This is a genomic window from Spirosoma validum (assembly GCF_014699035.1).
Taxonomy (GTDB): Bacteria; Bacteroidota; Bacteroidia; order Cytophagales; family Spirosomataceae; genus Spirosoma; species Spirosoma validum.
On the sequence record NZ_JACXAA010000010.1, the window covers coordinates 173,015 to 230,685 of the forward strand.

Consider the following 57,671-nt stretch of genomic DNA (forward strand, 5'->3'; position numbering starts at 1 on the left):
CGTATCATCTTTGATGAAAACCTAATGGCGCACTGTACGCTGACTGCCCGCCTGGACGACGAATCGCTCTATAAGAAACTGGATTGGATTTGCGCTGGTACCGAATCGAGCTACGAGGAGGTTGATGGACAAATCATTATCACCGGAAAAGGATGCCAGTGAGTTCTGGCATCGCTACGTATCAATCACGAACCAAACCCCAGCCTGCATGATATAAAACGACCCGTTCATCGCTAAATAAAAAGCCGCCGGTGCGCCAACACCGACGACTCATAGGTTCCGTTCGATGTCGCCAAACATCGGCCTCCTGCGAGGCTACCGGAGTCTTTTTGCCAATTCCCGAAGAATTAACATTAAGTGTCAAAAATTATGAAAAACAAACGACAGTTGCGTGAGCAAGGCCTAAAAATCATGCAAATTAGTCTACTACAGTTAACGCTGGCCATTCTGTTTGTGGGGGTTTCGTTCGCCCACGATGGCAGAGGTCAGGCATTACTCGACCGACGAATTGATCTAACGTGCACGAACCAGACCGTTGAACAGGTGCTGGAACAGATCGAAAAAAATGCCCAGGTACGCTTCCTGTATAGCGCTGAACTGATCCGGGCCGACCGCCGGGTAAGTTTTTCCATGCACAATCAGCCACTTTCCGCCGTACTCGATAATCTGCTCAAACCGCTTCAAATCACGTATGAAGTGTCGAGCCAGCAGATCATTCTGAAGCGCGCGACAACTACTGCGACTTCTTCTTCTGGTACACAAAGCCCAAACGTCGAACGGGCCGCTCTTACCGTATCCGGAAAAGTAACCAGTGATGCGGGCGAAGGGCTGCCCGGTGTAAGTGTGGTCATCAAAGGCACCACAACAGGAACCGTTACCGATGTGAACGGAAATTTCACACTGAACGTCAGCGATAACAACGCAACGCTGGTATTCAGTTTTGTGGGTTTTCAAAGTAAAGAGGTGGTTGTCAATAATCAAACGACGCTGAACGTAACGCTGGCTACGGATGTCCAGTCATTATCTGAAGTTGTCGTTGTGGGTTACGGTACGCAACGTCGGCAGGAGCTGACTACCGCCGTTACATCGGTTAGCAGCAAATCGCTTGAACGTCAGCCCGTTGCTGGCTTCGATCAGGCGCTTCAGGGACAGGCACCGGGTATTCAGGTGACATCGCCTACGGGCGCGCCGGGTGCCGGTATCAACGTCAGGATTCGGGGAAACAACTCGGTAAGCCTGAGTAACTCACCTTTGTACGTGATCGATGGCGTACCCGTTCTGCCAACTTACGATCGCGAACTGAGCGTTGGTAACCAGCGCCCCAATCCACTCAATACGTTGAATCCCAGCGATATTCAGTCAATCGACGTACTGAAAGATGGTGCAGCTGCCGCTATTTATGGCTTACGGGCTTCCAACGGCGTTGTGGTCATTACAACCAAGCGCGGCAAAAGCGGTAAAGCTCAAGTCAGTTTCAACGCTTATTACGGTATTCAGCAGCTACGCAAGAAAATTCCGTTGCTGAACTCGCGGCAGTTTGCTCAGTATTATAATGACGCGCAGCGTGCGGCCGGTCAGTCGCCGTCCTTCACCAATCTGGATTCGTTGCCCTACAATACGGATTGGCAGGATGCTGTGTATCGGCAGGCCGCTATCCGCAATTACCAAATCAGTCTGAGCGGAGGGACGGATAAGACCAAATACTACGTGTCGGGCGGGTATTTCAAACAAGATGGTATTGCCCTGAACTCGGGTTTCGACCGATATAATTTCAAGCTAAACCTGGATCAGCAGATGAGCACCCGTTTCCGGTTGGGAACGAGCCTGAACCTGAGCCGCACCAACACCAATGGTAGTGTACGGAGTGAATTGGGTGCTGGTAACTCTGGTACGGTATTGGGTGCACTCGCGCAAATTCCAATCATTCCGATTCGGAACGCCAACGGTACGTATAGCATCAACCCGTTCCAGCAATTCGATAATCCGGTTGGTAACCTGCTGGAAACGCGTAACAACGCCGTTATCTATCAGGTGATTGGCAACGCTTACGGTGAGCTGGACATTTTAAAAAATCTGACGTTTAAAAGCTCATTCGGTCTTGATTTCCGGTCGCAGATTGAAAACGAGTTTGTTTCCCGCGATTATCCAGGCCTGCAGAACGCCAGCTCGGCCACGCGCGGTAGTGCTCGGACGGGTACCAACCAGCAACTGATCTGGTTATGGGAAAATACCGTGACGTATGATCCAAATATCGGCGACAAACATAACCTAACGCTACTGGCCGGTCAATCGACGCAGGTTTCCGATCGGTTTACGTCGGGCGCTTCGGTAACTGGTTTTCCATCGAACGCTGTACCGTATTTATCAGCTGGTACGCAGTTTACGCGTCCATCGAGCTACCAGGATCAGTGGGGATTGTTTAGCCTGTTTGCTAGGGCGATTTATAACTACGACGAACGCTATCTGGCTACGTTGAGTTTGCGGGCCGATGGGTCGAGCCGGTTTTCATCGAACAATCGCTTCGGCTATTTTCCGGCTGTATCGTTGGGATGGCGCGTGTCGCGGGAGCCGTTTTTCCCACAAAATTCCGCAGTTAATGACCTGAAAGTTCGGGCTAGTTTCGGAGCCAATGGTAACCAGGAAATCGGCGCGTACGATCGTTTCAGTACGTATAGTTCCGGCTATAACTACGCAAATGCTAGTGGTGTGTCGGGAGGGATTGCTCCGGACCGGATCGGGAATAATCTGCTGAGCTGGGAAACAACGTATCAGTACAATGCTGGCGTTGACGCTGGTTTCTTCAAAGACCGTTTGACGGTTAACGTTGATGCCTATCTGAAGCAAACCAAGAATCTACTGACCAGCGTGCCGCTGCCTTACAATGCCGGTGCTCAGTCGCCCCAAACGATACAGAACATCGGTACGGTTCAGAATAAAGGGTTTGAAATTGGTATCAACAGTGCCAACATTCAGAGTGAAAGCAATGGCTTTACGTGGTCGAGTAACCTGAACTTTTCGCTGAACCGGAACGAAGTTATCGACATTGGTACACTACGTAATGATCAGGGACAGGAAGTTGACCGAACCATCATTGGCGATTATACGATCACGCAGAAAGGTGCTCCACTGGGTGCATTCTATGGTTACGTCGTACAGGGAATCTTCCAGACAACAGACGAAATTACGGGTGCCGCTACGCAACCGGGTCAGCCCAGGCCCGGCGATATTCGCTTTTCTGATTTGAATGGCGACGGACGAATTGACGCCAGCGACCGGACTGTCATTGGTAATCCGAATCCGAACTTCATTGCTGGGTTCACCAATAATTTCTCGTACAAAGGTTTTGAGCTGAGTCTGTTCTTCCAGGGAAGTTTCGGAAACGACATCTATAACCAGAACCGCGTAACGATTGAAGGGATGTCTGATCCGCTTAACCAGACGACGGCTGTGCTAAACCGCTGGACGCCAACGAACACCAGTAACACTATGCCTCGTGCGGTTCGTTACGACCCCAATCAGAATAACCGGTTCTCGACCCGGTTCGTGGAAGATGGTACGTACGTTCGTCTGAAAAACCTGACCGTTGCCTACAATCTCCCCGGCAAGCTCGTCAATAAGGCGAAAATCAATGGCGTTCGGGTGTATGTGACCGGCCAGAATTTACTCACGTTTACCAACTATAGTGGCTACGATCCTGAAGTCAGTGCCGATCCGTTCTCATCGGTTGGCTTTGGTCGGGACTACGGCGTTTATCCGCAGGCGCGTACGTATACGGCTGGTCTAAGTGTCACTTTTTAATTGAAGATTTATGAAACGTCTTATCATATTTTGCATTCCTTTCCTGTTTTTGGCGAGTTGTAATGTGCTGGATAAACAACCGTTACCAAGCATTACCCCCGAAAACTTCTTTAAAAGTGCCGACGATGCCGAAGCCGGTCTGACAGCCGCTTACGATGCGCTGCAACAAACGGGCGTATACGGTCAGGACCTGAACGTAGTAGGCGAAATGCCATCTGACAACGTAACGAGCAGCAACGGCGATGTCAATGCGCTGGAACGCCTGATCTGGACGCCTTTGACCAGCCAGATGAACAATACGTTCCAGAATGCTTACATTGGCATCAACCGGGCCAATGCCGTACTGAAATACGTTTCGGGCATCCAGATGGATGAAACGCGCCGGAATCAGATTCTTGGTGAAGCGCGTTTCCTGCGGGCATTGCATTATTTCAACCTGGTGCGGATGTATGGGGGGGTGCCGCTACGTCTCGAGCCAACCGAATCGGGTGATCCGGGCGTCGTAGCACTGGCAAAATCAACGGCTGAGCAGGTGTATGCGCAAATTGCAACGGACCTGCAACAGGCAGAACAATTGACGGCCACGACTCTCGGTGGTCAGACGGCCAACCGGACACGGATCATCAAAACAGCGGCTAATGCCTTACAGGCGCGGGTTTATCTGACTCAAAGCCAATGGGCAGATGCGGCTACCGCGGCCAATAAAGTGATCACGAGCGGTTTGTATCAACTGTCGCTGAGCTTCAATGCCCTGTTTCCGCCCGACAACAATGCCGAGTCGATTGTTGAAGTTCAGTTTGCCGGCAATGCCGATGGTGGGTTTCTTCTACCCGACTTGCTGCTTCCGTCACCGCCCGCTACGTACTCGTTTCCGAAGTTTAATATTCCAACGACGGAACTGATTCAGTATGCCGATACACTGAACGATCTGCGCTGGAAGTTTACGGGTGAAGTAACATCTGCGGGGCGCAATCACGCCAGTTTCGTGATGGGACGTTCGGCCAATGCGAATGACAACGGACCGTTTGTGTATAAGTGGCGGAGTAACCCGAACGCGTTCAACAGCCCTGACAATTATTATGTATTGCGGCTTGCTGACGTCATGCTGATGTACGCCGAAGCGTCAAACGAGCAGAACGGCCCGAACCAGCAGGCACTTACCCAGTTGAATTCGATACGTACACGGGCGGGCTTACCGGCTCTTACGCTTGCTACGTTGACAAAACAGACGTTCCGTGATGAAGTGGATCGTCAGCGTCGGCTGGAACTGGCGTTCGAGGGAGAACGGTGGTTTGATTTGCTACGTTACGCCCGGCATACACAAGCTGACGCCGGCGCTACGCATAAGGTGACGGCGCTGGACATTATTCAGCAGATTCGTGGTTCACGGGATGCGAATTATCTGCTTTTCCCGATTCCGCAAAGCGAGATCAACAACAACGCGTTGATTCAGCAAAATCCTGGATATTAATTCAGCTAACCACAGAGGTACGAAGAGCACAGAGATAGATCAATCACTTTGTGTTCTTTGTACCTCTGTGGTTAATTAAGATGTAATCTAACCCTACACTTCCATTCATGCACAATTTACTAAAACAGAAAGCCGTTGCGTTAGCTTTCCTGGCTTTACTTGGTACAGGTTGTCAACGAAATTCGCTCAATCATACGACTTCGACTGGTGCTGAGTTTTGGCTGACCAATCCCGACCGGTCGGCTTTATTTGTCAAGCAACCAGGTACGCTACCCTTTAGCGCGACAACCAATCAGAATCCGACCATTGATGTTGACGAGTCTCAGACGTTTCAATCCATTGACGGGTTCGGCTATACACTGACGGGTGGTAGCGCTATGCTTATCAATCGGATGGATGCGAAAACCCGGGCGGCTTTGCTAAAAGAGCTTTTTTCAACGGACGGCAACGGCATTGGCGTAAGTTACCTGCGTATCAGCATCGGTGCATCGGACCTGGATGATCATGTTTTCTCGTATGATGACCTACCGGAAGGCCAGACGGATGCCAATCTGGAGAAATTTTCGCTGGCCCCCGATAAAGAGCACCTGCTTCCGATACTGAAAGAGATACTGGCAATCAATCCGAACATCAAAATTTTGGGATCGCCCTGGTCACCGCCCACCTGGATGAAGACGAACAACAATTCAAAAGGAGGGAGCTTAAAACCAGAATTCTACGATACGTATGCTCAATATTTCATCAAGTACATTCAGGGGATGAAAGCGGAAGGTATCCAAATCGATGCAATTACCATTCAGAACGAGCCGCTACATCCGGGCAACAATCCTAGTCTGTTGATGTTGGCGCAGGATCAGGCTACATTTATTAAGAAAAGTCTCGGCCCCGCTTTCCAGAAAGCGAATATCGACACCAAAATTTTCCTGTACGATCACAACGCCGATCATCCTGACTACCCGATTTCGATCCTGAACGACCCCGAAGCGAAAAAGTACGTTGACGGTTCGGCGTTTCACCTGTATGCTGGCCCGATTACGGCGCTGACGGAGGTACACAACGCGCATCCCGACAAGAATCTGTACTTCACTGAACAATGGATCGGCGCTCCCGGTAATCTGAAAGGCGATTTGGCCTGGCACGTAAAAACGCTGATCATCGGCGCCACGCGGAACTGGAGTCGAACCGTACTGGAATGGAATCTAGCTGCCGACCCTAAACAACAGCCACACACACCCGGCGGATGCACCGAATGTCTGGGCGCAATTACGGTGGATGGGAACACAATTACCCGAAATCCAGCGTACTATAACGTAGCGGTAGCTTCGAAGTTTGTTCGTCCCGGTTCCGTTCGTATTCAGTCCAATATGTCGGAAACGCTGCCTAACGTAGCATTCAAAACACCAGACGGCCGCAAAGTTGTGATTGTATTGAATACCAAAGAAACCACACAGGCCTTTAACATCCGCGAAAAAGGCAAGCTGATTAATACGTCACTCCCAGCTGGCTCCGTTGGTACCTACGTATGGTAAAAGTTGGATTGGTTGCATAGGTGTTCTGACTATGAAACGCTTCGTATACCATAAAATATGACCTCAAAGTATGCACGCGTGGCAGTAGTTGTATGATGTGCGAGATATAAAAGCTAGCCCTGTAAGGGCGACCTGTTAATAACTACGGGACATTCCTATTAAGCGAAGCTCCGGTAGGAGCGACCTAGATTTTAGGTCGCTCCTACCGGAGCTCTGATATTGTCGGGTCCAATTAGTTCTATTCGAAGAACATGCCTACGGCATTAGTAACGATAAAAGCCACCCTGCTTTCACAAAGTGGCTTTTATCGTTATCTAAAACGGCTTAATCCAAGCCTTCTGCTTCAATGGGTTTCATGCGTTCACGGGCAATTCCTGCCTGATGCGGTTCGTCGATCTCGACTGAGCCAGCTAAAACTTCAGCCTCAACCTCATTTACTACGTAGTGGTCATACTCGTGAAATTTACCTTGAGGAAGCCAATAAGCTAATAAGCCTGCGTAAGCTATGGCTAATGCTGCGGCTGTCCTGCCAACAATGGGCTCTTTTTCCCATTGACGGGTCGCAATGCCACCGAAACCAGCTACGAATGGTAGCATGTACCAGGGATCGTTCAGGCGACGGGCGATAAAATAACCGGCTCCCGCTGTAGCTACCAGAATTCCCGCTGATATAGGCTCATCGTTCTCTTCTTCGGGAGTCCATGCGCCAAGAGTTAGCAATGTATTTGGAGTCCCCACTACGGTAGCTGCTGTAAGCCAGCCTGCGTAAAGGCTTACCGGAATACGCAGGTATTTTTCGGGAGCTGGCACATCCGTCTTGCCGATTTCCAGACTCTGGTGCAATCCTATGGCAATGGGCAGATTGATCTTGGTTACTATGTCGGAAATGACGATGCTTTGTGGATCATTCTGAGAAAAGAATCGTCCGAAAATAGCATTACAGACCCAACTAGCCCACCACCAGGGTTGTGCGTTCTGATACCGTGGATTATGTTCCTGGGATGGAAGAGCCTGATGGATCAGCAGAGCGCCCAAACCTGAATAAATCGTTGACCAAACCGTGCCGAATGCCCATCCTGCCGGAACAATCTGATTTTTCTCGAACACCTCTTCGTATTCAACTGGTACGTCATACTCATATTCCGAACCAGACTGGTCAGCTTCGTGACGATCCCTACTTTCTTTTCGGGATTGAGCGCTGGATACCGATGTGTAGATGATACTGCCAACGGCAAAAACCGCAGTGGCAATACGCCAGAATGATGAATTTTTCATGAGATGCTACGTATTAGGCGATGGCTTCGACTTCCTCTACTTCTTCCTCAGCTCGGTTTGTCAGTTCCCTGGCTTTCGCCTTGGTTGTCTTATACGTATCGAGAACCGAACTGACTACGTTGTCGGCTACTGATGATAGTGTATCGGAGAGGGTATCCGCTAATGATTTGGCTTTGTACCGATACTTTGCCCGGTCGATTGCATCTGACTTCGCGTAGGCAAGTCCCAGTGCGATACCAGCTACTACAGCTATACCGATGCCAATCTCCCAGGCTATAGACGAATCGTCTTTCTCGGCAACCGGGTCTGGCTTCTGCTCCATTTTGTTCCGCATCATAGACGCTACCGCTTCCTGCGGGGCTACGTATGAAAGAATTTCGTAGGATTTATTTTTAAAACCACCTGGAACAATTTTATGCTTACCGGCCATCAGGGCGTCATAACCTGCTTGCGCAACCATAACAGGGTCCTGTACTTCGTCGGTGACTTTCGTATTTTCAGCACCCGCTTTGTTAAAGAAGTCCGTATCCGTAGCGTTCGGCAGCAGGGCTGTAATCGTTACGTTGGTGTCTTTTAACTCATTGATCAGCGACTGGGTGAAGTTATAGACATAAGCTTTCGTTCCCGCATAAACAGCCATTAATGGCGATGGGGCAATGGAGAGCAACGACGCCAGATTCAGGATTTTACCTTCGTTACGCGACAGCATATCGTATAAAAACAGCTTGGTCATTTGCGTTAGCGTCAGTACGTTGAGGTGAATCATAGCCTTCTCACGTTCCCAGTCGGTATCGGTTGCAAACAGGCCATATAATCCGACGCCTGCATCGTTCACCAGCACGTCAACTGTGATTCCTTTCGCTTTTACCTGATTATAGACATCCTGAGCGGCATCCTCTGTCGATAGGTCTTTACCAATGACAGTCACCTGCTGAGTGCCATAATTACTTTTAAATACTTCACCCAGACGGTCAAGTTTATCGTCGCTACGGGCTACTAGTACTAAATTATAGCCATCCTGTGCGAACAATTTGGCAAGTTCCTGGCCGATGCCACTAGAGGCACCGGTAATCAGAGCGGTTTTTCCTGTTTCGGTGTTCATAACTTTTTAAATCGTTAGTAACTAAAGATATTGAACCACCTCCGACTAAAGTTGTTTTGATTATCTACAGTCAGGCTTTCCTGTTGAACAACAAAAAATCAGCTATGCCGTACTGGCTAATTGCCTGTAGAATTGATAAAACCAATGCACAAAGACCATGAAAACACTATGGCTATTTATAGGACTTATCGGGGCAAGTGTCGGCTGTTCATCGTATAAGGTTACCACGAACCGGACCGATAAAACGACGGACTGGGCATCTTATAGAACCTTTACATTCATCGATACAAACCGCATCGATCCAACACCCAGAGATACGTATCAGGCGTCTATCGAACAGGTCAAGCGAGCAGTGGCAACTGAATTAACCAATCGCGGGTATCAGCAAATTGCTAGTAATCAGATTGGTACTTCGGCTGATTTACTGATCAATATTGGCGGAATCGTCCGTGAAAAAACGCAGACTCGCGAAACAACGATTTACGAAGCACCGCGTTACATTGGCCAGCGACGGTATCACTGGCAGAGTCAGGAAGTGCCGGTTGGTACGTATCAGGAAGGGGCCGTAAATATTCACATTGTTGATGCACAGCGGAATAATCTGCTTTGGGATGCCGTTGTGTCAAGCGTTTTGCGCAAAGGGAACGTAACGCCTGATCAGATTCAGGAAGGTGTTCATCAGCTATTCGCTAAATTTCCGGGAAGCCGTTCCTAAACAGAAGCGCCTTCCCAGATTCGGGAAGGCGCTTGTTGATGAGCATGGAACGTATATGGTTGATTCGCTTTACTTCGCAACCACTTTCATGTCGATTTTACGAAGGGCTGGTTTCCTGATTCGGGACGTATCGCGTAGACTTACCCCGGTGCCCCGACCAATAGCATCTACCCGAAGGTAATTGACACCCGCGTTTAACAATTGCTGTTTAATCAGATTGACTCGTTTGAATGACAGCGCCCGGTTGGTTGTACCCAGCATGGCATCATTGGCGTAGCCTACTAGCTGTATCTGAAGTTGCGGATACGTCTTTAATAACGTAGTTAATTCGCCGAGAGCGGCCTGAGAACCAGGTGTCAGGGAAAGTGAACCAGGCATAAAGGCAACGCCAGGCAGCGGGAAAACCCGGCCTTTAGGCAGCGCTGGGTTGGTCAGATAGGGTGTTAACAGTTGAGCCAGGCCACTAGCCACTGTTGCCGAAGCCGGGCTGGCAACGGAGAGTGACTTTGGCGCTTTAGGGTCGGCAGGAACAGCTAACGACCGCGTGACCGTATCGGCCTGAACGGTATCGCTGGTAATTGTCGTTACGTCACTAATGCTTTCCCCCGAATATTTCTGCGTATTCTGGTAGATGTAATACCCGCCAGCCGCGAGTGCAACAACGACTAATGCGCCAAATCCCCATTTCGTGAGCGCACCATTGTCGTTATCTGAGTCATCGACGTATTCGTAGCTCGCAGACGGACGAGTAGCTGTGGTTACCGTTTTTCCTGAGGTCTCAGCAGTAGCACGCCGGGCCGGAACGGCTGCCCCCGTTACAATCTGCTGAAGGCCAACTTTATCGATCAATCGGGGGAGGAATTCTTCCGGAACGGCATTGACCAGCGCGTCACGTTCGGAAAACAGCAGGGCCGCCAATCCGTCGGCGTCCAGTTTCCGGTCTTTTACCTGCTTACCCAAAACATGCAGTACGATCGTTGTGGTCAGGCCAAGCAGCGAAATAGCCGACGAATTCCGAATATTGGCATAGCTCGAAATCATGGTGCCGATCGAGCTTTTCATAGCAGGCAGCAAATGACTGATAACGTCGTTACCATGCGTGATTAAGGTGTTTGTCTGAGCCGGATCACGCAACGTAGCATTCAGATTATCGATGAGCGAACCGTCGTAACGGCCTTTCTGAACGTGATTATAGAGCTGATTAACCCCAATCTCACTGGTTGTTCGTTTCATCAGACCGCCTACGATGGTATAGACAAGCCCGTTAACAGCTTTATTGGTTTTTTCGGTGGGCTCGTCAATATACGTAGCGATACGTGCTATAACGTCCGAATTGAATACTTCAGATAAATTGGCAAACAAATTCATATAGTGAACGAACTCAATCAACGAGGATAAATGGGTGCTATTACGTACATCACAACCTAAAACGGGCATCAAAGCACCTCAACAGTCTACACTCCATGAGTATCGACGATGGCAGTAGTGGGAGGAATTCACCTCGGTAGCCTCTACTTCGAAACATCTACCCTGGGAGCATCCACTCCGGGAGCATCCACTCTGGGGATAAAAATAGGGAAGGTTTGGCAAAGGTTTTATAAAGCCGACTAATAAAATTCCCGAAATTATCGCTTGGGCAGCCGTTCGATAACTTCCTGATACTCCGTCTCAACAGCTCGAAGCCGTTCCTGACAGAAGGTAATCAACTCGCTGGCCAGACGAATCTTGGCTGGCAGTTCATCGAGCGGAATCTGTTCATTCTCAATTTCCTCAACCAACGTAGTCAGTTGATTGTAAGCGTCCTGATAAGTCATTTCTGTGTGTAAGTTATAGAGCTGTGAAGTTTATATATACCGGCCCTCTGCAACTTTATAATTCTACAACTTTAGTAGTGATCATTCCATCCCGCATCTGCACCTGTAATATTTCACCGGATTTCACATCCGTCGTTTGCGTTAGAATCCGACCGTTACGTAATAGAAGTGCATAACCACGTCGAAGCACATTAGACGGGTCGAGATGACGAAGAGTAACAGCTTTTTCTGTAAGATCAGTGTGGCGATCACGGAGAAAATTCTGCGAAACAAAACGCAGTCGTTCGGTTTCACGGTCGAGCTGTTCGCGGGCAGATAGCAAAGCCTCGTGGGCGACAACTCGTAAGCGGTCACGTAACAGAAGGCAACTCTCTTCAAACTGACGATTGTGCTCAATCAGAAAAGCCGCTGCTTTCGTCGGCGTTTTTACACTCTGATGACACAGCAGGTCGGTAATGCTGACGTTACGTTCGTGGCCAATTCCGGCCAGGATCGGAATGTTAAATCCGGCGACGGTTTCGCCCATCAGGTACGTATCGAACGAGCCAAAATCTAACTGTGAACCTCCACCGCGCACAATGACAACGGCATCATACGCTACACCACTGGTCCGAATTTGATCCAGTCGACCGCAAATGGCTCGTTCGGCTCCCTGGCCCTGTACCTGCGTGAGAAACTCATCGACCACAAAATCATAGCCGAACGGGTTTTGCGCCAATTCGTGTCGAAAGTCGCGCCAGCCATCTGAATTGGGGGCCGTAATGAGCGCCAGACGCTGCATAACGGTGGGGCGGGGTAGCAGTTGATTGGCGGTAATGTATTGATCGGCTTCGCGCCAGACTAAGTCAGGGCGATTCGTAACCAGCGAATCCAGTACAGCCTGTCGTTCGCGTTCAAGATTGCCTAATGTATAGGAGGGGTCAATTTTGAGAATTTCTAACCGTAACCCATATACTGGACTGAACCCGACCGATACGAGCAATAACAACTGAATATTTCGGGCAAAAGCCACACCCGTTTCCTGTTGAAACTCATTGATGGTATGGTAATTCCGACGCCAGATACAAGCATCCAGTTTGGCGACCGTTTCCTTACCCGATTCGCGTTCAACCAGCGTTAAGAAACAATAGCCCCGATCAGGATAATTTTTAATATCGCTTGTTTCGGCCACCACCCACACGGCTTTCTGCCCGAATGCTTCGTCAATAACGGCTTCAAGGGTAAACGCTAAATCAGAAAGGCGAATGGGAGACATAAATGGGAGGAAAGGGAAGAAAGGGAAGAAAGGGAAGAAAGGGAAGAAAGGGAAGAAAGGGAAGAAAGGGAGGAAAGGGAGGAAAAGATGAATGCTTTATCCTTTCTTCCCCTTACTCCCACTCCTCCCTTTCCTCTAATTAAAGTCCTTCAAACTGACGCAGGAAACGAACGTCGTTTTCGGTGTACAGGCGTAAATCGTTTACGACGTATTTTAGTTGTGTAATCCGTTCAATACCCATCCCGAAAGCAAAGCCAGTGTATTCTTCCGGATCAATCCCGCAGTTGGCAATTACCTGAGGATCGACCATTCCCGAACCGGCAATTTCGACCCAACCGGAATGCTTGCAGATGTTGCAGCCCTTACCGCCACAAATCTGACACGAAATGTCAATCTCTGCACTCGGTTCCGTAAATGGAAAATAAGAGGGGCGGAAGCGAATGAGCGTACCTGGCTCGAACATCTCTTTTACGAAATGATAGAGCGTATCTTTCAGATCTTTAAAGCCTACGTTCCGGTCGATGTAGATGCCCTCAACCTGGTGGAACATACAGTGAGCACGTGCCGAAATGGTTTCATTCCGATAAACCCGTCCCGGCATGATAGATCGGATGGGCGGTTTCTGCCGTTCCATCAGCCGAATCTGCACGTTCGACGTATGTGTCCGTAGCAGCATATCTGACGAAACGTCCGTGTCGGCGCTGGCTTTCTCAACGAAAAACGTATCCTGCATGTCACGCGCAGGGTGATTGTCGGGAAAGTTCAGCGCTCCGAAATTGTACCAGTCCGATTCGATTTCAGGACCATCAGCAACGTTGAAACCAATCCGCTCAAAAATCTGAATGATCCGTTGCCGAACCAGCGTTAGCGGATGTTGCGTTCCGGTCAGGTTCGGGATAGAGGGTAGCGTTAAGTCGACAGGGGCAACACTCTTTGAGGCCGCCTGCTGCTCATCGACAAGCTGACTAAAGGATTCAAACCGTTCCTGAGCGAAATTTTTCAAGCCATTCAACTCCTGACCAACAGCACGTCGGTCGGCCTGTGGAACATGTTTGAGGCCTTCGAAAAGTTCGGTTATTACACCCTTGCGGCTTATGAACCGCATGCGGAATTGTTCCAGTTGCTCGGGCGAGTTGATTACGTAGTGTTCAATCTCCTGGTGGAGGTCTTTTACTCTATCTAGCATGCGCTATCGTTTTTCAGCTGTTTGCTACAGCAAAGGTACGTAAAAACTCAGGAGAGAGCTGTGGTCTGTATGTGACAAGTATAGTAGGAGCATCGTCTACATTGTCTCTAATTCGAAGAAGAAATAGACTTATAATGAATTAGGTTAATTGATTCATTTGTTGATTAAGCGGTAAAAGTGCAGTGAAAAATAAGTAGTTATGAGTAAAATATTGATTATAAATTCATGTTTAAGAAGTAGGTCTGATTCTTGCACATCACTTTAAGATAAAATACAGTGATATGGCAACCTCTGGTAAGTGAATCTGTATAGTAATTATCTGTCTATCAGTCTAAAAAAAATCATAATCGATCATCAACCCTAGTGACTATGAACGCATTCGCTAACGACTCTATTTTTGACACAATGTCCATTCCGTTCCACAATAGTGTGGAAAAAATTGCCGATTCTTCCTGTCTACAAAAACTTCTTATTCCCTTCTATGATCGCAAACGCACGGTTTCTATCGATGAAATTGTCAAACTGGAAGGCGCTGGAAATTATACCAAATTCTTTCTCAAGGACGGTACTAAAATGTTGGTATCCCGGACTTTGAAAGAATACGAGATTTTACTTGATAATCAGGCTTTTGTTCGGGTTCATAAATCGTGCATTGTCAACCTGGGGTTCGTTCGCAAATTTTTTATAAAAAAGGAAGGAGAACTGGAATTAACAGATGGCCAGCAAGTGAAAATATCCCGTCGACGGGCACAGGTGTTCGTAGATCGTATTCGGGATTTTCAGCCTCTGGCTCTGATTTAAGCTTGGTTAGTGAAATTTCCCCCGAAAAAACAGCGAATCTACATAGTTGCTCACTACGTAGTTTTACGCAATAGGGTGAGTACATTCACCCGAATAATTCGATAATTTTGCTTATAACGACCTGATTATAAAGGAGTTGACTTTAAGGTTTATCTCTGGTTGATCAGGCCGTTTTTTCTGAAGAAGTGGCCATAAGGTAGTTTTGTTTCATCAATCAGAGACGAACCCAAAACTATTCTCTATCATGGAAGCCACCATCTTTTCATCTGCGCAGCCAGTTTCTATTGTCCCTCACTTTCCGGAGTCCTACCAGCGTAATGCTCAGCGCATTGCTTTACCATATCTGAACCGTACGATTTTTATTTCTGTGGATGATATTCTGTGTCTTCAGGGGGAAGGGAATTATACCTTTTTATACACCCGCGATCGCAAACGGTACTTGGTGTCAAAAACGCTCAAAGAATTTGAAAAAACGCTGGATGACTCCATATTTCCGCGCATTCACAAATCTTATATTGTCAACCTGGCTTATGTACAGCGGAGTATCTTCAGCAAAGAGCATCAGGTGCGGTTGGCTGATGGACGAGAAGTAAGTATATCCCGTCGGCGGATGAAGGCCATTTCTCATCAACTTGCTCAATACTGGCAGCGATTATATAATTAATCGACAGCCAGAGTATACTGGTCACCGTTATCAGTATCAAACAACAAATCGTTCGTGAACAAACCGACATAACCAAGCCGTCGGATTCTACCAGTTATGTAGAATCCGACGGCTTGGTTGTTTTGTATTCTTTGGAAATTGGTTGAGCTAGAATATTTTGTATGCCAGCGTGATCTGCCAAGACTTCATATTCTGACTGAATTTGCCCGTGTTATCGCTGATCTGAGCTATGTCGGAAACATTACCCTGGTAACGCACATCGAGCCCCAACGGACCAAGATCCAATCCGCCACCAACCTGATAACCATAATAAGCTTTCGACCAGGCATCATTAAGTGTACCACTCGTATATTGACTTAGGGCTTGGCCAAGCCGTTGATTATCGTCGACACGTAACGAAATAACAGGGCCAGCAACTACACGTATGGGGCCGCCCTTGATTCCCAACAGTAAGGGTACATCAAAACTGGTTGTTTTGACCGTTACCGACTCTGTTTGACCGTTACGAATAATCCCAAACGATCCGGCCCGAGTGGAGTAAAGAAGCTCAGGCTGGATAAACAGGTTACGCCCAAAACGAGCGTAAATACCAAACGACGTCCCCGTTTTACTATCGAAGCTGTCACGCAGGTTATCCCGAAATGTTTGTCCGTCAACGCCAACCGATGGCGACCCATTGGGGTTCGTGCTTGTTTTGACAAAGTCGCCAAATGTGAGTTTGGAAAGATTGACGCCACCCTTGATGCCAATCTGAAAACCACTCTGGGCGAAAGTCAGAGCGGGTAATAACGTAAGTGCGACGAAAAGCAGGTTTTTTTTCATAGTTGGTTGCATAAAAAATTCTGTTGTCAGTAAAACGAAAATCGAGTAACTCCGGTACAGAACGCCAACTTATTTCGAGCGAATGGCGTTTTAGTAATGGAGTAATGTGTAGTGAAAAATAGATTAGTGAAGCGCTTCATGTGGCTTTGATTGTCTAAACCTCTAGTGGTTTAATGGGTTAGTTGATTTCATTTCATCTGATCCATTGAGCCTTATCTATTATTTTCCTGAATGGCTAAAATTAAGACTACCTATTTCTGTCAGAGTTGTGGCTTCCAGTCGGCCAAATGGCTGGGTCGCTGTCCATCGTGCGGGGAGTGGAATACGTTGGTCGAAGAGCTTGTTCAGAAGGAGGAACCTGAAAAAGGTGGTTGGCGTAGCCCGTCCTCAGGACCAGGTAGCTTAAAGATTGCTGCAAAGCCAAAAGCTATTCACGCTATCAACTACGAAGAGCATCCCCGCGTTACAACAACTGACGCTGAATTAAATCGCGTATTGGGAGGAGGCATTGTACCCGGATCGCTGGTCTTGATCGGTGGAGAACCCGGTATCGGTAAATCAACGCTGTTGCTACAGATTGCGTTGAGTCTGGCTGGGATGCGTGTGCTCTACGTATCGGGTGAAGAAAGTGAGCAACAAATCAAGATGCGCGCTGAACGACTCGATGCTCCAACCAGCGATTGCCACGTAATGACCGAAACGTCTACGCAGAATATCTTTCGGGTCGTTGAACATTTTGAACCGGAGATACTCATTATCGACTCGATCCAGACGATGCAATCGTCGTTGGTTGAGTCAGGCGCAGGGAGTGTTTCGCAGGTACGCGAATGCACGGCGGAGTTCATGAAGTACGCTAAAGAAAGCGGAGTGCCTGTATTTATGATCGGTCATATTACGAAAGAAGGTTCGCTGGCTGGTCCGAAAGTACTGGAACACATGGTTGATACGGTGCTGACGTTTGAAGGTGACCGCCACACGACGTACCGGATTTTACGGACCACTAAAAACCGTTTCGGAAGCACCGACGAATTAGGCATTTACGAAATGCTCGGCACTGGACTTCGGCAAGTGACAAATCCCTCCGAAATTCTGATTTCGCAGCGCGACGAAGCACTGAGTGGCGTAACTATCGGCTCGATGCTTGAAGGCAATCGGCCGCTCATGATCGAAACCCAGGCTTTGGTTAGTGTGGCTAATTATGGTACACCACAACGTAGCAGCACGGGCTTCGATGCCAAACGACTAAATATGTTGCTGGCTGTTCTCGAAAAACGGGGCGGTTTCCGACTGGGACAACAGGACGTGTTTCTGAATATTGCGGGCGGCTTGCGAGTTGAAGACCCGGCTATTGATCTGGCTGTATGTGCGGCTATTGTATCGAGTTATGAGGACATTGCGATTCCGCCCTCAGTAGCATTTGCGGCCGAAGTTGGACTGGGTGGCGAGGTTCGGGCAGTAAGCCGGATTGAATCACGTATTGCTGAAGCCGAAAAGTTAGGTTTTAAGCAAATGTTTATTTCCAAATACAACATGAAGGGGCTGGATACAAAGGGCTATAGAATTAGCATCAAACCGGTTTCCCGATTAGATGAAGTATTCCAGGGCGTGTTGATGTAAATTAGTTACTACGAGTTTTGATAATGCCTAAAAGTTATCAAAACTCGTAGGGCCCACCGGTTTTTCAATACTCCTTAAGACCCCGACTAATTTCAAAACGGTGAAAAAGTGGTGGGCTTCGTGAAGTGGAAATGACATTCAGACTTAGGCAGTTGATCCGGCGCAACAGGCGAATTAATTAATCGTAAAGGATTATTTATTCCATCCACAGAATAAATTTAGCCCTGAAAAATCACACGGAGAAAATCCGATCAAAACCATTTTACGTAGCTATAGTTAGTTTATTCAGTAAATTAATTACTCAACAAAACAAGTTAAACACGTTATGAGCTACATTAAATCAGGTACGGATGCGTCCGGTAATGACATCAAACTCTTTTATCAGGATTTACATCCTGCCAATGCTACGTCGACTGTTGTCTTGATTCATGGCTGGCCACTGAGCAGTCAGATGTGGGATTATCAACTAGCCGAACTGCCTAGTCATGGTCTGCGCGTTGTGGCTTATGATCGGCGGGGCTTTGGAAAATCGAGTCAACCCTGGGACGGATATGATTACGATACATTAGCTGATGATTTGAAGGCTGTACTGGACGACCTCGATCTACAGAATGTGACGCTGGTTGGTTTCTCGATGGGCGGTGGTGAAGTCGCCCGCTACATGAGCCGGCATGGTGGTGCACGCGTCGCTAAAGTGGCCTTTGTTAGTGCTGTAACGCCTTATTTGCTTAAAACAGAAGATAACCCCGATGGTGTTGATCAGAGCGTGTTCGATGAGATTACAGAAAATCTTCTGAAAGACCGGGCTGATTTTCTACAGACGTTCGGTAAACAATTCTATGGCGTAAGCTTGCTTAACAATCCAGTTAGCCAGGCACATCTCGACGGCGATTTTGCCCGGGCCTACGTAGCCTCTTATAAAGCGACGCTCGAATGTGCCAATTCGTTTGCAACGACTGATTTTCGCGATGATCTGACGCAGATTCAGGTTCCGACTCTGATTATCCACGGTGATTCCGATAAAACAGTACCCATTGAATCGTCGGGTGAATTAACCGCGAATGCGTTGCCAAGTGCGCAATACATTGTGTATGAAGGCGAGCCGCATGGCCTGTTCGTTACGTCGAAAGATCGGCTGAACGAAGATCTGATCTCGTTTGTAAAAGAAGGCGTATCGGTTCGTGAGCAACCAGAAAGTACGATTATCTACTAGTCATATCCGATTAATCAACAAAAAAGGGAACGTAATCTACGTTCCCTTTTTTGTTGATTAATCGGCGCTGGTACGTATCAAAACATCATAATTGCCGATAGGTCTTTACATAACCCGATGGAGTTTGGCCGGTAATCTCCTTGAACTGCCGGTTAAAGTTCGATAACGTACGGAAACCACTCTCGAAACTGATCTGGGTAATGTTCAGCTTTCCGCCAATTAGCAGCTTACAGGCATGACCGATACGTACTTCAGACACGAATTCAGAGAACGTTTTGTTGGCCCGCGTTTTAAAATAACGGCAGAACGCAGGGGGAGTCATTCCCGCCAGATCGGCTATGGTGTCCAAGCTCAGATCATCCGGAAAATGGCCGAGTACGTAATCATGGACCAATTGCATCCGGTCGGTCTCGTTGGGCTTAACCGTGTTCGTATAGCCTGGACTGGTCAGATATCGGTAGTCCGTAGCATGTGAAAGATCGTTTAGGAGGGTTAGCAGACTAATCACCCGTTCGAAGCCAGCCGACTGACGAGCCAGATTTCGCAGGGCTGTTTCCGTACGGTTTCGTGTGTAGCCTGTCCATTCCAATCCTTGCCGGGCGTGGTTGAATAAATTACGTAAAGGAGCCATTTCCTGCTTTCCCAAAAAATCGTTCCCCAGAAAATCCTCCGCGAAATAAACAACAACACCCTTGGTCGTCAGGCTCGATTGCTTATCGAAATAAGCCTGATCGCTACGCCAGAGATGGGGGAGATTTGGCCCTAAAAAGACCAGGTCGCCGGGCGCAAACGGCTTAATTGAGTCGCCAATAAAGCGTGTACCCGTGCCCTCTTTTACCAGAAATAATTGATAATGTGGATGAAAATGCCAGTTTGGATCAAAGTGCGGCTCAACGAGTTCCTTCACCGTAAAAGAAGATCCAACCGGTTCAAGGTCTTTACGAAGCGCGTTTTTCATCAGATTAACTCTATTATTTTAACGGGAAAAATTGAATAATTGCGAATTAGGTGTGAAAATAAAGTCAATATTAGCTAAAAAATGGCGAGTATAACAGAGAATTAGCAAATAAATTTGTGGGATTATTAATTGAGCAAATATGAATAAGCTGGGAATGAATCTATTCGTCTGGACAATGTCAATGGACGAGGACTTGTCGGATACCTTATCATTCCTGAAAACAAGCGGGTTTGATTTTGTTGAAGTACCCATTAACAATACTGACCTGGAAAAGTGGAAACGTATTGGCGGAGAACTCAGAGCATTAGGTTTAGGCGTTCAAACCTGCACGATTTGCGGTATTGCCCATAGTCTCATCAGCCCCGATGAATCCATACGCCGGGCAGCTATTGACTACCTGAAAGAAGTGGTCGACTGTTCAGAAGCTTTAGGCTCTAAAATTCTGATGGGGCCTATGTATGCCGGTTTCAAAGCTTTTTCGGGTAAGCCCGCGACGGCGGAAGAATGGAACTGGTCGGTAACGGGAATGCGGGAAGTGGCCGAATATGCCCAAACGAAAGGCGTTACACTAGCCATTGAATACTTGAATCGCTTTGAAATTTACCTGCTTACCTGCGTTGATGATCTGGTACGTTACGTTGAAGCTGTTGATCATCCTAATTGCCGGGCTGCCTTTGATACGTTCCATGCCAATATGGAGGAAAAAAATATCGGCGATGCAATTCGTCAATGTGCTCCCTATCTGGCGCATGTACAGATTTCGGAGAATGATCGCTCTACGCCCGGGAAGGGGCATATCCAGTTTGGTGAAGTTTTTGAAGCCTTGCAGGACATTGGGTATGAAGGGCCAATTGCCATTGAAGCCTTTGGTCCTAACCCGCCAGAACTCGCAGCCGCCACGCATATTTTCCGCCCTATGTTCGACTCGCCGGAACAACTGGCCGTCGATGGACTGGCGTTCATAAAACGTAACCTGGACGGCCACGTTCGGGCAAATAATCAAGACATTAAACACCCGGACATGGCTGTCCAGGCTACATTATGAAAGTAAACATTGCCATCGTGGGCCTCGGGTTCGGGGCTGAATTTATTCCGATTTATCAGCGTCACCCGAACGCAAACATGTATGCCATTTGCCAGCGTAACGTTGAAAAGCTTAACGAAATCGGTGATGCATACGGCATTGAAAAACGTTACAGTAATTACGACGAACTTCTGGCTGACCCTGCTGTTGACGCGGTTCATATCAACTCACCCATTCCGAACCATGCCGAGCAGAGCCTGAAAGCGCTGCGAGCCGGTAAACACGTAGCGTGTACAGTACCGATGGCGACGAGCGTTGAGGACTGTATGGAAATCGTGAAAGCGACGAAAGAATCGGGTAAAAAATACATGATGATGGAAACGGTGGTCTATAGCCGCGAGTTTCTGTTTGTCAAGGAATTGTATGAAAAAGGGGAGCTGGGTAAAGTGCAATTCCTGAAAGCGAGCCACCAGCAGGATATGGACGGATGGCCTGATTATTGGCCGGGTTTACCGCCTATGCATTATGCGACGCACTGCGTTGGCCCCGTAGCAGGTTTGCTGAAACTCGAAGCCGATTACGTATCTTGCTTTGGATCAGGAACAATTCGGGAAGAACTGGCTAAGATCCATAACTCTCCTTTCGCGGTCGAGTCGGCCCATATCAAGTTTAAAAACAGCGATTTATCCGCTTATGTCTATCGATCGCTGTTTGACGTAGCGCGGCAATACCGCGAGAGTTTTGAGGTGTATGGGGATAAAAAATCGTTCGAGTGGCAACTGATCGAAGAGGAGCAACCGGTGATTCACACGGCTAAAAAACCTGAACCGGAGATTCCGGAAAAGGTGACGGTACCCGATTATGCCCGCCTGTTGCCTGAGGAAATTCAGCGCTTTACGACCAAAGGCGTTTACGATGCCGATGATCAACAGCATTTGTCATTTACGCAGGGTGGTGGCCACGGTGGTTCACATCCGCACATGGTGCATGAGTTTGTGTCGGCCATTGTCGAAGATCGGGATCCATTCCCGAACGCGGCTCAGTCGGCTAACTGGACGAGCGTGGGTATTCTCGCCCACGAATCTGCTTTACAGGGCGGGAAGCTCATACAACTCCCGGATTTTACGGCAGCGTGACGGATTCGCCCATAAGGCTTCAGTTTGCCCAGGCATTCCCGGCTGATCCGGACAAGGGGAAAGTAGCTGCTGAGCATTATGCTATCGTTGAGAAGAGTTCGCAACAAAAAGCCGGCGCAATCCGACTTCGGTTAAGCAACGAGGAGAATATCCTGCTCTATGCTGGTCATATTGGCTACAACGTGGATGAATCCTACCGAGGTCATCATTACGCAGCCTATGCCTGTCTTGCCTTAAAGTCCATAGCGTTACAGCATGGATTTACTGAACTTTGGATTACCTGCGATCCTGATAACCAGGCGTCACGTCGGACCTGCGAACGCATTGGCGCTACGTTGATCGAAATTATTGACCTGCCAGAAGACCTCGATATGTATCAGGATGGCGAACGGCAAAAGTGTCGGTATTGGTGGAAACTCGAATGAAATAGCTTTTTGAACCAACGATCTCTATGTTGATCAAGCAAACAAAACTTTTACTGGCTGCGGTGGCGCTTATAGCGCTTACCCAATGTGCTCGCCAGTCGGCTAAGCAGACGTCTGTTCTGCAAAAGTCAACCGATGCGGCCAAACCGCGCCGGACAGAAATCCTGTTTCTGGGCGATAACGGTCACCATCGGCCCATTGAACGCGTGCCGCAAATTATGGCTGCGTTAGGTAGTAAAGGAATTAACTTTACGTATACCGACAAGCTGGAAGACCTTAATCCGGATAATCTGAATAAGTACGACGGTCTGCTCATTTTCGCGAACTGGGATAGTCTTCCCAAACCGCAGGAAAAAGCATTGCTCGACTACGTATCGGCAGGGCATGGGGTTATTCCAGTACACTGCGCGTCATACTGTTTCCGCAATTCGACTGAATACGTCGATAAAGTTGTCGGCGGGCAGTTCTGGCGGCACCGCATGGACACGATTCAGACGCGTTTTACGCAGCCGAACAGCCCACTGGTCATGGGGTTACAATCCTTTAAAGCGTACGACGAAACGTATCTGCATACCCATCTACAGGCTGACAACAACGTATTGGCCGTTCGGGATATTAAAGCCGACCAGGAAAAAGATATGGCAGCGGCCAACCGACCAGGCGTTAAGGAAGAACCCTATACCTGGACACGACAGTACGGAAAAGGACGTGTGTTTTATACGGCTTATGGCCACGATGAACGTACCTGGAGCCAGCCCGGTTTTCAGCAACTGTTAGAGCGCGGTATTCTCTGGGCCGTTGGCGATAACGTAAAAAAGCTGCACGATGAGTTGAAACCGCAGCAATTTACCTACAAAGAGGCCAATCTGCCGAACTATGAAAAACGCCCTGGTGCGCAGATGGAACAGAACCCGCTGTCGCCCGAAGAGTCGATGAAACACATTCAGGTGCCAGTCGATTTTACGCTGAATCTATTTGCGCACGAACCGAACGTAATGCACCCCATTGCCATGGCCTGGGACGAGCGCGGACGACTTTATGCCTTGATCACCAAAGATTACCCGAACGAGCGTAAACCCGAAGGGGGCTCTGATTACATCGTCATCTGTGAGGACACCGACAAAGACGGCAAAGCCGACAAGTTTACCAATTTTGCTGAAGGGCTTAGTATCCCGACCGGTATGGCGTTCGCGAATGGCGGCCTCTACGTATCACAGGCCCCACACATGCTGTTTTTGCAGGATACCAACGGCGACGATAAGGCTGACGTAAAGAAAATTGTCTTCACCGGATTTGGTACGTTCGACACGCATGCCGGGCCCAGCAATCTTCACTATGGTTTCGATAACTGGATTTGGGGCAGCGTTGGTTACTCGGGGTTCAAAGGTAAAATTGGCGCCGATAGTGTCAAGTTCAGTCAGGGTTTCTTCCGGTTCAAGCCCGATGGCTCGAAACTCGAATACGTAACCAGTACGTCGAACAACACCTGGGGATTAGGCTTGATGGAAACGGGCGATATTTTCGGCTCGACGGCCAATAATTCACACGGCTGGTATATGGCTATCCCGAATCGATATTTCAACGGTGCTCCCCACATTCGTGAAAATGGCAGCCGTAGTACCGATACGCACAAAGACATGAAACCCATTACGGAGAAGGTTCGTCAGGTTGACGTATTCGGGGGCTTCACGGCAGCAGCAGGGCACAATTTTTATACCGCCCGCGCCTTCCCCGAGAAATACTGGAACAAGATTGCGTTTGTATCTGAACCAACGGGACACATTCTTCATCAGAACGTCATGAAGAAAACGGGTACCGACTTTGAAGATGCGGAAGGGTTTAATCTGATGGCGGGTGCCGACGAGTGGTTTGCGCCCGTATTCGCTGAAGTAGGACCCGATGGCGCCGTTTGGGTAGTCGATTGGTATAGCTACATCATTCAGCATAATCCAACGCCCAAGGGCGCAACCAATGGCTCGGGAAATGCCTACGAAACGCCCTTGCGTGATTTTACCCACGGTCGAATCTACCGCGTCGGTTACAGCAAAGCACCGGCCTATACGCCAATGGCGTTGAGCAAAGGAAGTCGACCGGAGGAACTGGTTGCGGCTTTGAAAAATACGAATATGTTCTGGCGAATGACGGCTCAGCGGCTGCTCATCGAACGTAATAACAAAGACGTAGTGCCACAACTGATTGCCTTAGTAAAGGATCAGTCGTTAGACGAAATCGGAAATAATCCGGCAGCTATTCACGCGCTTTGGACGTTGCACGGATTAGGTGCAATGGAACAGGAAGACGTAACGCGGGCTGCACTTGATGCACTCAAACATCCTGCTTCGGCGGTACGTAAAACGGTCCTGCAAATAATGCCTTTCGACGCCAACTTACCGAAGGCCATATTAAGCTATAATTTGCTCCAGGATAAAGAACCACTGGTTGTTCTGAACGCTTTACTAGCCTTGTCTCAGTCGCCCGCGAATCCGGAAGCTACAGCGGCTGTCATTGCCCGAATGAATCAGGCCACTGAAGTCAATGATCGCTGGTTGCCCGATGCGTTTGCCAGCGTACTGACCGGCCATGATGGGCAATTGATGAAGATGTATTTAAAGCAAATTGCCACGAATGCACCAACGCAGGCCAAACCGATGCATGATATGGAATCGCACAATCATTCGGCGAGTGCAGAACCGAACGTATTGACGGCTTCGACCAGTAACAAAAGCTACGCGACATCGAACCAGCCTGATCTGGTCGTTGCTAAGATCCGTACAACGCCCAATTCACCTTCGGTTCGCGAACGGGCACAGGTATTCATCGACGTAACGAATGCGGGTGGTGTTGCCATTCCAGAAGGCATGCCAATTCCGATGTCGGTACGTATTGAAGGGCCAAAAGGCACGGTTGATGCGGCCAAAATCGATTTTGTCAGTGTTACGCATAACACAGGCATCAAGCCGGGCGAAACCGTCACGATCAGCAAAGCGAACAATGGCCCTTGGGTAGGAGACATGGGGGTACTATTCGAGCGAGCCGGGCAATACACGATCACAGTAATGCTCGACCGAGAGAATAAAATTCCGGAAAGTAACGAACAGAACAATAACGCTACGCATACCCTAACGTACCGTGCTCCGCAAAGCATGAGTGCCTACGTACTGGAACGGGCTACGCGCAGCTACGCATCCGTAGCGCCAATCGATTCAGTTGTTGCGTTGCTTCGGCAAACCCAGAAGCTGAACCCGACGGAAAGCGAAGCCATTGTAAAAGGCGTTTCTGAAGGCTGGAATCTGCGAAAAAAAGCAGATGTTCGTGAGGCTGATAAATCATTTCTGGCAAGCTTGAGTACTACCGTATCAGCCGATAATCGTGAGCGTCTGAATCGGCTTTATGAAGCCTGGGGAATGACAAAAGAAGCTCCCGTCGATCCGAATGTCGAAGTGGTACGTATGAAAACGATTCGTGAGGAAATGCGCTTCGACAAAAAAGAGTTCAGCGTAACGGCGGGCAAGCAGATAGAAATCGTGCTGGAAAACCCCGATGCCATGCAGCATAACCTGGTGATTGGCAAGCCCAAAAGCATGGAAGTCATCGGCACAGCCGCTGACAAGATGATTACGGCCAAAGACGGTGCTGAAAAGAACTATGTCCCCTCAATCTCACAGGTTATCGTGGCAACTCCATTGGTCAATCCGGATCAAACGTATCGGCTCAAGTTCACCGCGCCAGCTACACCCGGCGATTATCCGTTCGTGTGTACTTTCCCTGGCCACTGGCGTATCATGAACGGCGTGATGAAGGTAGTAAAATCAAACACAGCTTCGGTTAGCAAATAGGGCGTCGTATAGAAAAAAGGCGTCGTCAATGCAGTGCATTGACGACGCCTTTTTGTATTTTGGGATATACAATGAAAAAGCCCGTTTATGACGTGCTAATACGCAGGGCTGTTAAGTGCTAATCCCGTAGAGATGAAATCATTATAGAAATAAGCTTTTTCTTTTTCTACAAAGATTACACCCTTTTAGGGTTGAAAATCAGAACTTGACAGCCCTGGGGCTAATACGTTGTAAAGCTATTTAAATCAGGCGTTATCGGCTGTAGTCTCAGCAGGAACGGACGTACTGGCCGGTTTTGGCGCTGGTTTAGCACGCGGTGCCGCGGGTTTGTTCGTAGCAACGGGCTTTAGCGCTGGTTTAGCGGGTGCACTAGTCGTCTTTGAAGCCACACTAGTGACTGTATCGGCAACAGTGTTAATGGCTTTCTTAGCCGTGCGTTTCGCGTTTTTTTCGGCCTTTGCTACGTTTTTCTTCGCTTTCTTCGCTTCTTTTTTTACTTTCTTGGCGGGCTTGTCCGTTTTCTTCTCCGCCTTATGCATCAACTTTGTTAATTTTTTTGCCAGTTTATCCGCCGATTTCTCGATGGATTTCTTCATTTTTTTTGTAGCCTCACCAGCGTCGCTTAGTTTAGCCTCGATTGAACTGATGATCTCCGAAGCCAGCGACTTCTGTTGTGTTTTCTGGGTCTTGTTTGCCATTTGACTTGATGGGAAAAATTTACAAATAAATACGAAATTTTCGGGACAATCAAAAATCCAATGTTAAGTTTTCGTTACATTTTTTGTAAGAAATCCCAGCAAACAATACCGGTTGTGACGGCCACGTTGAGCGAATGTTTTGTACCAAATTGCGGTATCTCAAGTACTACGTTTGCTAGCTGAACAATCTCTTCCCGAACGCCCGCTACCTCGTTACCCAACACGAAAGCATACGGTTTGTTTGGTTCCGGTTGAAAATCGCTTAGCAACGTACTACCATCAGCTTGCTCTATTGCAGCCACAATCCAGCCGTCCGCTTGTAATTGCTGAACCAGGGCTACTACGTCGGTAACATATTGCCAGTCAACCGACTCGGTAGCGCCCAGGGCTGTTTTGGTAATGTCGCGATGGGGGGGCTGACCGGTAATACCGCACAGATATACTTTCTGCGCCCGAAACGCATCCGCCGTCCGGAAAACCGACCCAACATTGTTGAGACTACGGATGTCGTCCAGAATCAGGCAGTATGGGAATTTTTCAGCGTCTTTGAAATCATCGACAGAGAGTCGGTTGAGGTTATCAAGGGAGAGTTTACGCATTGGTTTGTTTACTTGTATCCTGAAGCAACTGTCGAATATCCTGCAACGTATCGCGGATTTCGGTAAGCAGTTGCTGATCAGCGTTAACGGCTGGCTGACTAGTACGGGATGCTATTAGTTTTTGGCGTTGTTCGAGAATCTGCGTGCGGAACGTCTGGGCGTCTATAATGCCGATCAGCTCCATGTCATTGGCTTGCTTTGAATTCTGCCCGGCCGTTTCAAATTTTAAGATGCACAGATCAAAATAACGGAGTATCGGACCGGCCACGAACGTAACATCCTGAATGTTTTCGAGTGGAATCGTCTTTTCCACTTCTACGATAATTCCTTTCCTGAAATGCAGCGATCGTTCCGTTAATTCACACTGAAGCTTATCGAAGTAATGCCTGCTCCACCATTGTCCAACCCCGAGTAACCAGATGGGAAGCAGAATGATACCTACCACAGTTACAAGCAGAATAAACGCTACGTAGAGCAATAGGTATGTTCGAATAATTGGGTTGAATTTGGCAACGATCGGAAATTGATTATCAACTTGATCCGTGGTAGTCATAGCGATCATTGGTAAAGGGACGGGGGAGCCTTTCGGGTAAAAACTGGCCAATTTCTTGGCAAAAATGACTATATTTGTTTAATACATTATCAAAAATTTCAGTGAAGACAGCCACCGCAGCAAAGCCACAAGCGAAGAAAACCGAAACTCCTCTCAACCGCCAGTACAACCAGATTAAAGCGAAATACCCCGGTGCGTTGCTGCTCTTCCGCGTCGGTGATTTTTACGAAACCTTCGGTGAGGATGCCGTTCGGGCCAGCAAAATTCTGGGTATTACGTTGACTAAGCGGAACAACGGTGGCTCGAACGAAGAACTGGCTGGTTTTCCCCATCATTCGCTTGATACGCACCTGCCTAAGCTCGTCCGGGCGGGGGAGCGCGTAGCGATTTGCGATCAGTTGGAGGACCCGGCGCTGGCAAAAGGCATTGTCCGACGGGGCGTTACAGAGTTAGTTACACCCGGCGTTTCCTTCAACGATAACGTACTGGATACCCGACGGAACAATTATCTGGCGGCTGTGCACTTTGGCAAAGGTGAAGACAGTTTTGGTATATCATTTTTGGACATCTCGACGGGTGAATTTCTGGCGTCGCAGGGTAATTCAGCGTACGTCGATAAGCTGCTGCAAAGCTTTAATCCGTCGGAGGTGCTGTATTGCAAGCGCAATCGGCAGGAGTTCGGACTTTTGTTTGGCGATAAATTTCATACGTACACCCTTGAGGACTGGGCCTTTACGTACGATTTTGGCTATAACTTCCTGAAGCAACATTTTCAGACGACTTCGCTAAAGGGATTCGGCATCGAAGGCTTGCCCGATGGAATTATTGCAGCGGGTGTTATTCTTCATTATCTCAACGAAACCGAACACAAAGATCTTCAGCATATTACACGCGTTACGCGGCTTGAAGAAGATCGCTACGTTTGGCTCGACCGATTTACGATTCGTAACCTTGAACTGACGACCGCGCAACAGGAAGGGGGCGTTCCGCTTATACAGATTCTGGATCAGACCGTAACACCAATGGGTGCGCGTTTGCTCCGTAAATGGCTTAGTTTGCCGCTTAAGGAAAAAGCGTTGATTGAGGAGCGGATGAATATGGTTGAGTTGCTAACTGCCGATATTGACCTGACCGATACGTTGGTGAATCATTTACGGCAGATTGGTGATCTCGAACGTCTGGTCTCGAAAGTGGCCGTTCGACGGATCAATCCGCGGGAACTGCTGCAACTAAAACGGTCGCTGCAACATGTACTGCCGATCAAAGAACTGCTTATTACGGCACTGAGCCAGAATGAGTCACCATCGTTGAAAAAATATGCGGATCAGCTTAATCCCGTTTCGTTTCTGCTGGATCGCGTCGAAGCGGAACTGCGTGAAGATCCGCCAACGCTCTCCAATCAGGGCGGTATGATTAAACCCGGTATCAATGCTGAGCTGGACGAATTGACGGCTATTGCTTATTCGGGTAAGGATTATCTGCTTCAACTTCAGGAGCGTGAGGTCGAGCGGACGGGTATCAGTTCTCTGAAAGTTGCCTACAACAAAGTATTTGGCTATTATCTGGAAGTTACCCACGCCCACAAAAATCGCGTACCGGAGGATTGGATTCGGAAGCAAACGCTGGTGAATGCTGAGCGTTACATTACGCCCGAGTTGAAGGAATATGAAGACAAAATTCTGAACGCTGAGGAACAGATTTTTCAGATTGAAGCCCGAATGTTCAATGAACTCATTCTGGCGGCTGGCGAGTACGTAGGCGCTATTCAGCAGAATGCCCGCGTTTTGTCGGTGCTGGACGTACTGGCTTCGTTCGCGCGGGTAGCTGTCAAAAATAAATACATCCGCCCACAGATTACGGAAAGTAAAGTGCTGGACATCAAAGACGGGCGGCATCCGGTTATTGAACAGCAATTGCCACCAGGCGAACACTACATCCCCAATGACATTTACCTGGACGACGAGACGCAGCAGATCATTATCATTACCGGTCCGAATATGGCCGGTAAATCGGCTCTGCTACGTCAAACGGCGCTGATTGTCCTGATGGCACAGTCGGGGAGCTTCGTGCCCGCTACGTCGGCGGAAATTGGTATCGTCGATAAGATATTTACACGGGTTGGAGCGTCTGACAACTTATCGCGCGGAGAAAGTACGTTCATGGTCGAAATGACCGAAACGGCCAGCATTCTCAACAACCTGAGCGAACGGAGTCTGGTGTTGATGGACGAAATTGGCCGGGGAACGAGTACATACGATGGTGTTTCCATTGCCTGGTCAATCACGGAATACCTGCACAACAAGACCGATTGTCGCCCGAAAACGCTGTTTGCTACGCACTATCATGAACTGAATGATCTGGCCAACGATAATCCACGTATTAAAAACTACAACGTAGCCGTAAAAGAACTGGGTAATAAAGTGATCTTTCTGCGTAAATTGAAAGAAGGGGGTTCAGAACACAGTTTTGGCATACACGTAGCGCAGATGGCCGGCATGCCCGCTCAGATCGTCAGCCGCGCGAACGAGATTCTGAAACAACTGGAGTCATCGCATGCGCGTGAGGCAAATCGGGAAAAAATCCGTGATGCTGTCCCCGCCGAACGGGAATTGGCGCTACGTATCATTGAAGCGGGAGACCCAAAATCAGAAGCCATCAAAGAAAAACTTCGCACCATCGACGTTAATCGCCTGACTCCGATTGAAGCACTGCTGAAACTGAATGAGTTGCTGAAAATGGTGGAATGATCTATGAGCCTAGATGTAATTTATTTTAAACTGCTTTTCCACAATAAGGCGTCCAAACTCCATTTGCCAGGTCCAGTAAAAAAGAAGACCAATGCCAATAATACAAACAAAAACGGGTGTTGGTCTTCATACCAGAATTTGCCGTGCCCTACAAAAAACGTAATGTAAAGCATCGTGCCAATAATTATCAGGCAAGCGAGTCTAGTCAGCAAACCCATAGTCAATAGGAGTCCCGTCAAAAGTTCAGAACCTTTACCTAAATAGACCATAAACATAGGTTAGGCCGATTCATTGAAAACATCCCATACGGCGTACTCTTTCATTTTAGCGGAATCGAATACTTCCCACCCATGATAGACCAGGAGCAGACCAACAAAAATTCGAACAAACGTCAGACCACCTTCCTGAAAAAGGCTTTTTGCTGAGAAAAATTTCTTCATGAAATAGATGTAGAGTTTGTTGGAATCCCAAATCAACGAAGAAAAAACAAAACGCCCCCGATCTTTCGACCGGGGGCGTTTTTAAATATATCAGCAACTTGATATTACATCATGCCGCCCATGCCACCACCTGGGTGACCATGGCCACCACCGGCTGGAGCTTCCTCTGGCTCATCGGCAATTACGCATTCGGTCGTCAGTAACAGACCAGCGATAGACGCTGCGTTTTCCAGCGCTAAACGCGTCACTTTTTTCGGATCGATAACACCGGCTGCGAACAGATCTTCGAACGTATCGTTCTTCGCGTTATAACCGAAGCCGCCCTGACCATCTTTCACTTTGTTTACGATCACTGAACCTTCGCCACCGGCGTTGGCAACAATCGTACGTAGTGGAGACTCAAGAGCTACACGGATGATATTAACACCGGTTTTCTCGTCTTCGTTGATGGTATTGATACCGTCCAGAGCAGAGATCGCGCGGATCAGCGCAATACCGCCACCCGTTACGATACCTTCTTCAACGGCAGCGCGGGTTGCGTGCAGCGCATCGTCAACGCGGTCTTTCTTTTCTTTCATTTCTACTTCGGTAGCCGCACCGATGTAGAGGATAGCCACACCACCCGACAGTTTAGCCAGACGCTCCTGCAATTTCTCGCGATCGTAATCTGATGTCGTGTTTTCGATTTGGGCTTTGATCTGATTCACGCGACCCGTGATGTCTTCTTTCTGACCGACACCATTCACAACCGTCGTGTTGTCTTTATCGATCAGGATTTTTTCAGCCTGGCCTAAATAATCGATCGATGCATTTTCAAGTTTGAAGCCACGCTCTTCGCTGATGACCTGGCCACCCGTCAGGATAGCGATGTCTTCCAGCATAGCTTTCCGGCGATCACCGAAACCTGGCGCTTTTACCGCAGCTACTTTCAAAGCACCGCGGATTTTGTTAACAACCAACGTAGCAAGCGCTTCGCCGTCAACATCTTCAGCAATGATCAACAGCGGCCGACCAGTTTGAGCAACTTGCTCCAGAACAGGCAGCAACTCTTTCATCGACGATACTTTTTTCTCCGAAATCAGGATGAACGGACGTTCCAGTTCAACTTCCATTTTCTCGGTATTCGTTACGAAGTAAGGCGACAGGTAACCGCGGTCGAACTGCATACCTTCAACGGTTTTAACTTCCGTTTCTGTACCGCGAGCTTCTTCAACCGTGATAACACCTTCTTTGCCCACTTTCTTCATGGCTTCGGCGATCATTTTGCCGATTTCCTCGTCGTGGTTAGCCGAGATGGTAGCTACCTGTTCGATTTTGCCGAAGTCGTCACCAATCGTTTGCGCTTGTTCCGAAAGGTTGTCGACAACAGCCTTGACCGCTTTCTCGATACCACGCTTCAAATCCATTGGGTTAGCACCTGCTGCTACGTTCTTTGCACCGATCGAGTAGATCGCCTGCGCTAATACCGTAGCCGTCGTCGTACCATCACCAGCTGAATCAGCCGTTTTGGACGCTACTTCTTTTACTAACTGAGCGCCCATGTTTTCCATGGCGTCTTTCAGTTCAATTTCTTTAGCCACCGTTACACCATCTTTAGTGATGGTCGGTGAACCGAATTTTTTATCCAGAATTACATTCCGGCCTTTAGGTCCAAGGGTTACTTTTACCGCGTCGGCCAGGGTATCTACACCCTTCTTAATGCGCTCGCGAGCTTCTGTATCGAAAAATATTTTCTTAGCCATGATTGGTTAATGATGACCGGATCGCCGGTTCGATTATGAATGATTAATGCTAACAAAGAATAAAAGTTGGCCGCTGAGCGAATAACTTATCATTCATCATTTATCATTAAATTACAGGATTGCGAAAATGTCTGATTCGCGCATGATAAGGTACTCTTTGCCATCGACGGTAATTTCTGTACCGGCATATTTGCCATACAGGACCGTATCGCCCACCTGAACCGTCAGCGGTTCATCTTTCTTACCTGCGCCAACGGCAACGACCGTACCACGCTGGGGTTTTTCCTTCGCTGTGTCGGGAATGATGATCCCGAACGAGGTTTTTTCTTCAGCCGGTGCGGCTTCTACCAGCACCCGGTCGGCCAGCGGTTTCACGTTCACTTTAACGCTTTCCGTTTCTGCTACCATGATAATGAGTTGATTAAGGTTTTTACTGTTTATGTGTATTTATATACGACGTTGGCAAAACGCCAATTTCTGTGCCAACCCTGCTAAAGCTGTCAAATTTTCAGACTTTAGGCTGACACCATGCCACTGACTATTTTAGTTAAAATTCATTCCGTAGATTGTACATTTCTACTAATAAAATTTGGTAGTTTGCCGACAGTTGCTTAGTTTAACTAAATCATACACGGTTAAAATGGATTTTTCCGATCTATGAAAAAATTACAACCTGACTGGTTTACGCAAAATTGGCTTGATGCTGAGTACCAAAAGTATGTCGTGATGGCATACTTGCAGGCCGTTCAGCAAAACTTCACTGAGTATCGACTATGCCCTGATCTGCCTGATTTACGCGATCATTACAACGCTGGTATTCGTTTTTCGAGGGGCAAAGGTACGCTAAATGCTGCTTTCCCCAAGCGAATTAGTCGAGTTACTGGGCCACCCCCTCGAATTGAATACAAATCTGACGTAACGGAACCGGACTTTATGGCCGAAATGGATGCCATTATGGAATTTGCTCTACCGCGATTTCAGACTATGCTCTCGGAAGGTCAGCAGCGATGGGCAGATATTGCCAGCTCATTAACCCTGGCACCGGTAGGATTGCTGCCGCTACGTCCCGAAGAAGGTTATCTACTCCTGCATGCTACTAATCAGTCAGAAACGCAGGTCTATTATTTCAGTATTACGCTCTATTCTGAGCAGGAGCCGGGTGGTCGATTAGTACAACTCCGTTTTGTGGAAGTAGTACGGAAGAGTTTGGTCAATACGTTTGAGAATATAAAGCTAGATCTAATTCGGAAACATCGCCAATTGCCTAATCCGGCAACATACACGCTGGAAAGTCGACATACCTATCCTGTACAGGAAACACTACTGCCGATCGCCCGGCAACTGTTGGCGCAGGCAGTAGCATAGATAGATAGGAACAACTCAACAAAAAAGCCACCCCCAGTTGGGAGTGGCTTTCAACATTCGTATAAACCTGAAATTATTTCTGAGGTGTCAGGGCAGAGGTCGACGCGCCAGGTGTCTGAGCGCCCGGAGCAGCCTGACTTGGCGCTGCCCCATTGGCGGCACTTGGCGCGGGTGTCGGAGCAGCAGCACCCGGTAAGGTCTGCGTTTGTGCCCGTTCAACGTTAGCACTATTAATGCCACCCACCTGGTTGCGATCAACCATGATGTAAGAGGCTAGTGATAAAACCATAACGGCGATTCCTAGGCCCCAGGTGATTTGCTCAAGCAAATCAGTCGTTTTCTTAACTCCCATCAATTGATTGGAGCCCAGTCCACCAAATTCACCAGCTAATCCTCCGCCTTTTGAGTTCTGAATCAAGACAATAAGAATGAGCAGTACGGTGATAATGCAAATAAATACAACAAGTGCCGTTACCATGAAATTTGTATCACCGGAACGCCGGTGCGTTTATCAAGTTCTGTCGTCAGTAAAAAAGTGGTTTACGAATCGCTCAGATCACCTTTCAATTCACTGATTTTTGCCGCAAAGTACGCCTTTTTTTCGGGACTTTTCACCATCAATTGTTTATAGATTTCAATTGCTTTATCAACTTTTCCTTGTTTCGCCAGGATTTTAGCGAAACTCTCGGTTACAAAGCCTCCGCCTGTGGGTTTACTACGTTTGGTTAAATCTTCCTGTTCAAGGGGTTCGGTGGGTTTAGCCTTGATAGGTGAGATACGCGGTTCATTTTTAATAAAACTTTCGATTAAATCAAGCTGACGCTGCCGTTCGATATCTTCTGGAGTAGGAACTGGTAAGGCAGGCGCTGTCTCCACAATCTGCACAAGATCATTCTGTAGGTTTTTTTCCGTAAGCGTCGGATCTTCCGGGGTAGGTATCGTAACGATTGGCTCGGTCAATACGTCGTTCTGGTCGGGTTGGTTGGCCCATTGTAGAAGCGACAACTTTGGAAAGCCACTGCCTAAACCTGTTTTAGACTTGAAAAGCGCGTAGCTTTCCTGCTGATAATCATCAGGGATCGGGACATGCCTAGCCGATAACTCGTTTAATTTCGTCAGTAAATTTTCTGACCACTGAAACTCATTATCGATCAGCTTGCGCAAGGCATTACGGCTGAGGGCGTGGGCTGCGGCCTGACGAACGTAGGGAACCGTCTGACTACGCTGATGCACCGAAGCCGCCTTAGCCAACAGTGTATGCAATGATTGACAGTAGGGGTAAGTTGACAGACTTTCCTGTAACTGCACGAGGTCAGTAGGAGTAAGGTCCTCAGGGTGAGTGACCCAGTATGAAAAGGTTTCTTTATCGAGGGCAAGCATGGATCGAAAGTAAGGATGAATGATGAATGATTAATTATGAATGTAAAAAAAGAATTACAATTCATCAGTCATCCTACCAGTCGGCGGCTGTTTTGTTAAATATGTCAAGAACGATCTGATCCAGAATCTGCGGAACTAAACGGCTTTCATTCTGGCTGAGCGTTTGCGCCTGTGGGAAGTCTTTATAAAATGAAAACGACTGCTCGAAATTCTTACTCTCGTCTTTATTATTATAATATCGAACCAATACGGTGATTTGCAGTCTGTTGACAGCAGCCTGATCCTGTGCGGTCGGGGCTACAGCTATCAGATCGTAACCGGTAATGTTTCCTTCCAATAGCATGTCGCCATTGGCTGGGATCACTTTTAGGCTGGTATAACGCTGGTAATACTCTTTCAGCTTTTCATTAAGGGTTAGGGGCAGGTTTGCCGGTCCGCCCGCTGTCGCCAGTACGAAATTGTTAACGGTTACGGTCTTTATGTCCGGCGATAAGGTCGTTCCTGTAAACGAATATACTCCGCAGGATTGAATGAAGAGTGAGGAATTAAGAATGAAGAATAATGTCAGGATACGTACTACTTTTTTATTCTTCACCGCCCGGCGGCCCAGTCTTAATTCTTCACTCTTCATTCTTAATTTATTCTTCATCAATCTCATACTGTTTAATTTTTCGGTATAACGTCCGTTCGGAGATACCGAGTGCCTGAGCCGCATATTTTCGCTTGTTATTGTTACGTCGGAGAGCCTTTAGAATCATTTCTTTCTCCTGCCGTTCGAGCGACAGCGAATCATCTTCTTCAGTCTCATGCGTTACGTCTTCCACTTCCGTTACGTCGTTAATATCGCCATCGACCTCATCAAAAATCTGTACGGGCGGATGGCTACCATAGGTTTCGGAAGGGGCTACGGGGGCTGCAGGACGGATTGTGGCTTCTGGCCGGACAGTTCCGTTTGTTGCGGGCAGAAAACGCGTTACACCGACATCCGACGTAGTACGACCATCATTCTCAGGCGTGATTGAGTCGAATAGGTCTTTATGATTATGCAGAATCTGTCGGCCATCCTGCTCGTTACCCAATACGTCGCGAACGAGTTTCTTCAGATCGTTAACATCCCGGCGCATATCGAACAGCACTTTGTACAGCAACTCGCGCTCCGAAAAATTCTCCGCATTACTGCTGCCGTTAGCCTGTGGAAACAGGGCGAGTGTACGACTTGGCTGCTGAGCTTGAGGCAGGTATTTTGCCAGCGTATTGCCATCAATCGGTTTGTTTTGCTCCGATTCCAGAATCGATACCTGTTCCGCAATGTTTTTTAACTGCCGGATATTACCTGGAAACGGAAAGCTCATAAGCAACTGCTTGGCGTCTTCTGTCAGTTGTAATGGCTTAATTCGATACCGTTCGGCGAAGTCGGTCGTGAATTTGCGGAATAGCAATTCAATGTCCGTGCCGCGTTCGCGAAGGGGGGGGACGAAAATAGGTACGGTGTTGAGCCGGTAATATAGATCTTCCCGAAACTTTCCCTTATCAACCGCATCCAGTAAATTGACGTTCGTAGCTGCGACGACGCGCACATCCGTTTTCTGAGTTTTGGACGAACCAACACGAATAAATTCGCCGTTTTCCAGAACACGTAATAGCCGGGCCTGCGTACCGAGGGGCATTTCACCAATTTCGTCCAGGAAAATCGTACCTCCGTTGGTTGTTTCAAAATAGCCTTTGCGTGAATCAACAGCACCGGTAAAGGAGCCTTTCTCATGTCCGAACAGTTCTGAATCGATAGTGCCTTCGGGAATCGCGCCACAGTTGATCGCAATAAACTGGCCGTGTTTGCGGCTACTCAGGCTATGTATAATTTTAGAAAACGATTCTTTCCCACTACCACTTTCGCCCGTAATCAGCACGGTCAGATCAGTAGCCGAAACCTGCATCGCTACGTTGATCGCATAGTTGAGCGCAGGAGCGTTACCGATTATGCCGAAACGTTGCTTAACGGACTGGATTTCTTGGTTGTTCATAGTTGCTGTGGTGTCAGTTCAAGCAACCGACACTCTCTAATAATTCATGGTACCTGTTTGAGAATCGCAATGGCGACCCGTTTAGCACCACGTAATCAAATTACTTCGCCCCGCAACGTTGCCGACGTACATTCCGTAACCAACACATGAACGTACTGACCTTTTTGGTGATCTCCTCTGGGGAAAACAACCATTTTATTCTGGTCATTTCGGCCACAGAGGAAGTCATCTGAGCGTTTTGATGGCCCTTCGATCAGTACGCGTTGCACTTGCCCAATATGACGCTGGTTCCGTTTAGCAGAGTGTTCCAACTGTTTCGCGATGATCTCATTTAAACGCCGTTTCTTAACGTCTTCCGGAATATCATCCGCGTATTTTTTAGCGGCTAGCGTACCCGGGCGCTCTGAATAAGCGAACATGTACGCATAATCGTAGCGAACATAATCCATCAGCGACAGGGATTCCTGATGTTCCTCTTCCGTTTCCGTACAGAACCCCGAAATCATATCCGTTGAGATACCGCAGTCCTCACCGAGAATCTCACGAATTCGATCAATTTTACCAACGTACCAGGGCCGATCATACGTCCGGTTCATCAATCTAAGCACCCGGCTATTGCCACTTTGAGCTGGTAAATGGATGTAGTTGCAGATGTTATCGTAGCGGGCCATCGTGTGGAGTACATCATCCGTAATATCTTTCGGATGCGACGTCGAAAAGCGCACACGTAAGTCCGGGTGAATACGCGCTACCATTTCGAGAAGATTGGCAAAGGTGGTAGGGGCAGAGGGCAGAGGAGTTTGGGCATTGGGCGTAAAAACAGCATTGTCTTGAACTCCAGACTGCATACCCTCTGCTGACCCGTCGGACCGCTCCTGCCACTTGTACGAATCCACATTCTGTCCCAGCAACGTTACTTCGCGGTAACCCCGGTTGAAAAGGTCCTGTGCTTCTCGAACGATGCTGTATGGATCACGGCTACGTTCGCGGCCGCGGGTAAATGGTACGACGCAGAAACTACACATATTGTCGCAACCGCGCATGATCGAAACAAAGGCTGTTACACCGTTGGAATTCAGGCGAATAGGTGAAATGTCGGCGTAGGTTTCTTCCCGCGATAGAAATACGTTAACGGCTTTCTGCCCCGATTCAGCTTCTTCAACCAGCTTGGGAATATCGCGATAAGCATCAGGCCCAGCTACGATGTCTACTACTTTTTCCTCTTCGAGAAGTTTTGTTTTCAGGCGTTCAGCCATGCAGCCAAGCATACCCACCAGCAACTCGGGCTTTTGCCGTTTTAAGCCCGTAAGGTGCTTTAACCGGTGACGAACCTTTTGTTCAGCGTTATCGCGGATGGCACACGTATTCAAAAAAATCACATCAGCTTCTTCGGCCGAAGAGGTTGTAGCGAAGCCTGCATTCCGCATCACAGCCGCGACGATCTCACTGTCGGCGAAGTTCATCTGGCAGCCGTAACTTTCGATATAAAGCCGTTTTTTGCCCACCGCTAACTCGTCTTCCAACGTACGTGGTAAATCAACCTGCTCTTTATCTGCGTCTTGCAGTATGGTTAGTTCGGGGATGAGTGTCATGTTGATCAATCAGTTAGTCAGCTGGCCAGTCAGTTAAGAAAACTGTCATTTACTGACCGACTGACTAAACAACTGGCCAACTGATTGCGCAAATTTACGAAGAAAGCCCTGATAAAGCTGTCATTTTGGCAGGAAAAAGCCGTTAAATTCTCTTAATAGACTGAAGCTTACTTGTCAGAATGGATAGCCGATCCCGAAGTTGATTATTAATGGATTAGGGCCGCTCGATAATTGACGTAGTGAGAATTTGGGTAGAATGAACCGTTCATCGACTTCCTGATTCTCACTATTTACGAAACGTCGGGCGGGGTCCCAAACTTTAATCCCGCCATCAAAACGGATGACAAAGAAGGAGAAATCAAAACGTAAGCCAACGCCGGTGCCCACTGCTATTTGAGGAATAAACGTACCAAAACGAAAGACAGTACCAGGACGAGTGGAATTATTGCTTAATGTCCAGACGTTACCGGCATCAATAAAAATAGCGCCGTTAACATCCGCACCAAGATGAAAAAGTCGCCCGCGCAGTTCCGCAGACCCTTCGATCAGCATATCGCCCGGTTTTTCGACCGTATATAAGAACTGCTCACTGTCGGGATAGTCTGGATTGAAAACCGGCTTGCCATCTTTCGTTTGCGGCCATTCCGAACCAGGACCGACCCGGCGCGGATACCAGGCCCGAATGCTATTGCTGCCTCCTGCGAAAAACAATTTTTCGTAAGGTGCGGTCCTGTTCGAGCCATAACCATAGACCAGGCCAGTATTTACGCGAAAGGCAAACGTAGTACGTGCTCGTAAAGGAATGTAATGCCGATAATCGACGTTGAAGCGCAAATATTTGTAATACTGCAAACCTGTCGAGTCGGTTGTGTTAAAAAGCTTACGTAGCTGTGCATCCTTAAAGAAATTTAACGTTGTACCACCCGATTCGACAACTGTACGCAGAAAATTAGCGCGACGATTTTGACCCGGCGTGTTCGTATTATAGGTGTAAGCAAAGCTGAAACTCGAGCTAAGTGATCGCCGAAAACTCAGATAAACGGTACTCCCCTGGTCTCTAAGGATCTGGAGCTGATCCTGAAAGGCTTTGCTGATTGCTGTACTGGTGCCGTCGCCCGCATTGATCAGGTTAATATCGGCGATCAAAAAACTGAACTGTTTAGCCGCCGTTGTTTGCCAGTTATAAGCCATCGTCGCCCGTAACAATGACCGGCGAAAATCGGGTCGGAAAGAGTTATTAAAGCTTAGGCTGACCTGTGTCCGAGGAGCGTACCGATTAAACCGAAACCGAAAAGCACCTGGAAATAAAATCTGCGGAAAAATAAGCGAACTGCTGACGCCTAATTCCTGCGAGGAATAGACCGATGTTCCCGGATTGTCGGGATCACTCACAAAACCCGTCTGGGCTTCTATGCCAAACCGAACAGACGTTTCGAACGTTTCGAGGCCGCCAAACATGTTTCGTACCCGGAAAACCAGACTCCCAAATCCTCCTGGATAACCCTGTCCCTGATAGAGCAGGCCGGTAATGCCTCCTTCAGCGGTGGCTTCGTATTTATCTAGTGGAGTGGCTGTGATCAGGGTTTGCAGTCGACGATTGGTCGTATCAATAAAATTGAGATTAACGAACTTGAACTGATTCAGCAGGAACAGTTGCCGTTGGGTATCCCGGTAGTTTGCCTGGCTATATAGTTGATTAGGACGTAGCAGAATTTTTGAGTCCAATAGCCGTACCGACATATCCCGATTCCCCAACAGATACATGATGTTGTTACGACTAACCGTATCGCCAGTGGCTGAATGGGCAATATTGGGCGCGGCTCCAACTGACGGATCATCGCCGGAGTTGATTTGCATTTCTACCTCCCCAACGTGGTAAATTGGATGGGCCGATTTACCGGGTGGATTGACGATCTGTAGGGCGATGTCGACGTTTCGTCGGGTAGAATCACCTGGTTCAAGACCCTGGTAATACCGGCGATCATTCCCGCGCCGGATCGTATCGACGTCAGTGGCCCGTATGTATTGTCGGGAGAATGTATAATAGCCCTGATCACGTAGTAAGGATTCAATTCGAAGCCGCTCTCCCGACATATTTTCGAAATCAAACCGCTCACCTACCTTAAGCCGCGACTGATCAAATGATTGACGAACGATCGAATCAACACGTGGATCAGCAATCTGATACGTAATGTTACGTAGATAAAAACCGGCGTTTTCTTTAATCAGGTAGTTTACCCGAATCTGACGTCGACGTAGTGTATCCAGTTTATAACTCGCCTGCGCGTTGAAAAAGCCTTTGTCTGACAGATACTTCTGCATTTTTACGGCATTGGCCTTCGCATCGGCTTCGGCAAAATAAGAAGGTGGTTCGCCGAGGCTTCGCATTACCCAATTCCCTTCTTCCGCTCTCAGGCGCAGCCGTTTCAATTGACGGCCATAGCGTCGGTTCAGGACTTTAAGCGCTTCGGGTTGACCGGCCAACTGCTGACTTTGCTGCTCAAATTCGTTAGTTTTGTCCTGTAGCTCGCGCAGGGCGGCCCCTCGATCGTACCGACGTAAGCCCAGTTGATAAAACCAGAGTGGGGGCGTAATGGGTAAACCCAGAATCCGACGATTCGGCTTTTGGGGAATCAGACTCTCAAGCGCTTCGCTGGGTATTGTGCGGTTGCCCCGTATGGCCTGGGATGTCAGCAGGTACTCTTTAGAACTTAAACAGCCTGACAGGCAGAGAATAAATGAAGAATGAAGAATGAAGAATATAGAATAACGCTGAAGGCAGTGCCGTCGATTATTCCGCCCGACGGCCCGGTTCATTTTACATTCTACACTCCGCCCGGCGGCTCGGTTCATTCTTTTTATCATGCTTTCTAAAAATCAACTCAAATATATCCAGTCGCTGCACCAGAAAAAATATCGACAGCAGCACGGAGCGTTTCTGGTCGAGGGGGCCAAGAGCGTACAGGAAGTTCTCCAGTCTAACTTCCAGACTGAACTGGTGGTTGCCACTGAAGTATTTTACAAAGAAAACGCTCACCTGACAGACCGCCAACGGATACCCGTCGAAATTGCATCCGTAGCCGATCTTGAGCGAGCAGGGACCCTCGAAAGCAACAATGCCGCGCTGGCTGTTGTCAGAACGAAAGAGAACCGCCCCCTATTGGCTAAACCGAACGAGATTGCCTTAATTTTAGATGACATTCGCGATCCCGGTAACCTGGGCACCATTCTGAGAATTGCTGATTGGTACGGCGTCCAAAAAATACTCTGCTCCGAAACCACCGCCGATGTATATAATCCGAAAGTTATTTCGGCCAGCAAAGGATCCTTTACGCGCGTAAGCTGGTGGTATGGGAACGTAACGGAATTCCTGAGCCAGTCAGGTAGTTATTCGACTAGCCAGCCGATCGTGTACGGTGCATTTTTAAATGGAGCTGACGTGCATACATTGTCTTTTGGTACGTCGGGCTACGTGGTTATGGGGAATGAATCAAATGGTATTCGGCCAGAAGTAGCGCAATACGTAACACAACGGGTAACCATTCCGCGCTATGGTGAGGCTGAATCACTGAATGTTGGTATCGCCACAGCCATTTTGCTGGATAATATTCGACGGGTCGGTCAGGCAAAATGAAAGTACTACGGCCCGGCCCGTGGCACCAAAGAAACTAAGATGCATCGGTTAGCAAGTCTGCTTTTTGCGGGAGTGGCCATAATGGCTTTTCTGCCTCGGGAATCACCTCCCGACGGAAAGTGGGTTTATGATCAATTTCTGATCGACAAAAACCGGTTCCATCAGCAGGTTCAGCAGTTAGCTACTTACGTTCAGATCAACGCTCCGGCCGATTCGCTCAAAGAAGCGTTCAAACGAAGTCGCCGGGATTACAAACGTATTGAATGGTTACTGGAATTCTATCAGCCGTTTTTGGCGAGTCGCGTTAATGGGCCGCCGGTAGCCGAAATTGACGAATATGAGCCCGGCCAAACGCCCATTCTACCCACGGGGCTACAAGTGATGGAGCCCTATTTGTTTCCTACATACGACTCTGCCCAGAAAGCTGACCTGTCCCGGGAACTAAAGGCACTGATGGTGTACTCATCGCAGCTGGAGCAGGCCATTCCCATTGATAAGCTAACGGATACTGCTATTCTGGAAGCGATGCGGCAACAATTGTTTAGGCTGGCAACACTGGGCATCACGGGTTATGATGCCCCTGAAGCCAAAACCGGCCTAACCGAAGCCGCTATAACGATTAGGGGGCTTCAAGCTACTTTTCAGCCTTATGCGGAACGGCTTGCAAATCCTTTAGCCGCCCAGATCGAGCACCGTTGGATAGCCGCTATTCAGTCTCTTGAACACGCTGATGTTGATAAATTCGATAGGGTTTCGTTTATCCGAGAGCAACTTTATCCGCTTTGTCGATCAGTACAACAAGCCCGGCAAACGTTAGGCATAGCTACGCCAGTGGGCAATCGTTTCCTGTCGCCGACGGTTGCTACGTTATCCGATTCAGGCGCGTTCCGGGTGGGAGATCTTATCAATTTTGGCCAGTTTGCAAGTACTCCCGAGAAAGTAGCGCTGGGTAAGACCTTGTTTTTCGATCCGCTTCTGTCAGGCAACAACGCTCGTAGTTGTGCTTCCTGCCATCGGCCTGAGCGAGCGTTTACGGATGGGAAGGTGAAAAGTCGGGCGTTCAGTGGCCGCAAGCCAGTGCTTCGTAATGCGCCCACGCTTATCAATGCGGGTTTGCAGACGGCTCAGTTTTATGATTCGCGCGTATTTTTTCTGGAAGATCAGGCGCACGCTGTAATGAGTAGTGTTCACGAAATGCACATCTCACCTGACGAAATGGTCAGGAAATTATCGGCCAGTAGTCAATACAAAAAATGGTTCACTGAGGCTTTTACGAGTGGACTAACAGCGCCGAATATCCGGAATGCACTAGCTTCTTATATTCGTAGCTTAACTAGTTTAAATGCCCGGCCGGATCGTTATCTGCGTGGGGAGAACGTAGCGTTGTCGGATGAAGAACAGCTTGGCTTTAATCTATTTTTGGGAAAAGCCCGCTGTGCAACCTGCCATTTCTTTCCGATTTATAACGGTTTCATCCCTCCCCGCTATGAAAAAACAGAGAGTGAAATCATCGGCGTGCCCCGTCGTTTGAAAACCCGGAACGCCCGACTCGATGGGGATCTAGGTAAGTTCGCTACGTATAAAAAAAATCTTCATCGGTTTGCCTTTAAAACTCCGACGGTACGTAACGCTGCATTGACGGCTCCATACATGCACAATGGTGTATATAAAACGCTGGATCAGGTTGTTGACTTCTATAATCGGGGTGGTGGCCGGGGCATCGGTATTCAACTCGATGGGCAGACGCTGGCTGATGATCCACTTGATCTGACCGTCAGAGAACAAAAAGCACTGGTCGCGTTCCTGAAATCCTTGACCGATACGACTGGCCTTACCCAACGACCCAGCCGATTGCCTGGCATTGATGGAAATAAGATGCTGAGTGAGCGGAAAATTGGGGGCAGATATTAGAAAATATGGCACCGGGTTTAAACCCGGTGCCATGGAACTACATAAACGAACTCATCGCCGACTCATTTGCCAGTTTTTCGGCGTGTTCCTTACCCAGATATTGGTCGATGAAGTAATGCGCTACGTAGAGCAAAGGGGTTAGGACAATGGCTGAGGTAGCCTTGTAGATGTAATTAATAATGCCCACTGCCAACACCTGAGCAAGCGACCAGTTCCCGAAAATGTAAAAGGCGATTCCCAGCACAACGAAGCTATCGACTAGTTGCGACACCAACGTAGAGCCCGTAGCCCGCAGCCAAATTTTCTGACTTCCCGTAATCTTTCGGAGCGAATGAAAGACATACACATCCAGAATCTGTCCGATCAGAAAAGCCGTTAATGAACCGATGATGATGCCCAATCCCTGCCGAAAAATCATCTGGAAAGCATTGTTAATGTTTATGGGATTACCAACGCCATCTTTTGCATTCACGTCGAGCCAAAACTGGGCGGGAGGCAGCGTCGTAACGGCGTAGATAATCAGAAAGCTATAGCCAACGAAACCAGCCGTTAAGAACGAAATGCGCCGAACCCCCGCCTTACCAAAATACTCGTTAATGATGTCGGACGTAATGAATACGAATGGCCAGATAACAGCCCCGGCAGTAAGGTTGAAGTCGAGAACAAAATCTTTAAAAAGGTGAATCTGGGCGGGTTTCGTGCCGAGAAGGGTTTCGACTGAAAAGATTTTTACACCAATGATTTCGGCAATGAGCGCGTTTGTCAGAAATACCGCACTTAGAAAAATATACAAATTGGTGCGTTTACTCGTGAAAGAGGCAGGCATAGAATCAATCGTTAATCATCAACGGCAAGTTACGTTATGAATAACGGCTCACTAACGACAGTCGCCTAATTTTTTCGTTTGTACACATCCGCAACCGACGTTTTTTCATACTGAGCGGCTATGGCCGGTGCGCGTTGGAATAATTTGTCGACTACTTTTTCCCGGTCGACGATATAATCGGGCGGGTCTTTCCTGAAATGGTCGAATACGTTGATAACCGATTCATAGTTATCCAGATTTTTAAGATCGTACTTGGCCAGGTCCCAGTTCAGATAGGGCGTTGCCAGGCGGTTTTGTCGGTAAGCACTTAGGTCCTCACCGATGATCAGTACGTTATGGTCGCGAATGTTGGCCGGTAGGGGAGAAGGCTTTACCTGCAATGTGCTTAGCCTACCCAGCTCTGCTCCAGGAATCAGTCCCAGCGCCCCTTGATAAAACAATAGTAGCATCAACACAAAGGCAAATGAGAAACTCGTTTCGGCCAGCCATACTTTTCGAATGTTCTCGAAGTAATAATACGTGAAGTAAGCCATTGGAGGCACGAAACTCAGAAAAGCCATCGGAGCCAAAAAAGGCATCAGCCCGATCGTCAGTACAGCAACCACAAACCAGATCATCATAATTTGCTGAACACGCTGCTGAAAATTGACGTAGCCACCCGTGCGATTGAACAGACTGAGAAAACCCAGCACGCCCAATCCCAACGGAATTAGCAATGAAGCAAACAACGACTGAAAATCGGAGAGCGAATACTGTCGAACCCGGAACACTGATGCCAGCAAATTGCGGTTAAAATCGTCAAGACCGTCGCACATGTAGTAGAATAGGACCGTTGCGGCAAACGGAAACAGAAACCCAAATACCGATAACGAATACTGCCGGAACGTAGCGCCCGTATAAAAAAGCAGCGAAACAATGGCCCAGAGGATAAACAAGGCCGATGGCAGGTAAAACAACGCAGCGATACCAATGTAAAAGCCTACTTCAAATACCTCGTCCGTAGCGCCCCGGCGATCCATTTGCCGGATGAGTGTGCCAAACGCCAGAAGCAGCCAGCTCGTCGACATCAAGACCGGTGAGAGCGTTAGGCAGTCAAACGAGAGATGCATAAATAACATGTAAATCAGACCTGGCCAGAACGAGCGATCCGGATACAGATCGCGGCCATTCGTCAGATAGTTGAAATACACAATCTGAAAGACCGATACCAACGTAGCGGCTGCGTGCAGGATAAGTGGTGAGCGTCCGAAAATGCTATCGATGCCCCAATAAACCAGTGCGGAGAGTGGGCTCACGCTATCCCAGATGTCGCGGTAGAGCAAATTTCCCTGACTCATCTGTTCGCCGACAACCATCCAGTTCAGTTCTGGAATCAGCAACGGAAAGGGATGCAGCAGCAAGGGCAATCGAATCAGGACCAGTAGCCCTAACAGGAAAACGTATTGGTAGGGAAAATACGATTGAAAGAAACGTAGCAAAACAAGTTGATCGTTAACAGTCGGTAATAATCACTTGTAAAATTACAGGCAATTTCGGCAGAACGGAAAAATGGATGGATATTTGCAGAATGAGTGATCGGGAAAGTCAGCCTAAAGGTTGGCAGATGAAAAATCAGGATAACGGACTATAAACTATTCGCCTGATTGCCCGTTCAATGAAGTATTAAGTAGTAATCGTATGGAATCGAAACGACAGCAAAAGGTTGCGCGCCAGCTGCAGAAAGATTTAAGTGAGATTTTTCAGCGCGACGTACCACACTTGTTCAACGGGGCATTTATCACCGTTACCAGCGTGCGTGTTTCGCCCGACCTAAGCGTAGCCCGCGTTTATTTGAGTTTTCTGGCTACCAAAAATAAGGAGTTGTTACTGAATAGCATTCAGGAAAAAAGCAAAGTGATCCGGCAACATCTCGGTGACCGCGTTCGGCATCAGCTACGTATTGTGCCTGAGGTGAGTTTTTACCTGGATGACACAGCCGAATACGCCGATAAAATGGATAAACTCTTCGCTGGTCTTGAAATCCCTCCCGCGCCGGTAGAAGATGAAGATAATGAGTAAATTGTGAGTGAGCGCGTAAGCGAATGAGCGAATAACTGATGCAAATCCTTATTCGCTCATTTGCTCACGTACTCATGCACGCATGCACAAGTAAGAATGAACCTACCTACCTGGATTGCCCGTCGATATTTTTTCTCCCGCAGGAAGCGTAGTTTCATCAGCTGGCTGTCGATTCTGTCGATGCTCGGTGTTGGCGTCGGCACAATGGCTTTGATTGTGGTACTGTCCGTTTTTAACGGGATGGAAGAGCTGAACCGACAGATATTCAAGACGTTCGAGGCTGATATGACGATCTCGCCAAAGCAAGGCAAGCGGTTTCTGGCTACGCCCACCTTGCTTAGCCGGTTGCGTCAGACACCTGGTGTTAGTTTACTGACGCCTGTAGCCCAGGATAATGCACTGGCGAGATACGTCCGTGCGCAGACAGTAATAAAACTTAAAGGTGTCGATGACAATTACCTGCAACGGCAGCAACTCGATTCGGCAATGCTCGAAGGCAAGCGGTTGTTACGTCGGGACGGGGTTAATTACGCCATCATCGCCGAAGGTATACGGAACGATTTAAGCGTGTCGCCGGTCGATATTCTAACGCCTTTGGAAATCTTATATCCCAAAAGCGGTCAGACGATGAGCGTACTTAACCCGGATGCGTTTAATCGGGAGACGCTGACCGTGTCGGGCGTGTTCTTTATCGAGTCCCGCTACGATAATTTCGTTCTGGCGCCCTTGACGGTTGCGCGGGATTTGTTCGGTTATGGAAAAGATGAGGTCACGAGTCTTGAAATTCAGCTTAACCCCGGCACAAACGAGAACGGAGTGAAGAAAGCGCTACAGGCGGCCGCCGGGGATAACGTACTGGTACAAAGTCGCGATGATCTGAACGTCGACCTTTACCGGGCTATTTACGTCGAGAAACTGCTGGTAGCCATTACGCTTGCCTTCATCATTCTGGCTGCTTCGATCAACATCTTCTTTACGCTGTCGATGCTGGTGATCGAGAAGAAAGCGGACATCCGGATTTTGTTTGCTCTAGGCGCTACTAAAGGTATGGTCCGTCGAATTTTCCTGACCGAAGGGACGCTCATTGCCTTGATTGGGGCCTTTACCGGACTGGTTTTGGGCGTTACGTTATGTGTCCTGCAGGAAAAGTACGGCCTTATTGGTATGGGAATGGTCAGCTCCATTATCGACGCGTATCCAGTTCGGCTTCAGTTTACCGATATTGGTTTAACGGTCGTGTTGGTTGTGCTGATTACCGTGCTCACGTCCTGGCTCCCTGCGCAACGGGCGGCTAATACACAATAAGGATACCACGGAAATGGTACTACGGACTTTAGTCCGTATAAGTTTCAGGCTATGAAATACGGACTAAAGTCCGTGGTACCTCAACCTCATGACGTAACTGTTGTTCCTGTATCAACTGAAATGACATAGGCTTTTCCGCCTTCGCATTCAATAGCTTCCGCTACGTTCTCTGGTTTGTTTGGCGCGTAGGCAAACATGCAACCTCCTCCACCCGAACCATTGATTTTACCTCCTAAAGCACCCGCATTTAAAGCAGCCTCCAGCATGCGATCTATTTTAGGGGTACTAATTCGTTGTGCTTCGCGAAGGTTTGTCTGATGGTCGGTCAGCAATTGGCCAAATCGTTGGTGATCCAGACCCATTGGCGCCTGCAGAACAGAAAGGGCTTCCCGTAAAATATCACGGTTAGCCAGATTGCCTTTTAGTAGTATGTACTCGTCTTTCGTCAGGATATCTTTGAACTCTGTGGCTTCAGTGAGGGTAGAATAATGGAGCGAAAAAGCAGGATTAATAGTTTTCAAACGCTCGATGATCGAGAGCATTCCGAGTTTAACCCGCTTTAAAATACCAATGGTATCTTTAGGCTCCTGCGAGTCGCCGAGAACGAACGTACCCAGTTTAGGATGTAATTCCTGCAACGCAATAATTGGGGTCGACTCCAGATAGATGACATCGCCAACGGCGGTTGAATAATGATCCATCATACCGCCTGGTTCGCCAAATTCCAGCACTTCGGCTACGTAGGCAAGTTCAGCCAGTTTTTCGCGGGAAAGTTGCCGGGGCTGGTCGGCCAGTTGCGTCAATACGTTCAGCCACGTAACAAGCAGAGCCGACGAACTCGACGTTCCCGAATTGATCGGAATGTTGCCGCGCACTTCCCCCTCGATTCCTCGCGAAAACGTGAAGCCCTCCCGCAGCAGTACGTTAACTGCCGAGCGGAAATAATCACGGATTTGCGGATACGTGAGTGGTGAACCGTCGAACTCAATGCTGACTGAATTCTGAATATCAGGCAGATTCAGCCGAAAGCCCGGCTGTCCGGTTGACTGCGCTGTTATCTGAATTCGGCGGGAAATCGCAGCGGCAATGACCGGTAATCCTAAATAATCCTGATGTTCACCGAATAAGCAGATACGGCCTGGTGTTGATACGATCATAAATAAACGCAATGGGGCAAAGAAATCGCCAGAGACGCAAAATAAAACATAGTACGCGCTCCGTGAAACGTTAATGCCCTTCGCGTTTAGAAATTAATTACCAACTCGTTTTCTTATGGCCCGATACGGCGTAGTAGAGAATGAAGCCAAACAGCGGTAACAGCAGCGAATAAGCCATTTTTGGGCTAACCGCATCGGTCAGGTAGCCATGTACCAGCGGTAACAGAGCCCCCCCTGAAATCCCCATAATTAATAATGCGGAACCCAGTTTGGTGAACTTGCCAAGTCGATTCAGCGCCAGCGGCCAGACAGCGGGCCATACGGGCGAAATAGCAAAACCTAGTAAAGCAATGCACAAAACCGAAGCAAATCCGTCCGTTACCAGTGCGCCAACCGTCAGTATCAGTGCCAGAATCATGCCATACCGTAAAGCAGCTTGCTGAGTAATAAAGCGGGGAATAGCGATGATACTCAGTAGATAGCCTGCCAGCAAGCCAACCAGTGTATACGTAGTAAAGTTCTTCGCTTCGTCATTGCTGAAACCAATGGCTTGTCCATAGCTGATGATTAAATCGCCGGTAATTACCTCGGCACCGACGTAACAGAACAGCGCCAGTACGCCAAGAACCAGATTAGGGAACTGCCACACACTGTCGTGAATGGCAGACGTATCGGCAGGTACGTCGTCCTGTTCTTCAGACACTTCGGGTAGATTTGAATAGCGAACTAGTCCCGCCAAAACGACCAGCACAACGGTCAGAATCAGATAAGGCGTTACAACTTTTTCGAGCGAAGCCGCACCAACCGCTTCGTTCGCTCCAGAAAGCAGGAGTCCGCCAAACACGACCTGGCTAAGAATACCCGCCAGCTTGTTGGCAATGCCCATAAAACTGATACGCTGGGCGGCACTCTCGCGTGGTCCAAGAATCGTCGCGTACGGATTCGAAGCTGTTTGCAATACCGTTAGCCCAATGCCAATGATGAACAAGCCTATCAGAAACAGAGGATACGAAACCGACTTGGCGGCAGGAACAAAAATCAACGTACCAACGGCCATTGTCAGTAAGCCCAGTGACATTCCATTCTTAAAGCCGGTACGTTTTAGTACCGCTGATGATGGAATTGCCATAACTGCATAGGAAATCATAAAAGCAAAAGCAACTAACGTCGACTGAAATGACGTCAGACTGAAGGCTTGCTTGAAGAACGCAATCAGCACGCTGTTTACCCACGTAACGAAGCCGAAAATGAAAAAGAGTACACCGATAATAAGTAACGGGCCAATATAATTCTGGGTTTTAGGCGGAGCAGTCGGGGTCATTGGCTGATACGTGCGTTAAAGGCAAATGAAGGATAAGTGATTTATAAAATTTTTTACAAAGTAAGAATAGAAATCGAATAATCGCCAATTGCCCGTTAATAGACGTCTGTCAAGCCAAAAATTGGTTTGTTTGTCTTCCATTTCCCCCGGGTGAAATCAGGAATATCAACGGCTTTGCTGCCTTTGGCAATACTCTCTTCTGACAATGGGCTGATGGCACTCCAGACGGCTGCGTCATACACATCAATTGGAGGAGCCGTTTTCGATTTGACTGACTCGATAAACGCCCGAAGCACAAAAAAGTCAATACCACCATGGCCCGCATTCTCGGCTGTTTGGGCGTGCCGTTTCCAGAGCGGATGGTCGTATTGTTCCTGATACGTAGCAAAGGGCTCCCACTGGTGTGGTTTTGAACTAGTGCCTTCCAGATAGATCATATCATTGTCGTCCATCCAGATGCCTTGCGTGCCCTGCGCCCGAAACCCCAGCGAGTAAGGGCGGGGTGAATTCGTATCGTGAATGATGACGATGTTCTCGCCATTGGCGCATTCAATCATCGTCGTCACTACGTCGCCGAGTTTGAAATTTACCTTGGCGTTAGGATGGTTTTCGCCTCCGTGATCCACTACGTACTTGTGCAGTCCCCGACTCTTGGTGGCCATGCTGGTCAGTCGCACAAACTGATTGCCTCGGTTGATGTTGAGCCAGTGTGCTACGGGTCCCAAACCGTGTGTTGGGTACAAATCACCGTTACGGTCAACGGAATGCTGAGTGCGCCAGTGGGCTTCTGAATAGCCTTTCGCGCCAAATTCGGCCCCAACGCCCCCAATTGACTTACCATCGTTGAACTTAATATTTCGCAGGTCGTGCTGGTATCCGCAGTGCGCATAGGTCATCTCACCAAACATGCCCTTTCGGATCATGTTCAGGACCGCCAGTACGTCGCGCCGATAGCATACGTTTTCCAGGATCATGCAGGGTGATCCTGTTTTTTCAAACGCATTCACCAGATCCCAGGATTCTTTTAACGTAACAGTTGCCGAAACCTCCACACCGGCGTATTTTCCGGCCTGCATGGTCGCCACGGCCATCGGGACGTGCCATTCCCAGGGCGTAGCAATCACAACCCCGTCGATGTCGTCACGCTTGAGCATGTCCCGGAACGATTCATCGCCTTTTGTATACGCTACCGGCGCTTTCCGACCTGCTTTCGTAATCATCGCGTTGGTTCGGCTGATGGCGTCGGGATCGGGATCACTGATGGCTATTATCTCGACATCGTCGCGAAAAAGCGCCTGACTGACATGACTACGTCCCCGCGATCCAACACCAATAAACGCAAGCCGAACTTTAGATTCCGGTGGTTTCGCACCGGTCAGAATAGTTGGGAAAACGGACGTAGCAGCGCCCGTAATAGCGGCTGTACGAATGAACTGACGTCGAGTAGGCGTTTGCATGAGTGTAGGCTACGTGTAAACAGTTTGTCAACCAAAGAACGCGATTTCAGCCTGAAAAACATACACTCACAATCATTCGCTTTTTAGGAATGTTTGGCGCAACGAAAAAGCATTACTTAAAAATTCCACCAGACGGTTCGTGGATAATGTGAAGTAACCACCAGCGGCTCACCAATTTGGGGCGTCGTTACGTCGAGATTTTTCTCCTGAGCAGCTTTCGTGAGTCGTTTGATTGAGTCATTCCAGGAGTGGTTAGAAAGCGAAAACTTCGCCCAGTGAACGGGTAAAACCGTTTTAGCCTGCAAGTCACGCGCGGCAGTAGGAATCTCTTCGGGAAACATGTGAATACTAGGCCAGTCTTTGCCATACTGACCACATTCGAGAATGGCCAGATCAAAGGGGCCGTACTTGGTTCCGATTTCCTGGAAGTGCTTTCCGTAGCCGGAATCACCTCCGAGCAAAATTGAGTAACCATGTAGTTTTAATGCAAAAGCCGTCCAGAGCGTTTTTCCTCTTGCAATCGATCGTCCCGAAAAGTGCCGTGCCGGAACTGCCGTTAACGTAATATCGGATGCTACAGAATGGCTATCCCACCAGTCTAATTCCACAATCTGGTCGGGTGTAGCACCCCAGCGTTCGAGGTGGGCACCTACCCCTAAAGCGGTGTAGAATTTTTTGACTTTGGGAATAAGCTGCGTAATGGTTTTGTAGTCGAGGTGATCGTAATGGTCGTGGGAAAGAACCAACATGTCAATGTCCGGCATATCGTCAACGCCGTAGGTATTCGAGCCCGGATATGCTTTGCCAAAAAACGATACGGGCGATGCGTTTCCGCTAAAAACCGGATCGACCAGGATGGTAACGCCTTTCGATTTGATTAGATAGGAGGAGTGCCCAAACCAGACAATCGTCGGTTTTTCGTCGGTCAGCGCTTTTAAGTCGGTTTGTACAGACGGGATGGGTCGGGGAGGGGTGTTGTCTTTGGGCTTATTAAAAAAGTCATTGAGCATATCCCGATAAGACGCATCCTGGCGCATAACGGCTGTTGGTTCCAGATTCTGAAACGCGCCGTCGCGGTAATGAGCTGATTTCAGGATTCGGTCGAGCCGGGCTGCGGCCGGGTTACTACCAAAGACATTTTGCTGCATAAAAATGACAATGCCTGCAGCAACGGCAACTAGAATAAGAACTATCGATAACATGATGATTTTGAAACGTTTCATGAGGCTGAATGAGCGCCGTCGGGTATGAGTAGATGATGGGGAATACAAACCTTTCTGATGCGAACACTTTCTTTTCTATTTTTAGTCCTGAATCCAAAAAAATAGATCGAGGATTAGACCATGATTCAGTTCGTCCGTAACTATGACGACCTCTCTACCGATAAGGGGTTTCAGTTTTCTTTCCGATGCGATAAGTGTGGCAACGGCCATATGTCACATTTTCAGTCGAATAACTTAGGTATCGCTGGCGAGCTGCTCAGTGCAGCGGGGAGCCTGTTCGGTGGCCTTTTTTATGAGGCTGGCAATGCCACTCGCCAGATGCAGCGGGCTATTGGCGGCAAAGCGCACGATGAAGCTCTGCAAAAAGCAGTACAGGAAGGAAAAACGCACTTTCATCAGTGCACACGGTGCGGACAATGGGTATGCCCGGATGTATGCTGGAACGCCAGCGCTGGTCTTTGCGAAAGCTGCGCCCCCGACGAAGGGGAAGAACTGGCGGCTCAGCAGGCGTTGGCCACTTCGGAGCAAATCCGGCAGAAAACCCGTGAGGTCGACTATACAAGTCAGGTTGACTTTACAAACCGCACGGCAGTGAGTACCTGCCTACAATGCAGTGGTAAACTGAACTCAACCGATAAATTCTGCCCATCCTGCGGTACCCCGAATGCTCCATCGCAAACCATGGAAAAATTCTGCACTAACTGCGGAGCTAAAACCAAAGCAGGTCAAAAGTTTTGCTCGGAGTGCGGAACAAGCGTGGGGTAGGCTATAAGCAGGGAAAGTAGGGGGCAGGGGGAAGATTGTTTTGTGCAAAAAGGCACTCTACCCCGCGCCATTTCCTATCGATACCCAATGCCCTTTCCCCGCTGCTTTTAGTGAACGAAACCAGTATGATGTGGGTTATACCCGCGAATGACTACACACAAAGGAGCGTATTAGCTACACGCTCTGCTGTCTGCCTGTGTTGTACACAAACTTTGTAACGACAGGTTGATTGAGGATTTTTCGATTCGTACCTATGAATACTCTCCGGGCTGAAGCTCCACGGGTTGCCGTGTTTCGAAAGGAACACTTTAATGCCGCTCATCGTCTGAATAATCCAAACTGGTCAGATGAAAAAAATGCCCGTGTGTACGGCAAATGCAATAATCCACATTTTCATGGGCATAATTATGACCTGATTGTACAGGTAACCGGGACGATTGATCCCGAAACGGGTTATGTCATTGATATGAAGCATCTGGGCGATCTGATCAAGGAACACGTAACGGATCGGTTCGACCATAAAAATCTGAATCTGGATACCGAGGAATTTGCCGATCTGAATCCATCGGCCGAAAACATCGCCATCGTTATCTATACCATTTTGCGTAATCAACTGAGCGAGAGCTTGGATCTTAAAATTCGATTGTATGAAACTGAACGGAACTTCGTCGAATACCCCGTCTAGCAGCGACCTGCTTAACGAAGGGGCTTCGTATAGTGGCAACCCTAAAAACGGCCATTCCCGGGATTGTCAGTGTACAGACGAGCTGGTTGACGAAATCGGCGACGCTCATGGCGCTACGTCTATTGATACGCCCATGCGCCCTGATGCCTTTGCGCTCGACGATGATTTTAAGATCGACCTGATCGAAGAACATTTCCGGGAAATTATGAACATTCTGGGCCTCGATCTGACCGACGACAGCCTGAAAGGATCACCCCGGCGCGTTGCGAAAATGTACGTAAAGGAAGTGTTTAGCGGTTTGAATCCCGCCAATAAACCTGAGCCAACGTTGTTCGACAATAAGTTTGGGTATAACCAGATGCTGGTCGAGAAAGACATTACCGTTCAGACGTATTGCGAACACCATTTTGTGCCCATCCTGGGTAAGGCGCATATTGCTTATATCTCAAGTGGAAAAGTCATTGGCTTATCGAAACTGAACCGGATCGTCGAGTATTTCAGTAAACGGCCCCAGGTGCAGGAGCGCTTGACGGTGCAGATCGCCGAAGAACTGAAACATGTTCTGGAAACAGATGACGTAGCTGTCATTATCGACGCTAAACACCTGTGCGTATCCACGAGGGGGGTTCGCGATCTGAATAGCTCGACCGTTACGTCGTCGTACAGCGGTAAGTTCGAAGAAGAAGCTACCCGGCAGGAGTTATTACGTTACGTTGCCTAATCGGTCGTAACAATTTAGTTGAACGTCCGCTTTACAATTGCAGCTACATGACCGACATAAGGTCAGAAGCTTTCAATCGTAAAGCGGACGTTCGTTATGAAAGACAAAAACATATTGATTATTGGTGGTAACTCGGGCATCGGTTACGCACTGGCCAAACAGCTTCAGGAACAGGGCGCTAATCTATTTACTGCAGGTCGACGCCCACCCGAAGACCTCCCGTCTACGCACATGACGTGGGACGTATTGCAAACACCCGCGGCTGATGCACTGACGCAACTTCCTGACGTATTACACGGTCTGATCTATTGTCCGGGTAGCATTAATCTTAAACCGTTTCATCGGCTAACCATCGACGATTACCGGTCTGATCTGGAAATCAACGTGCTGGGTGCAGTTGGTGCTATTCATGCTGCTTACTTAGCGCTAAAAAACGCAAAGGGGAGCAGCGTTGTTCTCTTCAGCACGGTCGCGGCTAAGTTAGGAATGGGGTTACATTCATCGGTATCGGTGGCCAAGTCGGCAGTAGAAGGATTAGCCAAGTCGCTGGCTGCCGAATTCGCGCCGATCAACATTCGGGTCAATGCCATCGCGCCTTCGCTCACGGATACACCTTTAGCGCAGACCCTGCTAAGTAGTGATGAAAAGCGGGAGTCAGGGGCCAAACGCCATCCCCTGAACCGGATTGGCACCCCAAACGATATAGCCAGCATGGCGGCTTATCTGCTCTCTGATCAGGCTAGCTGGATCACGGGCCAGGTGATCAGCGTAGACGGCGGCATGGGAGCCATTAAGTAACGTTTGAAAAACGTTGTCTCATAATAATATAC

General features: G+C 48.4%; 50 protein-coding genes (1 of these 50 cut by a window edge). 23 read left to right on the forward strand and 27 right to left on the reverse strand.

What is annotated here, in order from left to right:
* The 4 genes from IC230_RS24070 to IC230_RS24085 all read left to right on the forward strand — a co-directional run.
* On the forward strand, positions 1-162 hold the 3' end of the coding sequence (locus IC230_RS24070; protein WP_191041613.1) for a FecR family protein. Its footprint begins 963 nt before the window's first position; the window shows 162 of its 1,125 coding nt (coding positions 964-1,125); the start codon falls outside the window, past its left edge; the stop codon is at positions 160-162.
* Positions 163-369: 207 nt separating this feature from the next.
* Positions 370-3,798, forward strand: coding sequence for a TonB-dependent receptor (locus IC230_RS24075; RefSeq protein WP_191041614.1), 3,429 nt, complete (start codon positions 370-372; stop codon positions 3,796-3,798).
* A 10-nt stretch (positions 3,799-3,808) separates the two neighbouring features.
* Positions 3,809-5,269, forward strand: a complete 1,461-nt coding sequence (locus IC230_RS24080; protein ID WP_191041615.1) for a RagB/SusD family nutrient uptake outer membrane protein — start codon at positions 3,809-3,811, stop codon at positions 5,267-5,269.
* 107 nt (positions 5,270-5,376) lie between these two features.
* Positions 5,377-6,798 carry a glycoside hydrolase family 30 protein gene (locus IC230_RS24085; RefSeq protein ID WP_191041616.1) on the forward strand — a complete coding sequence of 474 codons (1,422 nt, stop codon included), beginning with the start codon at positions 5,377-5,379 and terminating at the stop codon, positions 6,796-6,798.
* 324 nt (positions 6,799-7,122) lie between these two features.
* Here the strand turns inward: IC230_RS24085 and IC230_RS24090 are convergent, their stop codons facing one another.
* Entirely contained in the window at positions 7,123-8,073 is a 951-nt protein-coding gene (locus IC230_RS24090; protein ID WP_191041617.1) for a tryptophan-rich sensory protein, read from the reverse strand.
* A gap of 13 nt (positions 8,074-8,086) precedes the next feature.
* Positions 8,087-9,175 carry an SDR family NAD(P)-dependent oxidoreductase gene (locus IC230_RS24095; protein WP_191041618.1) on the reverse strand — a complete coding sequence of 363 codons (1,089 nt, stop codon included), beginning with the start codon at positions 9,173-9,175 and terminating at the stop codon, positions 8,087-8,089.
* A gap of 157 nt (positions 9,176-9,332) precedes the next feature.
* On the opposite strand from IC230_RS24095, the gene IC230_RS24100 reads away from it, so the two are divergent.
* Complete coding sequence (locus IC230_RS24100) at positions 9,333-9,890, forward strand: DUF4136 domain-containing protein (RefSeq protein ID WP_191041619.1); 558 nt, start codon at positions 9,333-9,335, stop codon at positions 9,888-9,890.
* A 69-nt stretch (positions 9,891-9,959) separates the two neighbouring features.
* Here IC230_RS24100 and IC230_RS24105 read toward each other — a convergent pair whose 3' ends face one another.
* The 4 genes from IC230_RS24105 to pheS all read right to left on the reverse strand — a co-directional run bounded on the left by IC230_RS24105 (position 9,960) and on the right by pheS (position 14,145).
* Positions 9,960-11,258 (reverse strand): DUF937 domain-containing protein, encoded by a 1,299-nt coding sequence (locus IC230_RS24105; RefSeq protein WP_191041620.1) that lies wholly within the window; start codon positions 11,256-11,258, stop codon positions 9,960-9,962.
* 257 nt (positions 11,259-11,515) lie between these two features.
* Complete coding sequence (gene xseB / locus IC230_RS24110; protein WP_191041621.1) at positions 11,516-11,704, reverse strand: exodeoxyribonuclease VII small subunit; 189 nt, start codon at positions 11,702-11,704, stop codon at positions 11,516-11,518.
* A 55-nt stretch (positions 11,705-11,759) separates the two neighbouring features.
* Entirely contained in the window at positions 11,760-12,959 is a 1,200-nt protein-coding gene (locus IC230_RS24115; protein WP_191041622.1) for an exodeoxyribonuclease VII large subunit, read from the reverse strand.
* A gap of 139 nt (positions 12,960-13,098) precedes the next feature.
* Positions 13,099-14,145, reverse strand: a complete 1,047-nt coding sequence (gene pheS / locus IC230_RS24120; protein WP_191041623.1) for a phenylalanine--tRNA ligase subunit alpha — start codon at positions 14,143-14,145, stop codon at positions 13,099-13,101.
* 369 nt (positions 14,146-14,514) lie between these two features.
* Between pheS and IC230_RS24125 the strand changes: the two genes are divergently transcribed.
* Together IC230_RS24125 and IC230_RS24130 are read left to right on the forward strand one after the other, a co-directional pair.
* Positions 14,515-14,946, forward strand: coding sequence for a LytR/AlgR family response regulator transcription factor (locus IC230_RS24125; RefSeq protein ID WP_191041624.1), 432 nt, complete (start codon positions 14,515-14,517; stop codon positions 14,944-14,946).
* A 244-nt stretch (positions 14,947-15,190) separates the two neighbouring features.
* Positions 15,191-15,610: a LytR/AlgR family response regulator transcription factor gene (locus tag IC230_RS24130; RefSeq protein WP_191041625.1), complete on the forward strand. Its 420-nt coding sequence runs from the start codon at positions 15,191-15,193 to the stop codon at positions 15,608-15,610.
* A 147-nt stretch (positions 15,611-15,757) separates the two neighbouring features.
* Here the strand turns inward: IC230_RS24130 and IC230_RS24135 are convergent, their stop codons facing one another.
* Positions 15,758-16,432, reverse strand: coding sequence for a porin family protein (locus IC230_RS24135; RefSeq protein ID WP_191041626.1), 675 nt, complete (start codon positions 16,430-16,432; stop codon positions 15,758-15,760).
* A 231-nt stretch (positions 16,433-16,663) separates the two neighbouring features.
* On the opposite strand from IC230_RS24135, the gene radA reads away from it, so the two are divergent.
* Positions 16,664-18,049, forward strand: coding sequence for a DNA repair protein RadA (radA, locus tag IC230_RS24140; RefSeq protein WP_191041627.1), 1,386 nt, complete (start codon positions 16,664-16,666; stop codon positions 18,047-18,049).
* Positions 18,050-18,374: 325 nt separating this feature from the next.
* On the forward strand, positions 18,375-19,262 hold the full coding sequence (locus tag IC230_RS24145; protein WP_191041628.1) for an alpha/beta fold hydrolase: 888 nt from the start codon (positions 18,375-18,377) through the stop codon (positions 19,260-19,262).
* An 85-nt stretch (positions 19,263-19,347) separates the two neighbouring features.
* Here the strand turns inward: IC230_RS24145 and IC230_RS24150 are convergent, their stop codons facing one another.
* On the reverse strand, positions 19,348-20,220 hold the full coding sequence (locus tag IC230_RS24150) for an AraC family transcriptional regulator (RefSeq protein WP_191041629.1): 873 nt from the start codon (positions 20,218-20,220) through the stop codon (positions 19,348-19,350).
* Positions 20,221-20,359: 139 nt separating this feature from the next.
* Here IC230_RS24150 and IC230_RS24155 point away from each other — a divergent pair, with 139 nt between their 5' ends.
* Genes IC230_RS24155 through IC230_RS24170 form a run of 4 tightly spaced genes read left to right on the forward strand, consistent with a single transcriptional unit; the run spans position 20,360 to position 26,641 of the window.
* Entirely contained in the window at positions 20,360-21,265 is a 906-nt protein-coding gene (locus IC230_RS24155; protein WP_191041630.1) for a sugar phosphate isomerase/epimerase family protein, read from the forward strand.
* Positions 21,262-22,380: a Gfo/Idh/MocA family protein gene (locus IC230_RS24160; protein WP_191041631.1), complete on the forward strand. Its 1,119-nt coding sequence runs from the start codon at positions 21,262-21,264 to the stop codon at positions 22,378-22,380. The genes IC230_RS24155 and IC230_RS24160 overlap by 4 nt, the downstream gene beginning before the upstream one ends.
* A complete protein-coding gene (locus IC230_RS24165) occupies positions 22,377-22,805 on the forward strand; it encodes a GNAT family N-acetyltransferase (RefSeq protein ID WP_191041632.1) in 429 nt (142 codons plus the stop codon). Before IC230_RS24160 ends, IC230_RS24165 begins: the two co-directional genes overlap by 4 nt.
* 26 nt (positions 22,806-22,831) lie before the next feature.
* Entirely contained in the window at positions 22,832-26,641 is a 3,810-nt protein-coding gene (locus IC230_RS24170; protein ID WP_191041633.1) for a PVC-type heme-binding CxxCH protein, read from the forward strand.
* A gap of 245 nt (positions 26,642-26,886) precedes the next feature.
* On the opposite strand, the gene IC230_RS24175 is transcribed toward IC230_RS24170, so the two are convergent.
* The 3 genes from IC230_RS24175 to IC230_RS24185 all read right to left on the reverse strand — a co-directional run bounded on the left by IC230_RS24175 (position 26,887) and on the right by IC230_RS24185 (position 28,491).
* Complete coding sequence (locus IC230_RS24175; RefSeq protein ID WP_191041634.1) at positions 26,887-27,339, reverse strand: hypothetical protein; 453 nt, start codon at positions 27,337-27,339, stop codon at positions 26,887-26,889.
* Between the two features lie 74 nt (positions 27,340-27,413).
* On the reverse strand, positions 27,414-27,938 hold the full coding sequence (locus tag IC230_RS24180) for an RNA methyltransferase (protein ID WP_191041635.1): 525 nt from the start codon (positions 27,936-27,938) through the stop codon (positions 27,414-27,416).
* Entirely contained in the window at positions 27,931-28,491 is a 561-nt protein-coding gene (locus IC230_RS24185) for a PH domain-containing protein (protein ID WP_191041636.1), read from the reverse strand. The genes IC230_RS24180 and IC230_RS24185 overlap by 8 nt, the downstream gene beginning before the upstream one ends.
* Positions 28,492-28,592: 101 nt before the next feature.
* Here IC230_RS24185 and mutS point away from each other — a divergent pair, with 101 nt between their 5' ends.
* Complete coding sequence (gene mutS / locus IC230_RS24190; RefSeq protein ID WP_191041637.1) at positions 28,593-31,238, forward strand: DNA mismatch repair protein MutS; 2,646 nt, start codon at positions 28,593-28,595, stop codon at positions 31,236-31,238.
* A 20-nt stretch (positions 31,239-31,258) separates the two neighbouring features.
* On the opposite strand, the gene IC230_RS34125 is transcribed toward mutS, so the two are convergent.
* The 4 genes from IC230_RS34125 to IC230_RS24205 all read right to left on the reverse strand — a co-directional run bounded on the left by IC230_RS34125 (position 31,259) and on the right by IC230_RS24205 (position 33,828).
* Positions 31,259-31,513, reverse strand: a complete 255-nt coding sequence (locus IC230_RS34125; protein ID WP_223860815.1) for a DoxX family protein — start codon at positions 31,511-31,513, stop codon at positions 31,259-31,261.
* A 3-nt stretch (positions 31,514-31,516) separates the two neighbouring features.
* The gene (locus tag IC230_RS34130) at positions 31,517-31,678 is read right to left on the reverse strand and encodes a hypothetical protein (protein ID WP_223860816.1); all 162 of its coding nucleotides are present in this window, start codon (positions 31,676-31,678) and stop codon (positions 31,517-31,519) included.
* A gap of 104 nt (positions 31,679-31,782) precedes the next feature.
* The gene (gene groL / locus IC230_RS24200; RefSeq protein ID WP_191041638.1) at positions 31,783-33,420 is read right to left on the reverse strand and encodes a chaperonin GroEL; all 1,638 of its coding nucleotides are present in this window, start codon (positions 33,418-33,420) and stop codon (positions 31,783-31,785) included.
* A gap of 111 nt (positions 33,421-33,531) precedes the next feature.
* A complete protein-coding gene (locus IC230_RS24205) occupies positions 33,532-33,828 on the reverse strand; it encodes a co-chaperone GroES (RefSeq protein WP_012925587.1) in 297 nt (98 codons plus the stop codon).
* Positions 33,829-34,077: 249 nt separating this feature from the next.
* Here IC230_RS24205 and IC230_RS24210 point away from each other — a divergent pair, with 249 nt between their 5' ends.
* Positions 34,078-34,785 carry a hypothetical protein gene (locus IC230_RS24210; RefSeq protein ID WP_191041639.1) on the forward strand — a complete coding sequence of 236 codons (708 nt, stop codon included), beginning with the start codon at positions 34,078-34,080 and terminating at the stop codon, positions 34,783-34,785.
* A 73-nt stretch (positions 34,786-34,858) separates the two neighbouring features.
* On the opposite strand, the gene secG is transcribed toward IC230_RS24210, so the two are convergent.
* The 6 genes from secG to tamL all read right to left on the reverse strand — a co-directional run bounded on the left by secG (position 34,859) and on the right by tamL (position 42,643).
* A complete protein-coding gene (secG, locus tag IC230_RS24215; protein WP_191041640.1) occupies positions 34,859-35,263 on the reverse strand; it encodes a preprotein translocase subunit SecG in 405 nt (134 codons plus the stop codon).
* A 62-nt stretch (positions 35,264-35,325) separates the two neighbouring features.
* Complete coding sequence (locus IC230_RS24220; protein ID WP_191041641.1) at positions 35,326-36,165, reverse strand: hypothetical protein; 840 nt, start codon at positions 36,163-36,165, stop codon at positions 35,326-35,328.
* A gap of 73 nt (positions 36,166-36,238) precedes the next feature.
* Entirely contained in the window at positions 36,239-36,814 is a 576-nt protein-coding gene (gene lptE, locus IC230_RS24225) for an LPS assembly lipoprotein LptE (RefSeq protein ID WP_223860817.1), read from the reverse strand.
* Positions 36,804-38,186, reverse strand: coding sequence for a sigma-54 interaction domain-containing protein (locus IC230_RS24230; RefSeq protein WP_191041642.1), 1,383 nt, complete (start codon positions 38,184-38,186; stop codon positions 36,804-36,806). The genes lptE and IC230_RS24230 overlap by 11 nt, the downstream gene beginning before the upstream one ends.
* Before the next feature lie 95 nt (positions 38,187-38,281).
* A complete protein-coding gene (locus tag IC230_RS24235; RefSeq protein WP_191041643.1) occupies positions 38,282-39,778 on the reverse strand; it encodes a MiaB/RimO family radical SAM methylthiotransferase in 1,497 nt (498 codons plus the stop codon).
* 174 nt (positions 39,779-39,952) lie between these two features.
* Positions 39,953-42,643, reverse strand: a complete 2,691-nt coding sequence (tamL, locus tag IC230_RS24240) for a translocation and assembly module lipoprotein TamL (RefSeq protein WP_223860818.1) — start codon at positions 42,641-42,643, stop codon at positions 39,953-39,955.
* Between tamL and IC230_RS24245 the strand changes: the two genes are divergently transcribed.
* Positions 42,642-43,412: a TrmH family RNA methyltransferase gene (locus IC230_RS24245; protein WP_191041644.1), complete on the forward strand. Its 771-nt coding sequence runs from the start codon at positions 42,642-42,644 to the stop codon at positions 43,410-43,412. The genes tamL and IC230_RS24245 overlap by 2 nt on opposite strands.
* Before the next feature lie 39 nt (positions 43,413-43,451).
* Positions 43,452-45,323, forward strand: coding sequence for a cytochrome-c peroxidase (locus tag IC230_RS24250; protein ID WP_191041645.1), 1,872 nt, complete (start codon positions 43,452-43,454; stop codon positions 45,321-45,323).
* A gap of 37 nt (positions 45,324-45,360) precedes the next feature.
* Here IC230_RS24250 and IC230_RS24255 read toward each other — a convergent pair whose 3' ends face one another.
* On the reverse strand, positions 45,361-46,149 hold the full coding sequence (locus IC230_RS24255) for a queuosine precursor transporter (RefSeq protein WP_191041646.1): 789 nt from the start codon (positions 46,147-46,149) through the stop codon (positions 45,361-45,363).
* A gap of 65 nt (positions 46,150-46,214) precedes the next feature.
* Positions 46,215-47,627, reverse strand: coding sequence for a hypothetical protein (locus tag IC230_RS24260; RefSeq protein WP_191041647.1), 1,413 nt, complete (start codon positions 47,625-47,627; stop codon positions 46,215-46,217).
* 199 nt (positions 47,628-47,826) lie between these two features.
* Here IC230_RS24260 and rbfA point away from each other — a divergent pair, with 199 nt between their 5' ends.
* Positions 47,827-48,207, forward strand: coding sequence for a 30S ribosome-binding factor RbfA (gene rbfA / locus IC230_RS24265; RefSeq protein WP_191041648.1), 381 nt, complete (start codon positions 47,827-47,829; stop codon positions 48,205-48,207).
* A 96-nt stretch (positions 48,208-48,303) separates the two neighbouring features.
* Complete coding sequence (locus IC230_RS24270; protein ID WP_191041649.1) at positions 48,304-49,512, forward strand: ABC transporter permease; 1,209 nt, start codon at positions 48,304-48,306, stop codon at positions 49,510-49,512.
* 86 nt (positions 49,513-49,598) lie between these two features.
* Here the strand turns inward: IC230_RS24270 and IC230_RS24275 are convergent, their stop codons facing one another.
* The 4 genes from IC230_RS24275 to IC230_RS24290 all read right to left on the reverse strand — a co-directional run bounded on the left by IC230_RS24275 (position 49,599) and on the right by IC230_RS24290 (position 54,649).
* Positions 49,599-50,669, reverse strand: a complete 1,071-nt coding sequence (locus IC230_RS24275; protein ID WP_191041650.1) for a GHMP family kinase ATP-binding protein — start codon at positions 50,667-50,669, stop codon at positions 49,599-49,601.
* 97 nt (positions 50,670-50,766) lie between these two features.
* Entirely contained in the window at positions 50,767-51,990 is a 1,224-nt protein-coding gene (locus IC230_RS24280) for a sugar MFS transporter (RefSeq protein WP_191041651.1), read from the reverse strand.
* A gap of 95 nt (positions 51,991-52,085) precedes the next feature.
* Positions 52,086-53,447: a Gfo/Idh/MocA family protein gene (locus IC230_RS24285; protein ID WP_191041652.1), complete on the reverse strand. Its 1,362-nt coding sequence runs from the start codon at positions 53,445-53,447 to the stop codon at positions 52,086-52,088.
* A 116-nt stretch (positions 53,448-53,563) separates the two neighbouring features.
* Positions 53,564-54,649, reverse strand: a complete 1,086-nt coding sequence (locus IC230_RS24290) for an MBL fold metallo-hydrolase (protein WP_191041653.1) — start codon at positions 54,647-54,649, stop codon at positions 53,564-53,566.
* A 141-nt stretch (positions 54,650-54,790) separates the two neighbouring features.
* Between IC230_RS24290 and IC230_RS24295 the strand changes: the two genes are divergently transcribed.
* From IC230_RS24295 to IC230_RS24310, 4 genes are all read left to right on the forward strand, one after another.
* Entirely contained in the window at positions 54,791-55,435 is a 645-nt protein-coding gene (locus IC230_RS24295) for a zinc ribbon domain-containing protein (protein WP_191041654.1), read from the forward strand.
* Between the two features lie 253 nt (positions 55,436-55,688).
* Positions 55,689-56,120 carry a 6-pyruvoyl trahydropterin synthase family protein gene (locus IC230_RS24300; protein ID WP_191041655.1) on the forward strand — a complete coding sequence of 144 codons (432 nt, stop codon included), beginning with the start codon at positions 55,689-55,691 and terminating at the stop codon, positions 56,118-56,120.
* Positions 56,083-56,841 (forward strand): GTP cyclohydrolase I FolE, encoded by a 759-nt coding sequence (gene folE / locus IC230_RS24305; protein ID WP_191041656.1) that lies wholly within the window; start codon positions 56,083-56,085, stop codon positions 56,839-56,841. Before IC230_RS24300 ends, folE begins: the two co-directional genes overlap by 38 nt.
* Positions 56,842-56,937: 96 nt before the next feature.
* Positions 56,938-57,639, forward strand: coding sequence for an SDR family NAD(P)-dependent oxidoreductase (locus IC230_RS24310; protein WP_191041657.1), 702 nt, complete (start codon positions 56,938-56,940; stop codon positions 57,637-57,639).
* Positions 57,640-57,671 lie beyond the last annotated feature (32 nt).

Excerpts from the sequence above, each read along its gene's own strand:
- IC230_RS24075 (WP_191041614.1), top strand. The coding sequence starts at position 370 with ATGAAAAACAAACGACAGTTGCGTGAGCAAGGCCTAAAAATCATGCAA.
- IC230_RS24080 (WP_191041615.1), top strand. The coding sequence starts at position 3,809 with ATGAAACGTCTTATCATATTTTGCATTCCTTTCCTGTTTTTGGCGAGT.
- IC230_RS24085 (WP_191041616.1), top strand. The coding sequence starts at position 5,377 with ATGCACAATTTACTAAAACAGAAAGCCGTTGCGTTAGCTTTCCTGGCT.
- IC230_RS24090 (WP_191041617.1), bottom strand. The coding sequence starts at position 8,073 with ATGAAAAATTCATCATTCTGGCGTATTGCCACTGCGGTTTTTGCCGTT.
- IC230_RS24095 (WP_191041618.1), bottom strand. The coding sequence starts at position 9,175 with ATGAACACCGAAACAGGAAAAACCGCTCTGATTACCGGTGCCTCTAGT.
- IC230_RS24100 (WP_191041619.1), top strand. The coding sequence starts at position 9,333 with ATGAAAACACTATGGCTATTTATAGGACTTATCGGGGCAAGTGTCGGC.
- IC230_RS24105 (WP_191041620.1), bottom strand. The coding sequence starts at position 11,258 with ATGAATTTGTTTGCCAATTTATCTGAAGTATTCAATTCGGACGTTATA.
- xseB (WP_191041621.1), bottom strand. The coding sequence starts at position 11,704 with ATGACTTATCAGGACGCTTACAATCAACTGACTACGTTGGTTGAGGAA.
- IC230_RS24115 (WP_191041622.1), bottom strand. The coding sequence starts at position 12,959 with ATGTCTCCCATTCGCCTTTCTGATTTAGCGTTTACCCTTGAAGCCGTT.
- pheS (WP_191041623.1), bottom strand. The coding sequence starts at position 14,145 with ATGCTAGATAGAGTAAAAGACCTCCACCAGGAGATTGAACACTACGTA.
- IC230_RS24125 (WP_191041624.1), top strand. The coding sequence starts at position 14,515 with ATGAACGCATTCGCTAACGACTCTATTTTTGACACAATGTCCATTCCG.
- IC230_RS24130 (WP_191041625.1), top strand. The coding sequence starts at position 15,191 with ATGGAAGCCACCATCTTTTCATCTGCGCAGCCAGTTTCTATTGTCCCT.
- IC230_RS24135 (WP_191041626.1), bottom strand. The coding sequence starts at position 16,432 with ATGAAAAAAAACCTGCTTTTCGTCGCACTTACGTTATTACCCGCTCTG.
- radA (WP_191041627.1), top strand. The coding sequence starts at position 16,664 with ATGGCTAAAATTAAGACTACCTATTTCTGTCAGAGTTGTGGCTTCCAG.
- IC230_RS24145 (WP_191041628.1), top strand. The coding sequence starts at position 18,375 with ATGAGCTACATTAAATCAGGTACGGATGCGTCCGGTAATGACATCAAA.
- IC230_RS24150 (WP_191041629.1), bottom strand. The coding sequence starts at position 20,220 with ATGAAAAACGCGCTTCGTAAAGACCTTGAACCGGTTGGATCTTCTTTT.
- IC230_RS24155 (WP_191041630.1), top strand. The coding sequence starts at position 20,360 with ATGAATAAGCTGGGAATGAATCTATTCGTCTGGACAATGTCAATGGAC.
- IC230_RS24160 (WP_191041631.1), top strand. The coding sequence starts at position 21,262 with ATGAAAGTAAACATTGCCATCGTGGGCCTCGGGTTCGGGGCTGAATTT.
- IC230_RS24170 (WP_191041633.1), top strand. The coding sequence starts at position 22,832 with ATGTTGATCAAGCAAACAAAACTTTTACTGGCTGCGGTGGCGCTTATA.
- IC230_RS24175 (WP_191041634.1), bottom strand. The coding sequence starts at position 27,339 with ATGGCAAACAAGACCCAGAAAACACAACAGAAGTCGCTGGCTTCGGAG.
- IC230_RS24180 (WP_191041635.1), bottom strand. The coding sequence starts at position 27,938 with ATGCGTAAACTCTCCCTTGATAACCTCAACCGACTCTCTGTCGATGAT.
- IC230_RS24185 (WP_191041636.1), bottom strand. The coding sequence starts at position 28,491 with ATGACTACCACGGATCAAGTTGATAATCAATTTCCGATCGTTGCCAAA.
- IC230_RS34125 (WP_223860815.1), bottom strand. The coding sequence starts at position 31,513 with ATGTTTATGGTCTATTTAGGTAAAGGTTCTGAACTTTTGACGGGACTC.
- IC230_RS34130 (WP_223860816.1), bottom strand. The coding sequence starts at position 31,678 with ATGAAGAAATTTTTCTCAGCAAAAAGCCTTTTTCAGGAAGGTGGTCTG.
- groL (WP_191041638.1), bottom strand. The coding sequence starts at position 33,420 with ATGGCTAAGAAAATATTTTTCGATACAGAAGCTCGCGAGCGCATTAAG.
- IC230_RS24205 (WP_012925587.1), bottom strand. The coding sequence starts at position 33,828 with ATGGTAGCAGAAACGGAAAGCGTTAAAGTGAACGTGAAACCGCTGGCC.
- IC230_RS24210 (WP_191041639.1), top strand. The coding sequence starts at position 34,078 with ATGAAAAAATTACAACCTGACTGGTTTACGCAAAATTGGCTTGATGCT.
- secG (WP_191041640.1), bottom strand. The coding sequence starts at position 35,263 with ATGGTAACGGCACTTGTTGTATTTATTTGCATTATCACCGTACTGCTC.
- IC230_RS24220 (WP_191041641.1), bottom strand. The coding sequence starts at position 36,165 with ATGCTTGCCCTCGATAAAGAAACCTTTTCATACTGGGTCACTCACCCT.
- lptE (WP_223860817.1), bottom strand. The coding sequence starts at position 36,814 with ATGAAGAATAAATTAAGAATGAAGAGTGAAGAATTAAGACTGGGCCGC.
- IC230_RS24230 (WP_191041642.1), bottom strand. The coding sequence starts at position 38,186 with ATGAACAACCAAGAAATCCAGTCCGTTAAGCAACGTTTCGGCATAATC.
- IC230_RS24235 (WP_191041643.1), bottom strand. The coding sequence starts at position 39,778 with ATGACACTCATCCCCGAACTAACCATACTGCAAGACGCAGATAAAGAG.
- IC230_RS24245 (WP_191041644.1), top strand. The coding sequence starts at position 42,642 with ATGCTTTCTAAAAATCAACTCAAATATATCCAGTCGCTGCACCAGAAA.
- tamL (WP_223860818.1), bottom strand. The coding sequence starts at position 42,643 with ATGATAAAAAGAATGAACCGAGCCGCCGGGCGGAGTGTAGAATGTAAA.
- IC230_RS24250 (WP_191041645.1), top strand. The coding sequence starts at position 43,452 with ATGCATCGGTTAGCAAGTCTGCTTTTTGCGGGAGTGGCCATAATGGCT.
- IC230_RS24255 (WP_191041646.1), bottom strand. The coding sequence starts at position 46,149 with ATGCCTGCCTCTTTCACGAGTAAACGCACCAATTTGTATATTTTTCTA.
- rbfA (WP_191041648.1), top strand. The coding sequence starts at position 47,827 with ATGGAATCGAAACGACAGCAAAAGGTTGCGCGCCAGCTGCAGAAAGAT.
- IC230_RS24270 (WP_191041649.1), top strand. The coding sequence starts at position 48,304 with ATGAACCTACCTACCTGGATTGCCCGTCGATATTTTTTCTCCCGCAGG.
- IC230_RS24275 (WP_191041650.1), bottom strand. The coding sequence starts at position 50,669 with ATGATCGTATCAACACCAGGCCGTATCTGCTTATTCGGTGAACATCAG.
- IC230_RS24280 (WP_191041651.1), bottom strand. The coding sequence starts at position 51,990 with ATGACCCCGACTGCTCCGCCTAAAACCCAGAATTATATTGGCCCGTTA.
- IC230_RS24285 (WP_191041652.1), bottom strand. The coding sequence starts at position 53,447 with ATGCAAACGCCTACTCGACGTCAGTTCATTCGTACAGCCGCTATTACG.
- IC230_RS24290 (WP_191041653.1), bottom strand. The coding sequence starts at position 54,649 with ATGTTATCGATAGTTCTTATTCTAGTTGCCGTTGCTGCAGGCATTGTC.
- IC230_RS24295 (WP_191041654.1), top strand. The coding sequence starts at position 54,791 with ATGATTCAGTTCGTCCGTAACTATGACGACCTCTCTACCGATAAGGGG.
- IC230_RS24300 (WP_191041655.1), top strand. The coding sequence starts at position 55,689 with ATGAATACTCTCCGGGCTGAAGCTCCACGGGTTGCCGTGTTTCGAAAG.
- folE (WP_191041656.1), top strand. The coding sequence starts at position 56,083 with ATGAAACTGAACGGAACTTCGTCGAATACCCCGTCTAGCAGCGACCTG.
- IC230_RS24310 (WP_191041657.1), top strand. The coding sequence starts at position 56,938 with ATGAAAGACAAAAACATATTGATTATTGGTGGTAACTCGGGCATCGGT.